The following is a 55,125-nucleotide window of genomic DNA, read 5'->3' as shown; positions in this document are numbered from 1 at the left end:
GACCCGGACGCGGCCGGCCGGCTGGCGGAGCGGCTCGGCGGCCACCCCGCGGAGCCGGACCGGTCGGTGCTGCTGGGCGGGGTGCCCCTGGACGACCTGCCCCTCGACAGCGCCCGCACCGCCGTCCTCGTCCAGGACAAGGACCCGGTGCTGCTGTCCGGCACGCTGCGCGAGCTGCTGGACGTGCCGTCCTCCGGTGCGGTGCCGGCCGCGGACGCGCTCGCCGCTGCGCAGTGCGGGGACGTGCTGGACGCCCTGGTGCAGGGTTCGCTGGACGCCGCCGATCCGTTGGACGCCCGGATCACCGAGCGCGGCCGGTCCCTGTCCGGGGGCCAGCGCCAGCGGCTGGCCCTCGCCAGGTCACTGATCACCGACCCGGAGGTGCTGGTGCTGGACGAGCCGACCTCCGCGGTCGACTCGCACACCGAGGCACGGATCGCGGACGGGCTGCGCCGCCTGCGGTCGATGCGGACGACCGTCGTGTTCACCTCCTCGCCGCTGCTGCTGGACCGCGCCGACCAGGTCGCCCTGGTGCACGACGGCCGGGTCGCGGCCGTCGGTCCGCACCGCGAGCTGATCGACGACGAGCCCCGGTACCGGGCCGTGGTGACCCGGGAGACCGACGAGGAACTGGGCGCCGTCGACGACGGCATGCTGCTGGACACGCTCCAGGAGCTGGAAGAGATCGAGGAGAGCGCATGATCGGCGTCGCACCGCCGGAGTACGACCCGGCGGCCCCGACGACCGCCACCACCCTGCCCGTCGGCGCCGCCGCGACCGTGCGCGCCTACGTCACCGAGCTGTTCCGCCGGCACCGCCGGGCCTTCCTGCTGCTCATCGCCGTCAACACGGTGGCCGTGATCGCCTCCATGGCGGGTCCGTACCTGCTCGGCGGCCTGGTCGAGCGGGTCTCGGACGGGGCCCGGGAACTCCACCTGGGGCTGACCGCCGGGCTGTTCGTGCTCGCGCTCGCCGTGCAGGCGGCGTTCGTCCGGGAAGTGCGGCTGCGGGGCGCGATGCTCGGCGAGCGGATGCTGGCCGACCTGCGCGAGGACTTCCTCGTACGGTCCGTGGGGCTGCCGCCGGGCGTGCTGGAACGGGCGGGCACCGGAGATCTGCTCTCCCGTATCACCACCGACATCGACCGGCTGGCCAACGCCATGCGCGAGGCCGTGCCACAGCTGGCCATCGGCGTCGTGTGGGCCCTGCTGCTGCTCGGCGGGCTGGTCGTGACGGCCCCGCCGCTCGCCGCCGCCGTGCTGCTCGCCGTTCCGGTCCTGGTGATCGGCTGTCGCTGGTACTTCAAGCGGGCGCCGTCCGGCTACCGCTCGGAAGCCGCCGGGTACGCCGCCGTCGCCGCCGCGCTCGCCGAGACCGTCGACGCGGGCCGCACCATCGAGGCGCACCGCCTCGGCGCCCGCCGCATCGCCCTGTCCGAGCAGCGGATCTCCCAGTGGACCGCGTGGGAGAGGTACACCCTCTGGCTGCGCTCGGTGCTGTTCCCTGTCATCAACACCGTCCACCTCCTCGTGCTCGGCTCGGTGCTGATGGTCGGCGGGGTGTTCGTGCTGCGGGGCTGGATAGGAGTGGGCCAGCTGACCACCGGCGCGCTCATCGCGCAGATGCTGGTCGACCCGGTGAACCTGATCCTGCGCTGGTACGACGAGGTGCAGGTGGCCCAGGTGTCGCTGGCCCGCCTGGTCGGCGTCCGGGACATCGAGCCGGCGGCCGGGGACGCGGCAGTGGCTCCCGAGGGACGGGCCGTGGACGCCGACCGGGTGCGCTTCGGTTACCGCGAGGGTGTCGACGTGCTGCGCGAGGTCTCCCTGCGGGTCGCCCCGGGCACCCGTCTCGCGCTGGTCGGCCCGTCCGGTGCGGGCAAATCCACCCTGGGCCGGCTGCTCGCCGGGATCTACGCGCCCCGGGACGGCCGGGTCACCCTGGGCGGCGCGGAGCTGTCCCGGATGCCCGCCGAGCGCGTCCGCGCGCATGTCGCCCTGGTCAATCAGGAGCACCACGTCTTCGTGGGCTCCCTGCGCGACAATCTCCTGCTGGCCCGCACCGCCGCCATGGACGCCGAGCTGTGGGCGGCCCTCGGCGCGGTCGACGCCGACGGCTGGGCGCGGGCCCTGGACGACGGCCTGGACACCGAGGTCGGCTCCGGCGGTCTCGCGCTGACCCCTGCGCAGGCACAGCAGATCGCGCTGGCCCGGCTGGTGCTCGCCGATCCGCACACCCTGGTCCTGGACGAGGCGACCTCGCTGCTCGACCCCCGCGCGGCCCGCCATCTGGAACGCTCCCTGGCACGGGTCCTGGACGGCCGCACCGTGGTGGCCATCGCCCACCGGCTGCACACCGCCCACGACGCCGACGTCATCGCCGTCGTCGAGAACGGCCGGATCAGCGAGCTGGGCAGCCACGAGGAACTGGTCGCGGCGGACGGGGCCTACGCGGCACTGTGGCGGTCCTGGCACGGGTGACGACGGAACGACGGGGGACGGCGCCCCGAGGGAGGTGGTGGAGGCCGTGTCCCCCGGGGAAGTGACGAAGGCCGGCTCAGCGGTGGCGGCGTGGGCGCCGGCGTCGGTGGCCGGTGCCGGCCGGCTGGATGTGACGGCGGATGGCTCTGTCATGGGCACGGAGGGTTTTCCTCCTGCGCCCAGCGCCACGGATGCGGACCGGTCCCCCGCCGTCGTGCTCCGCATCCTGGGTGCCCACGGTTCCTCTGCGGTGGCGCACCGGTGGGCCGGGCCGTGAAACCGTTCGTCTGCCGCGCTCCGATGCCCGGCCGGAGCCGCGCCGCGCGGCGCTCGGCCTGCCTCGCTCCGCTGCCCGGCCGGGTCCGTCCGGCTCCGCGGGGCGGATACGCGCTCGCCCCCGGGCCCGTGCCGTTGCGCGGTGCCGATCCAGGGTGGAAGGCTGGAAAGCGGCAGCGGCTCGGGGCGCGCCCGGGAACCAGCCGGTTCGCGGTGCGCGACGTCCGTGCCGCGTGTGCCGACGGCCGGCCGCCCGCTGGGGCGGCATCCGGCCGTCCTCACCACCTGGAGGTAGTCGTGGACAGCGCCGACGGATGGGGGGACGACGTCTACCAGCCCGATCCCTCGGAGATCCCGGAGGACTCGGGGGTGCTCGACGTCGAGGACACACTGGACTTCGACGGCGTCCCCGAGCCCCTCGACCGCGGCTGGTCCCCTCCCGAGCGGCCGTGGGCGGTCGAACACATCGGTGTGACAGCGGCCGAACGCCGGGCGGGCGAGACCCTCGACCAACGGCTCGCCGAAGAACTGCCCGATCTCTCCGCGCCCGACGGCGACGGCATCGGGGACTGCGCGGGCACCGACGGGGAACCCCTCGACAACGAGGTCGGCACCTTCCGGTCCGGCCGGCTGGTGGCTCCCGACGAGGGCGCCCACGAGGACGACGAGCCCGCGCTCGTCGCCACCGACGTCGGCATCGACGGGGCCGCCGCGTCCGCCGAGGAGGCCGCGATGCACATCGTCGACGAGGACGCCCTTCCCGGCTGAGCCGGACGGTCCGGACGCCTCCGCCTCGACCTCCCGTCCCGAGGAGCCGCCATGCAGCAGGACACGCACCCCGACTACCACCCCGTGGTCTTCCGTGACCGCGCCGCCGGATACGCCTTCCTGACCAGGTCCACCGCGCACAGCGAGCAGACCATCGAGTGGGACGACGGCCAGAGCTACCCGGTGATCGACGTGGAGATCTCCTCGGAGAGCCACCCCTTCTACACGGGCAAGGCCCGTACGGTCGACACCGAGGGCCGCGTCGCCCGCTTCCAGCGCCGGTACGGCACGGCGGACACGACCGGGCCGACCTGACCCGGGAGCCTCCGCGAGACCGCGCGCCGGTGCCGTCGGCCCGGTCAGATCACGTTGAGGGCCGCGGCGCAGCCGACCCCGCCGAGCAGCATGAACGCCGGCATGAGCACCTTCAGCTCGATCCAGCTGCCCGCCCGGAACCGCATCGCCTTCGGCGGTCCCACCGGGTACCAGCGCTTGCGGCCCACCGGGATCGGCCACAGGATCGGGCAGCCGGAGACGGTCAGCGCGTCCCCGATGTCGTGCACCAGCGCACCGAACACGATCGGCAGCCCGAGCCACAGGTACTCCTGCCCCGGCGCGGTGAACAGCCAGTCGGAACCCTTGCCCGGCTTGTCCAGCACTCCCGCGAGGATCCACGCGCTGGTCGCCGCCAGCAGCCAGACCAGGACGTCGCTGCTGGAGCCGCGCGCCGCCCGCCACAGCAGACCTTCGATCGCCAGCACCATGTGCACGAAGAGGATCGCCAGCACCCCCCAGCGACCCCCGGTGATCGCCACGGCCGAGGAGCCCGCGCCGATCAGGACCGCCCACACCCAGGTGTGCGTCAGCGTGCGGTGGCCGCCGGAGCGGCGCGGGTCGCCCTGCTTCCTGGTGGCCTTGTAGACGGTGTACGAGAGCTTGTCCACGATCTCGCAGATCGCGCGGGAGACCGGCCCGAAGGCGCGCGAGATGGTGGCCGCCTTGTGGTCGAGGTCCGGGGCGAGCGCGGCGCCGGCGCAGAGCAGGGCGCCGGAGAGGAGGACCGGCCAGGGCATCGGGTGTCCGGCCGCCGCCGTGGCGGCTCCCACGCCCAGCCAGGCCGCGGCCCCCGACAGTGAGTGTGCTGGTCCCATCATGGCCGCTTCCCGCCCTGTTTCTCATGTCGCGCTGCCCAGTTGACCTGGTGCGCTGACGCCTCGCCGGCCACACAGCGTAGCTTCCATGATCTTCGTACCCGCAGCCGATTCCCCGCTCGGGCCGTGGGCCAGGCAAGATGGGGGCGTGACCCTCATCGATCAGCTGCCGCCGACCGCCGACCCCGACGCCCTGTACGAAGCCTTCGAGTCCTGGGCTCAGGAGCGCGGTCTCACCCTCTATCCCCACCAGGAGGAGGCGCTGATCGAGGTGGTGTCCGGGGCGAACGTGATCGTGTCGACGCCCACCGGATCGGGCAAGAGCATGATCGCCGCGGGTGCGCACTTCGCCGCGCTGGCCCGGGACGAGGTCACTTTCTACACGGCACCGATCAAGGCCCTGGTGTCGGAGAAGTTCTTCGAGCTGTGCAAGCTGTTCGGGACCGAGAACGTCGGCATGCTCACCGGCGACGCCTCCGTGAACGCCGACGCGCCCGTCATCTGCTGCACCGCCGAGGTGCTGGCGTCGATCGCGCTGCGGGACGGCAAGGACGCGGACGTCGGTCAGGTGGTCATGGACGAGTTCCACTTCTACGCCGAGGGCGACCGCGGCTGGGCCTGGCAGATCCCGCTGCTGGAGCTCCCCCAGGCGCAGTTCATCCTGATGTCGGCCACTTTGGGCGATGTTTCCTTCTTCGAGAAGGATCTCACCCGTCGCACCGGCCGCCCCACCTCGGTGGTCCGCTCCGCGACCCGCCCGGTTCCCCTGTCCTACGAATACAAGCTGACCCCGCTCACCGAGACGCTCACCGAGCTGCTGGAGAGCAAGCAGGCCCCCGTGTACATCGTGCACTTCACGCAGGCGCAGGCCGTGGAGCGGGCGCAGGCGCTGATGAGCATCAACATGTGCTCGCGCGAGGAGAAGGACCAGATCGCCGAGCTGATCGGCAACTTCCGCTTCACCACCAAGTTCGGCCGCAACCTCTCCCGTTACGTGCGGCACGGCATCGGTGTGCACCACGCCGGCATGCTGCCCAAGTACCGGCGCCTGGTGGAGAAACTCGCCCAGGCCGGACTGCTGAAGGTCATCTGCGGCACGGACACGCTCGGCGTGGGCGTCAACGTGCCCATCCGCACGGTGCTGTTCACGGCACTGACCAAGTACGACGGCAGCCGCGTGCGCACCCTGCGGGCCCGTGAGTTCCACCAGATCGCGGGCCGGGCCGGCCGGGCCGGTTTCGACACCGCGGGGCTCGTGGTCGCACAGGCTCCGGAGCACGTCATCGAGAACGAGAAGGCGCTGGCGAAGGCGGGCGACGACCCGAAGAAGCGCCGCAAGGTGGTACGCAAGAAGGCGCCGGAAGGCTTTGTCGGCTGGACGGAGAACACCTTCCAGAAGCTGATCGAATCGGAACCGGAGCCGCTGACCTCGCGCTTCCGGGTGACGCACACCATGCTGCTGTCCGTGATCGCCCGACCGGGCAACGCTTTCGAGGCGATGCGCCACCTCCTGGAGGACAACCACGAGCCGCGCAAGCAGCAGCTGCGGCACATCCGCCGGGCCATCGCGATCTACCGCTCGCTGCTCGACGGCGGAATCGTCGAGAAACTCGACAAGCCCGACGCCGAGGGCCGTATCGTCCGGCTCACGGTCGACCTCCAGCAGGACTTCGCGCTGAACCAGCCGCTGTCCACGTTCGCCCTGGCCGCGTTCGAACTCCTCGACCCCGAGTCGCCGTCCTACGCCCTCGACATGGTCTCCGTGGTCGAGTCCACCCTGGACGATCCGCGGCAGATCCTCGTCGCCCAGCAGAACAAGGCGCGCGGCGAGGCCGTGGCCGCGATGAAGGCGGACGGGATCGAGTACGAGGAGCGCATGGAGCGCCTCCAGGACATCACGTACCCGAAGCCGCTGGAAGAACTGCTCTTCCACGCCTACGACACCTACCGCAAGAGCCACCCGTGGGTCGGCGACCATCCGCTGTCGCCCAAGTCGGTGGTCCGGGACATGTACGAGCGGGCGTTGTCCTTCACGGAGCTGGTGTCCTTCTACGAGCTGGCCCGCACCGAGGGCATCGTGCTGCGTTACCTCGCCAGCGCCTACAAGACCCTGGACCACACCATCCCGGACGACCTGAAGTCCGAGGACCTGCAAGACCTGATCGAGTGGCTGGGCGAGATGGTGCGCCAGGTGGACTCCAGCCTGCTGGACGAGTGGGAGCAGCTGGCGAACCCGGAGGAGATGACCGCCGAGGAGGCCCAGGAGAAGGCCGACGAGGTCAAGCCGGTCACGACCAACGCCCGCGCCTTCCGCGTCCTCGTCCGCAACGCCATGTTCCGCCGCGTGGAGCTGGCCGCCCTGGACCAGGTCGGGGAACTGGGCGAGCTGGACGCCGAGTCCGGCTGGGACGCCGACGCGTGGGGCGAGGCGATGGACAAGTACTGGGACGAGTACGACGACCTCGGCACCGGCCCGGACGCCCGCGGACCCAAGCTCCTCGTCATCAAGGAGGAGCCGGAGCACGGCCTCTGGCGCGTCCGCCAGATCTTCGACGACCCGAACGGTGACCACGACTGGGGCATCAGCGCGGAGATCGATCTCGCGGCGTCCGACGCCGAGGGCCGTGCCGTCGTCCGCGTCACCGACGTCGGCCAGCTGTGAGCCGTTCCCGGTCAGGGGCAAGCCAAGGAGAAACCCATCGATGACGAATCCGGCCGAGAGACTGGTCGACCTGCTCGACCTGGAGCAGATAGAGGTCAACATCTTCCGTGGCCGCAGCCCGCAGGAGTCCCTCCAGCGGGTCTTCGGCGGCCAGGTGGCCGGCCAGGCGCTGGTCGCCGCCGGCCGCACCACGGACGGCGACCGCCCGGTGCACTCACTGCACGCGTACTTCTTGCGCCCCGGCCGGCCGGGCGTGCCGATCGTGTACCAGGTGGAGCGGGTCCGCGACGGGCGTTCCTTCACGACGCGCCGGGTCACGGCCGTGCAGCAGGGCCGCACGATCTTCAATCTGACCGCCTCCTTTCACATGCCTGAGGAAGGACCGTTCGAACACCAGCTGCCGCCGGCCCGTGAGGTGCCGCACCCGGAGTCGCTGCCGACGGTCTCCGAGGAGATCCGCAAGCATCTGGGCACGCTGCCGGAGCAGTTGGAGCGGATGGCGCGCCGCCAGCCCTTCGACATCCGCTACGTCGACCGGCTGCGCTGGAACGCCGAGGAGATCGAGGGGGCCGAGCCGCGCAGTGCCGTGTGGATGCGCGCGGTGGGACCGCTGGGTGACGACCCCCTGGTGCACACCTGCGCGCTGACCTATGCCAGTGACATGACCCTCCTGGACGCGGTGCGCATCCCGGTGGAGCCGCTGTGGGGTCCGCGCAACTTCGACTTGGCCTCGCTGGACCACGCCATGTGGTTCCACCGGCCCTTCCGCGCGGACGAGTGGTTCCTCTACGACCAGGAGTCCCCGATCGCCATCGGCGGGCGCGGCCTGGCCCGCGGGCGCATCTACGACCTGGAGGGGCGGCTGCTCGTCTCGGTCGTCCAGGAAGGTCTGTTCCGGGCCCTGTAGATCCCGCGGCCGCGGCTCCCCGAGAGGGAGTTCAAGCCCGCGCGGGCTCTGCGCGTCGTGGACTTCTCCTCCGCAGCCAGGCCCGCAGACCGCGGGGTGTCCGCTGCGGGCCGGGCCGGCCCGGCCCGTGGCCCCGAGGTGCGGTCCGCGCCGCCGGCCGCGCCACCGAGCCGGTGGGGGGCATCGGCTCCGGGGGCGGCACCACTGACTCATGGAGCCGCGCCGTCGGCCACGTGGACCGTGCCGACGCCGCGGAGGTTCGCGCGGCCGGCTCCGTGAGACGTTGCGTCGACTCCGACGTGGGGAGGTCCGGTCCCGGGGGCGGTGCAGTCGGCTTCGGGAGCCTAGTCGTCTCCTCCGTCGCACCGGTCACCGTACGGGCCATCGGCGGGATGGGCCGTGGCACCGTACGGATCAGCGGGGGGACGCGGCGGGCGGCCGGGCGCGGGGCGGGCGAGGTGCTACGGGCCTCCTCGACCACGCGCGCCAGCTCACTGCGCAGCCAGTCGATCTCGTCCGCGTCCTGCGCCGTCATGATCTGCTCGGCGGCGTGCGCGGAGGGTGATCCGGGAACGCCCTGGCCGGATGGCGTCGGCCGGAACCGGTTCACGCGCGCCCGCTCGTACGGGTCCCTGACGATGTCGGCGACGTCCACAGGCGTGAGGAAGGCGGCCACCGCCCCGGCACGGGCCCAAGCATCCTCGGTCTGCCGGAGCAGATACCCCAGATGCCGTCCGCGCCAGTTGCGTGCCCGCAGGTCCACTCCCGCCGCCAACTGGCCGCGCAGTGTCTCGGGCGTACGCCCCTTGAGCAGGCGCGCGTTCTCCGTGCCGGTCGCGAACCGGCATAGCTCCTCCGCCCGGTAGAGCCAGACGACGGCTCGGTAGCGGTTGAGGTAGAACGCGTCGGGCACGAGCAGGCCCAGACGGGCGAGCCGGGTGAACCTGGCGGCCGGGATATCCATGAGGGCGGCCCCCTCCGCCGTCCCCACGACCCGCACCCGCTCGAGGAGGGACTCCGGGAAACCGTCCTGTGCGCGCAGGCGCTCGATCTCCGCGCGCTCCACCCGACGGCCCCCTCCCCCGCCGTCGTCGGGCACGGTCCGGATGCAGCCGAGCTGCACGGCGCGATCGAACTCGCCTCGCCTGAGCCCCAGTTCGCGGGCGGCATGGCTCGGTGCGCAGGTGTTGCGGCGGGTGGGATCGAAAAGGTCGGCCGACATGGTCGCAGTCCCCCGTGGAGTCCTTGGCTCACGCCTTGTGCGCGTGCCGTGCACCCACCGTAGCCGGTTCGTCGCATGTCGTGGCGAGCCTGTGGATAACTCCACGGGGGCAGGAAAACCCGCAGGTCAGGCGCCCGCTTTCCGCGGCCGCTCGGGTTGCCTGGCATCGATGCCGAGGTGTTCGCCGACCCGGTTGACGAGCAGGGTCATCTCGTAGGCGATCTGGCCGATGTCGGCCTCCGCCCCGCTGAGCACGCACAGACAACTGCCGGTGCCCGCCGCGGTCACGAACAGCACGGCATCGTCGTACTCGATCATCGTCTGGCGCACCGTGCCCGCGCCGAAGTGACGTCCCGAGCCCTTGGCCAGGCTGTGCAGTCCGGACGCCACGGCGGCCAGATGCTCGGCGTCCTCACGGCGTAGGCCCGTGCTCGCCGCGGTGACCAGCCCGTCGTTCGACAGGACCAGCGCGTGGCGGACGTGGTCCACCCGCTCGGTCAGATCGTCCAGGAGCCAGCCGAGGCCCTGGTTCTGCGCCATGTCCCTCTCCCCGTGTGATGTCTCCCCCTGGCTGGAGGAACTCTCCGCCAGCCTTCCCCACGACCGGCGCGCGGGCAAGCAGGATGGGCGCATGGCAGAGAAGATGACCGATGAGGAGTGGCGGGCGTTCGTCTCGGACGGCACCCGCACCGGCAAACTGTCCACCGTTCGGGCTGATGGGAGCCCCCATGTGGCACCGGTCTGGTTCCTCCTCGAAGGGGACGAGCTGGTGCTCACCACCGGCAAGGACACCGTCAAGGGGCGCAATCTCGCCCGTGACGGCCGGGTCGCCCTGTGCGTGGACGACGACCGTCCGCCGTTCCACTTCGTGGTGCTGAACGGCCACGCGGAGGTGTCGGAGGATCTGGCCGAACTCCGTCAGTGGGCCACCCGGATCGCGGCCCGGTACGTGGGCGAGGACGGCGCCGAGGAGTACGGCGCCCGCAACGGCGTACCGGGGGAACTCCTCGTGCGTGTCACCGTCGACAATGTGGTGGCGGTACGGGATCTCGCGGCCTGAGCGGCGCGGCGTCCGGGTCGCGGTCGCCGCCGTGACCGGCGGCGCCGACGAAGGCCGGGTGCCGGTGCGGAATCATGCGGAGCATGAGCCATGACCACACGCATGTCCAGGAATTCTTCACCGCCCGGGCCGCCGGCTGGGACAGCAAGTTCCCGGATGACGGACCCGCGTACGCGGCGGCCGTCGCCGACCTCGGTCTGCGCGAGGGGGACCGCGTTCTGGACGCGGGCTGCGGCACGGGGCGGGCGCTGCCGGCTCTGCGGGCCGCCGTCGGCCCTTCCGGCGTGGTGCTCGGGGCCGATGTGACCCCGGCGATGCTCCAGGCCGCCGTGCGGGCCGGCCGGCACCACGCGGGACGGCTGCTGCTCGCGGACGTCGCCGCGCTGCCGCTGCGTTCGGGCTGCCTGGACGCCGTGTTCGCGGCCGGTCTGCTCGCCCACCTGCCGGAGCCGGTGGAGAACCTGCGGGAACTGGCTCGCGGGGTGCGGCGGGGCGGCCTGCTCGCCCTCTTCCATCCGATCGGCCGTGCCGCCCTGGCGGCACGGCAGGGCCGTCGCATCACGCCCGACGACCTGCGCGCCGAGGCGAATCTCCGGCCGCTGCTGGCACGTTCGGGCTGGCGCATGACGTCGTACGTGGACGAGGACGCCCGTTTCCTCGCGCTGGCGGTACGCGAGGACTGACCCTCGCGCCGGGTCAGGCCGTTCCGGCGACGGCTGCCGCGAAGGCGCCGGGGTTACCGAACATGACGTTGCGCCCGGCTCCGGTCACCGTCACCACGCGGACCCCGGCGGCTTCCAGGCTCTCCCTGTCCACGAGTCCACTCTTCCACGAGCCACGCCGAACCGGCCTGGTCGCGCGACGGCCTGGCGTCACTCGACGGGATCGGCCGCTGCGGTGTCCCGGTGCCGCACCGGGCAGCCGCGCAATCCGGGCACCGGGCGGGTGCCCAGGTCGGCCACGCGGTAGCCGTCGGGATAACCCTTGATCTCCCAATTCTGACGCGCGAAGTGGGGGCTGCGGCGCGGCGGCAGGAGCCGGACCAGCCGGCCGCGCGTCCATACGGCCCGGCGCACCAGCGCGGTGGCCGCCGCACCGGGTTTCGGGTAGCGGAAAGCGCGCAGCAGCGGCTCGTCGAGCAGGGCGAGTGTCACCGTGCGCAACAGCGGGGCCAGGGGGCGCGGGTACCAGGAGGCCATCAGGTCGAGCGTGGCGTCGGAGACGCGCCGGGCCCCCTCGTCCCAGCCGAAGTGGGCCTCTTCGTAGGAGTCGAGAAGGGCCTCGAACTCCTCGTAGGTCCGGGGGATGTCCGGGATGCCCATGTGCCGTCCGAGGGTGCGGTAGTACTCGGTGGTGGCGACGATCTCGTGCCGGGACAGCCGCCGCCAGCCGTAGGTGTCGATCCAGCGCCTGGGCACGACCACGAAGGTGCTCAGCACGTACCGCATGTCGTCGTCGCTGATGTCGTAGCTGCGGTGCATCTGATTGATGCGGCGGACCGCCGTACGTCCCTGTTCCGCGGCGAAACCGTGCTCCAGAATGGCGTCGAGCAGGAGCGACGTGTCGTCGTACCGCTTCTGCGTGCGCTCGGTCAGTTCCGCCGTCCGCGCGAGCAGCCGGCCGATGCTCGGTACCGCGTAGGTGCGGTACAGGGCCAGTTCCAAGGCGCGCGTGTAGTCCCAGGGGAACTCCAGGGACACGCTGATCCGGTAGATCTCCTGCGCGTCCGTCACCGGGTCCAGCCGACGGATCCGCTCCAGCTGTTCGAACCGCTTCACCGCGTCGCCCCCTTCTGCCGCCGGAACTCCAACTCTACTTTGTGAAGCATCAGCTGGACGATCAGCGCTGACTGATTCGGGGAGAAGGGGGTCCACGTGTTCGAGGCGATCCGAAGGTGCGCCGGCAGGTATCGCGTCCCGGCGCAGGCGGGGCCGGCCGGTCGGCGGGAGAAACGCGGCCACAACTTGTTCGAGGCGGCGGCCGTGTACGTGACCGCTCGGGTGGAGGACGACGAGGACCGGCTCGATGAGGCGGCGGCCTGGGTCTCGCCGGAGGCGCTGTCCTTCGGGGTGAGCGAGCTGGCCTGCCGGGCGGTGGTCGCGCTGGCCCGGGAGCGCGACGAGTCGCCCGGCGCCGTGGCCCGCGATCTCCTCGGCCTGCCCACGAACTGAGCGGAACCCCCTCCGCCTGTGGTCGTTTCGCCCCTGTCCAGGGGAAAGCCGCAGCTCCGTGTGGCGCGGGAAGCCGTGACAACCGGCTTCCGCTCGCACTAGGGTGCGCGCCGACGGACGAACCACTGGGGAGGCAGGGATGGCCGGGACCGACGATGTGGCCGTCACCGCCGCGGACGACGCGCTGTATGTGCTGACCGCGGTACTGCTGACGCCTGCGCAGTTCCCGAGCGTGCTGGGTGACGACTACCCGGCGGCGTGCGCGGCGCTGGACCTGCCGCCGCTCGCCGACGGGTACGGCCTGGTGCTGGGCCAGGACGGGAACGGCGCTCGCTGGACGGTCGTCATCGACGACGTCTCGCTGGTCGCCGTGGCGATCGCGTCCTGGGACTGCGGCATGGAGTACGAGCTGTCCCCGGACGAACGCGCGGTCGTGACCGCCCTGCCCGGGTGGCCTCTGGCCGTCGCCGTCGCCGCGCCCGGCGTACCGGCGCCGCACGATCCCCCGGCGGAGACGGCGGACCGGCCGACGCTGAGCCCGCCCGACACCGGCTCCTGGGGACCGGCCCAGCGCCGTCTGGGCGCCGACGAGATCGCGCTGCGATGGGCCGCCTGGCGGGAGCAGATCGACGACGCCCATTTCCGTGCGCCCGGAGGACGGGCGGAGGGCCCCCAGGCCGCTGAGAGGGGCAAGGACGGTCCTTCGTTCGGCGGCCACGCGGGTGTCCGCCGGGCGCTCGCGGAGGCGCGCGCCTACGCCGACTCCCCGCCACCGCCCGGCCGGGTGCGCTCGTCGTTCGCCCCGGGCGACGCCCGGATGCTTCGGGCCGACGGTCCCGGCTGGTCGCTCGTGGCCCGCACCGACGACATCGCGTTCGTCCTGCTCGACGACGAGCCCGGCGAGGTCCTGCCGGTGGGCAGGGGCCCCGAACTGCCCGGCCTGCTGGAAGCTCTCGACAAGATGGCCGTACGTCCGTCGTGAGGCCCGGCCCGGCCGTACGACGCCGCCCGGCCTCCGGAGTCCCGCCTGTGGCGGCAGCGCGGCGTCTGTGAGCCGGGCGGGAACGGACACCGCGTCCGCCGGCCGCCTGCCCTCGTCTCAGCGGCCGAGTTCCTTGCGGGCGACCCGGCGGAGCCTGCGCCGCTGCGAGGAGTCCAGAGCGAGGTACGCGATCGCCGGCACTCCGACCACGATCAGGAACGACACCCACCAGGGCAGCCATATGAGCAGGATCAGTCCGACCCCCACGCCGCCTACGGCGATCTTCGCGTTCTTGGACATGAGCGTCGCCTCCTTCGCGGCCACTGCCGCTCTCTGCTCTGGGAAACGACCTACCGCTCCAGGCGGTTCCGCTGCCCGACCCTGACATATCCCTGATATCCGTCCGGACGTCCGAGCGGCGACGAACGGCATCCGCCGGGCCGTTCCGGCCGTCGGCAGCGGACGGGGTGTTCCGACGAGCGGCGGACGTCGGCCGTTCACCTCGCTGTCGCGCGGTGTTCCATCGGGAGCCCGATCGTGACGCTGCCCATGATCTTGTTCCCAGGAGGCCCGATGTCCCCGACTGCCGCAGCGCGGCGCCGCGTCCGCCGTTCCGCCGCCGCGGGCCTGCCCCTGGCCTTGTCCGCCGTCCTCGTGGCCGCGGGAACGGCCGCTGCCGTGCCGTCCGGGCAGGCCCGTGTCGTCCGCACGGCGACGCTCGGTGAGATCCCGCTCGGCGCGTTCAGCAACGCGCTGCTGCTCGATAGCGTGTCCGACGACCACGGGGTGCGGCTCGGCGGCATCGGCAGCGACATCTATCCGGCGGGTCGCAAGGGCGAGTACTGGACGGTGACCGACCGTGGGCCCAACGGGCAGATCAAGGTGGACGGCAAGAAGCGCCGTACCTTCCCGGTGCCGGGCTTCGATCCGGCGATCGTGAGGATCCGGGTCTCCGGGGACACCGTCGAGGTCGTCGACGCGATACCGGTCACCACCTCGTCGGGCAAGGCCGTCACCGGGCTGCCCGACCAGCGGGGACGGGACGAGGCGCCGTACACCTACGACGCGAGGACGCCGCTCTCCTACAACCCCGACGGCCTGGACACCGAGGGCATCGTACGGGCCGGGGACGGCAGTTTCTGGCTCGTGGACGAGTACGGGCCCTCCCTCGTCCACGTCTCCGCGCGCGGGAGAGTGCTCGCCCGCTACGTGCCCCGAGGGCTGGCCCTGACCGGTACGGACTACCCGGTGGTGGAAGCGCTGCCGTCGGTCCTGCTGCACCGCAAGACCAACCGGGGGTTCGAGGGGCTGGCGCAGCTTCCCGGCGGTGACCTCGTGATGGCCCTGCAGAGCCCGCTCTCCCTGCCGGACGCGGATGCTGGCGATGCCTCGCGCACCACTCGTCTGCTGCGTTTCTCACCACGCGCGAAGGCGGTCACGGCCGAGTACGCCTACCGCTTCGACCCGGTCGGCGTGGTCGATCCCGGCGAGGACGACACCTCGGAGCTGAAGATCTCGTCGGTGGTGGCGGTCGGACGCGACCGGCTGCTCGTCGAGGAGCGCACGGACAAGGCGGCCCGGCTGCACCTGGTCGAACTGGGCCGGGGGGCCGGGATCCTGGGCGGCCCGTGGGACGACGACACCACGTCCCCTTCGCTGGAGCAGCTGGACGATCCGGCGTCCGCTGGCGTGCCGGTGCTGTCCAAGCGGCTCGTGGTGGACCTGGGTACGGTCGCCGGGGTTCCGGGGAAGATCGAGGGCGTCGCGCGCGTGGACCACGACACGCTCGCGCTCGTCAACGACAACGACTTCGGGATGACCGACGGGGAGGGCGCCTTCGACGCCCGGGGCCGCCTGGTGGACAGCGGTGTCGAGACGACGGTCGTGTACGTGCGTCTGCCCGGGAAGCTGTGAGGGACGCGTGCCGTCCGTGCCGGCGCGGACGGCACGCCCCCTCCCGGTGCCCGCCCCTGTGGCCGGGGCGGGCACCGGTACCGCGCGCGTGGGCGTCAGCCCCGCGCGCCCAGCAGGTGGTCCATCGCCAGCTGGTCGAGCCGTTCGAAGGCCATGCCGCGCGCGGCGACCGCGTCCACGTCGAACTCCTCGAAGGCGGTGCGGTCGGCCAGCAGTTCCTGGACGCCTTCGGCCGCGGTCGGCTGGGCCAGCTCGTCCAGCCGCGACGCGCGCAGCGCCTCCTGCACCTCCGGGTCGGCGCGGAAGGCGGCCGCGCGCTCCTTCAGGATGAGGTAGTTGCGCATGCAGCCCGCGGCCGACGCCCACACGCCGTCGATGTCCTCGGTCCGCGGCGGCTTGAAGTCGAAGTGACGCGGGCCTTCGTAACCGGCGCTCTCCAGGAGGTCGACCAGCCAGAAGGCGGCCCGCAGATCGCCGGCCCCGAACCGCAGGTCCTGGTCGTACTTGATGCCGGACTGGCCGTTGAGGTCGATGTGGAAGAGCTTGCCCGCCCACAGGGCCTGCGCGATGCCGTGCGGGAAGTTCAGGCCGGCCATCTGCTCGTGGCCGACCTCCGGGTTCACGCCGTACAGCTCCGGCCGCTCCAGGCGCTCGATGAAGGCCAGCGCGTGGCCGACGGTCGGCAGCAGGATGTCGCCGCGGGGCTCGTTCGGCTTGGGCTCGATCGCGAAGCGGAGGTCGTAGCCCTGCGCGGTGACGTACTCGCCGAGCAGGTCGAAGGCCTCCTTCATGCGGTCCAGGGCTACGCGCACGTCCTTGGCGGCCCCGGACTCGGCGCCCTCGCGACCGCCCCAGGCGACGTACGTCTTCGCGCCCAGCTCGACCGCCAGGTCGATGTTGCGGATGGTCTTGCGGAGGGCGTAGCGACGCACGTCACGGTCGTTGGCGGTGAACGCGCCGTCCTTGAAGACCGGGTGCGTGAAGAGGTTCGTGGTGGCCATCGGGACGGTCATGCCGGTGGCGTCCAGGGCCTGCCGGAACCGCTTGATGTGTGACTCCCGCTCGGTGTCCGAAGATCCGAAGGGGATCAGGTCGTCGTCGTGGAAGGTCACTCCGTGGGCGCCGAGTTCCGCCAGGCGCTGCACTGTCTCGACCGGGTCGAGGGCGGGGCGGGTGGCGTCGCCGAACGGGTCCCTTCCCTGCCAGCCGACGGTCCACAGGCCGAAGGTGAACCTGTCCTCGGGGGTGGGCTGGTAGCTCATGGCGCGGCTCCTTGCTGCGTACGAGTATTTCGTCATGGCCGTTTACAAATTAGTATGCGCACACACCGCTGGGAAGAGACAACATGTCTTTCGCCAGCCAGATGTCTTCGTCAGCCACCGCAGATGCCGCGGAGCCGCGGAAGAGGGAGAGCTCGATGTCAGCAGCCGAGGGTCCGCTCGTCGTCGGAGTGGACACGTCCACCCAGTCCACGAAGGCGCTGGTCGTCGACGCGGCGACCGGGCGGATCGTGGCCAGTGGCCAGGCGCCGCACACCGTGACCGACGGGGCCGGCCGGGAGAGTGACCCGCGCCAGTGGTGGGACGCGCTGTGCGCGGCGCTGCGCCAGTGCGGTGAGGCGGCCCACGAGGCGGCGGCGGTGTCGATCGGCGGCCAGCAGCACGGCCTGGTCACCCTGGACGAACACGGCGAGCCGGTGCGTCCGGCACTGCTGTGGAACGACGTCCGCTCCGCTCCCCAGGCGCGCCGTCTCGTCGAGGAACTGGGCGGCCCCAAGGCCTGGGCCGAGCGCACGGGCAGCGTGCCCGGCGCGTCCTTCACGGCCACCAAGTGGGCGTGGCTCGCCGAGCACGAGCCGGAGGCGGTCCGCGCGACCAAGGCGGTCCGGCTGCCCCACGACTACCTCACCGAGCGCCTGACCGGGCAGGGCACGACCGACCGCGGTGACGCCTCCGGCACCGGCTGGTGGGCGTCCGGCACCGAGGCGTACGACGAGGAGACCCTGGCACACATCGGCCTGGACCCGGCGCTGCTGCCCCGGGTGGCACGCCCCGGCGAGGTGGTCGGCACCGTGCGTGACAGCCACGACCTGCCCTTCTCCAAGGGCACGCTGGTGGCCCCGGGCACCGGCGACAACGCCGCGGCTGCCCTCGGTCTCGGCCTGCGGCCCGGCACGCCGGTGCTGAGCCTCGGCACCTCCGGCACGGTCTACACCGTCTCCGAGCGCCGCCCCGCCGACCCGACCGGCACGGTGGCGGGTTTCGCCGACGCGCGTGGCGACTGGCTGCCCCTCGCCTGCACCCTGAACTGCACCCTCGCGGTGGACCGCGTCGCGGCCCTGCTGGGGCTGGACCGCGAGGCGGTCGAACCCGGTGGCTCGGTGACCCTGCTGCCGTACCTGGACGGTGAGCGCACCCCCAACCTGCCGCACGCCTCCGGCCTGCTGCACGGGCTGCGCCACGACACCACCGCCGGCCAGTTCCTGCAGGCCGCCTACGACGGCGCGGTGCACGCCCTGCTGGGTGCCCTGGACCTGGTTCTCGACGCGGACGCCGACCGTGACACCCCGTTGCTCCTGATCGGCGGCGGGGCCCGGGGCACGGCCTGGCAGCAGACCGTACGCCGGCTCTCCGGGCGGCCCGTCCAGGTCCCTGAAGCCAGGGAACTGGTGGCGCTGGGCGCGGCGGCGCAGGCGGCCGGGCTGCTGACCGGCGAGGATCCCGCGGCGGTGGCCCGCCGCTGGAACACGGCCGCGGGACCGGTGCTGGAGGCCGTGGAGCGGGACCGCTCGACGGTGGAGCGGATCACCGGGGTACTCTCCGACGCGGCCCCGCTGCTGGAACGGCGGCCCGAGACCGACTGACCAGGCCGCCCGCCCCCAGCCGGGCGGCAGACACCGAGGATTGACGCAGGCATGACCGCACCGCTGCACGAGGCACGCCCGCCGGGCACCGGGCGCGCCCTGCCGGACACCCAGCAGGGCATGCGCCGGCGCAATCTCGCCCGGGTGATGCACGCCGTCAGCGCGGAAGGGTCGCTGTCGCGGGCGGCGGTCGCCTCGCGGATCGGTCTGACGCGGGCGGCGGTGTCGACGCTGGTGGACGAGCTGATCCGGTGGGGGTTGCTGGAGGAACTGGGGCCGGAACGGCCCGGCCGGGTGGGCCGGCCCGGGTCGGCGCTCGCGGTGAGCGGCCGGGGGCCGGCCGGGATCGGGGCCGAGATCGGCGTCGATCACCTCGCGGTGTGCGCGGTCGACCTGCGCGGCGAGGTACGCGCGCGGGCGGTCCGGCGCGGTGGCAACCGGGGCCGGGCGCCCGAGCCGGTGATCGAGGAGCTGACGGCGCTGATCCACCGGGTGGTCGCGGAGGCCGAGCAGGAGGAACTGTGGCCCGCCGGGCTCGCGGTCGCCGTGCCCGGACTGGTGGCCAGGGACGGACGGACCGTCGTACGGGCCCCGAACCTCGACTGGCAGGACACCGACCTCGGCGCCCTGCTGCCCGGCGGCTGGCCGCTGTCCGTGGACAACGAAGCCAACTTCGGCGCACTGGCCGAGCTGTGGCTCGGTGCCGGGACGCCCGGGGACTTCCTGCATGTGTCGGCCGAGATCGGTATCGGTGCCGCGGTCGTCGTGGACGGCCGGCTGCTGCGCGGGAAGCGGGGGTTCGCGGGCGAGCTGGGCCATGTGCCCGTGCGGCCGGACGGACCCGCCTGCCCGTGCGGCGGCCGGGGGTGCCTGGAGCAGTACGCGGGTGAGGAGGCGGTGCGGCGCGCGGCCGGGCTGGCACCCCGGGAGGACCTGGTGGGCCTGCTCGCACAGCGTGCCGGGGCGGGCGACGAGGGGGTGCGGGCCGCCCTGCGGGACGCCGGTACCGCCCTGGGCATCGCCCTGACCGGGGCGGTGAACCTGCTCGATCCCGAGACGGTGGTCCTGGGCGGCGCCCTGGCGGGTCTTTCGCCCTGGCTGCTGCCGGCGCTGGAGACGGAACTCACGGGCCGTACGGCGGGTCCGGCGTGCCCGGTGACGGTGTCCCCGCTGGGTTCGCAGGGCCCGTTGCTCGGTGCCGCGCACTCGGTCGTCCGCGCGGTGCTGGACGATCCGGCGGTGGTGGCGGAACGATCCTGACGCCGCTCGCGCTCCGGGGCCGCATCACCTGCCGCAGGCTGGACCACGCCTGCCGGGACCGGACCGGGCGCCGGGCGAGGTGTGGGCATGCCGGCAGGAGCATGGTCCGCCCCGCGCCCGCTCATGCGTGTGCCGCGGGCGTCACGGAGCCTGCCGTCGCGCGGCCTGTGCCCGTGGGCGGGCCCGGCAGGCCGCGGTCCGCTTCGCCGTGAGAGGCGGGAGGGCGCGCCGCTGTGAGAGTCAGGGGCTCGGCCCTCTGTGAGGTCCCTGGACTCACCCGATCGAGTGGCCGAGTTATCCACAGGGGGCGGGTTGTCCACCGAACGGTCGCGCACCCTTCTGCCCAACCACCCCGCGCCGTACCGTGATTCACGCGAGGCCGGCCGACGGCTCGTCACATCCGTGCGGCGGCCGACGCGAACGAAGACACGCTTCGGCCGAGGAACGGCAACCGACTCACGTATCGGGGGACACATGTACGCGGAAACGGGCGGGGCACTGCGGCGTGACGCCATCGGATCGCGCGACGTGCCGCTCCAGAGCGTCACGGCGGCCGCGGCGCTCGCCGAGGAGACGCGCGACCCGCGACGGCAACTCCACGATCGCCAACGCCGGCCCGGGCGGGACCCGGATGCGGGCCGGGGCGAAGGTCACGCGGATGGGGACGTTCACGCAGGCCCGCCCGGCGTGCTCGCGGCGCTCCCTCCCCGGCACCGCTCCCCCGTGGCGCGCATCGCCGTCCAGACCGTCGTGGCGCTCGGCGCGGTGCTGGGCCTCGCTCACGACCCGGTGACAGCCCGTCTGCTGCTCACCGCCGTGATCGTCACGGTCGTCGTCGATGTCTACGTCGTCGTGGTCCTCTCCTGTGGCGGCTCTTTCCTGCGGTCCGGGACGGGACCGGGGCCCGCTGACCACCGTCACACCGCTGACCGGCCCTTGGGGTGGTCCGGCGCGCTGATCAGCCTCAGAAGGGAGCCCTGTCACGATGACCGATCCCCGTATTCTCACCGTGCGCCCGGAACCGGACCAGTACGCCTGGACCTTCGGCGGGGTGCCGCCCGTGGCCCGGATCGCACCCGGCACGGTTCTCGACCTGTACACCGAGGACTGCTTCGCCGGCCGGGTCCGCTCCGAGAAGGATCTCGTGTCCGAGGTGTGCGAGTTCCCCCACCTCAATCCCCAGACCGGCCCCTTCCACATCGAGGGCGCCGAACCCGGCGACACCGTGGCCGTGCACTTCGTCTCAATCGAACCGGCCCGTGACTGGGCGGCGTCCACGACAGTCCCGCTGTTCGGCGCGCTCACCTCCACGCACGCCACGGCCACGCTCCAGCCACCGCTGCCGGAACGGGTCTGGATCTGGCAGTTGGACCGGACTCGCGGTACCGCCCTGTTCCAGGCGCGCGACAGCGACATCCGGGTGGAACTGCCCCTGAAACCGATGCACGGCACCGTGGGCGTGGCACCCGCCAACCTGGAGGTGCGCTCGGCCCTGGTGCCCGACGCCCACGGCGGCAACATGGACACACCCGAGATGCGGACCGGCGTCACCTGCTACCTGGGGGTCAATGTCGAGGGCGCCCTGCTCAGCCTGGGTGACGGGCATGCCCGGCAGGGCGAGGGCGAGACCTGCGGGGTGGCCGTGGAGTGCGCGATGAACACGATGGTGGTCGTCGAGCTGCTCAAGGGTCTCACCACGCCGTGGCCCCGCCTGGAGTCGGACACGCACATCGTCTCGACCGGTTCGGCCCGCCCGCTGGAGGACGCGTTCCGGATATCGCAGCTCGACCTGGTGCGGTGGCTGGTGCGCGACTACGGGTTCAGCGAGCTGGACGCGTACCAGTTCGCGGCCCAGACGGTCGAGTCTCCGGTGGCCAACGTGTGCGACACGAACTACACCTGCGCGGCCAACCTCCGCAAGGAGTGGCTGCCCGCGCGGGAGACGTACCGCGGTGTGCACGCGCGGCTGCGAGAGACCGCGCGGGCCCTGCGCCGCTGATCTCCACGGCACGGCACCGGCACGGACCGCCGACCGCCCACCTCCCCGGACAACGGGCTCCTCCCGAAGGCATACCGAAAGGCCTCTCCGAAAGGCATACCGCCCATGGACAAGGACCGAACCGAACCCCGGCTCAGCCGACGACGGCTGCTGACAGGCGCGGCACTCGCCGCCGTCCCCTGCGCGTTGCTGCCCGGCCCGCGTGCCGGTGCGCAGATCCAGACCGCCGACTACCCGCCCGCCGAGTGGCAGCCGGCGAGCACCGCCAACTACACCGTGTCCGGCCGCCCCGGCGCGTACGCCATCGACCGTGTGATCCTCCACGTCACGCAGGAGACGTACACCGACGCACTCGCGATCTTCGCCGATCCGCAGAGGAAGGTGTCCGCGCACTATGTGGTCCGCTCGGCGGACGGGCACGTCGCCCAGTGCGTCCGTGAAGCCGACATCGCCTGGCACGCGGGCAACTGGAGTTACAACACACGCTCCGTCGGTATCGAGCACGAGGGCTGGGTGGACCGGCCCGAGTACTTCACCGACGCGCTCTACCAGCAGTCGGCGAGGCTGACGGCGGCGATCTGCGCCAAGTACGGCATCCCCCGGGACCGGGAGCACATCATCGGCCACTATCAGGTACCCGGCACCGACCACACCGATCCGGGGCCGGCCTGGGACTGGGTGCGCTACATCAGAATGGTCAACTTCTCCTGACCGTCGGGGAGGCCGAGTTGACCCACCCATGGGTTGCCCCGGAGCCGGGGGCCGACCCCGCCGAGCGGGTCAGGGTGCTGCGCCGGGCGCACGAGACATTACCTCGGTGGGTACGGTGCCGCGCCCGGTGCGGTCGGTCGTGGCGGAGCCTGGTGGCACAGAGCGCGGGCCGGTGCGGGGCCGGATGGCACCGCCCGCGTGAAGCTGAGCCGGTGGTGAGCTCGGCGCTTGTCGGGCGGACATCCGCTGGCCCGGGCGGGGCCCCTGTCACGGGACTCTGATAGATGGGCACTTCGCGGCCGATGGCGAGCGAGCACCTGCCGGCGGTGTGCGACGCGCAGGGCAGGCTGCTGTGGATGGAGGTGCATGCGGCGGCCCGGCGCCGCGCGGACCGGATGCACTTCGTGCCCGGGGCCGCTGGTCGGAGGGTGCGGTAGGCACCGATACGCCGGGGGGCCGCTGTCGCCGTCGCCCGGATCATGCAGGTGTCCGCCGCGGAGCACTTCAGATGGCGGATGCGGCGTGGACCTGTGCCGCGGCCCTGTGCGCGATTCGCGGACCGGGCGGTTCCCGGGGGCGGTGGACATCACCGGCGGGAACGGGCTCGCCCGTCCCCGCAGCCCCGGCTTCGTGCGGGTGGTGGCACAGGCCGCCAGTTCGCCCTGCTCGGTGACCGGACCGGCCGCTGGGCACGCCGTCGAACTCGGGGCAGCGCGGAGGAGGCCATGATCGACCTTGCGCCGGCCGATCGCGGCGGACCGGTGGAACTGCTGGTCGGCCCGGCGTCCGCGGTGCGGCTGGGGCAGCGCCCGGCCGATCAAGGCTGGACGGTGCCTCAGAATCCGCCGGTGGCCGCCGGGGCGTCCGGACGGGCGGCCACCGGCGACCGCGACGGCCACTCACGGGGGCTGACGCACATGGCGCGGTGGGGTGGGACCCGCGCGCACACAGGTAGGGCATCGCACCGACGCGCCTGCCAGGTACGACGGCACCGGAGACGGACCGGCACCGGCCACCCCGCGCCGCTCGCCGGTGAGTCGTCACGGCCGGACCGCCGCCCCGCGATCCGGCCGCGCCCCGGATATCATCGGGCTCCCCGGCAGGACAGCAGGGCAAGCCGTCCTGCCGGGGACGAAGGCTCGGAGGCTACTTCAGCGCGGCGAGGGAGGGGACGACGATGCCGTACCGGTCGGTGATCGTCGCGAGGGCACCGTCGTGGACCTGCTGGGCGGTCAGCGACGTGCCGCCCTGGTGCATGGTCTCCAGGGACCGCGTCGCACAGGCGTTGGCGACGACGGTGGGCTGGTTGCCCCGCAGGGACGCGCCCTGCGCCGTGAACAGGACACACATGTTGGTCATGAACCCGGCGATGATGACATCGGAGTTCCCGGCGGCGTCGACGTGCTCGCCCAGGTCCGTGCCGTGGAAGCCGTTCGGGACGCTCTTGACGACGACGGTCTCACCCTCGACGGGCGCGACGCTCGCGTGGATCTGGCCGGCCTCGGACTCGATGTCGTAGCCCGCCTCCTGGACGTGGATGACGGTCGCACCGGCCTGGCGGGCCGCGGCCAGCAGCTCGGCGGCGGCCTCCAGAGCGGGCTTCCAGCCGTCGAGCTCCATCACACCGCCGGTGTAGACGTTCTGGTAGTCGACCAGGATGAGGGTCGCGTTGCCGAGCGAAGCGGGCGTCTCGTCGGCGCCGGTGAGTGCTCGCAGAGTCGTCGTAGCCATGAACTAACCACCTAAAGATCGAGAAAGCTTGCGCCGCTCGCAGTGCTGCGGAGGCGTTGGACGTGACGGCAACCACGGGCCGGCGTACAGGGGAACCGAACGAGACGGTGTGACTCCTGGGACGGACCGGGGTGGTCGCGGCCCGAAAGCCCCCGTCGGGACGCCACGGTGGGTACTGCCGGCCTCACGGCTTGGAAGCAATCGGGACCCGCGGGCGGACTGCGACCGACCCTCGGGCTGTGAGCAACGCTAACACAATCTGTGAGCAGCATGGAAGCCAGGCGCAAGACGTCCCTCTCTTGCGCGGCAAAAAGGCAGCTCCAAGGCGTTAGCAACGCTTTCGCCTCCTGTTACCATCAAGGTATGTCGACGGCACGAGAGCGCATTCTGGCCGCCACCGAGGAACTGCTCGCGTCCAAGGACGCGCTGGCCATCTCGACCCGGGCCATCTGTGACCGGGCGAAGGTCGGCATGCCCGAGATCTATCGCCAGTTCGGCGACAAGCAGGGGCTGCTCACGGCGGTCGCGTGCATCGGCTTCGAGCGTTTCCTCGCGAACAAGCGCCGCAACCCGATGACCGACGACCCGGTGGCCGACCTGCGCACCGCCTGGGACAGCCATGTCGCGTTCGCGCTGGACAACCCTCACCTGTACCGGTTGATGTTCACACCGGCCCCGGATTCCCAGCCGCCGGCGGTGGAGGAGGCCAGGACCCTGCTCCTTTCGGCCCTGGAGCGCTGCCGTGCCGCCGGACGGCTCCGTACACCCCTGGAACTGGCAGGTCAGTCGATCCTCACGGCCAATGTCGGCGTGTGCCTGATGGCCCTTTCCTTTCCCCAGCTCTACGGCGACCCCGAGATCTCGCGCTCCGTGCGTGACGCCGTGATCGGAGCGCTCACGGGCGACGAGCGCGAGGACACGAGGATCACCGACGGGATCGTGCTCGCCCAGACACTGGTCGGCACCCTCACCGGGACCGCGCCCGCCGGCCGCGACACGATCGCACGCCTCTCCCAAGCGCTTCAGCGGCCCGCTCCCCACGCGGGCGAGTGACGGGCTTCGGCCGGTTTCCCCCTCGGCCCGCCGGAAACGGCAGTGCGGCGCCGCCGAAGCCGTCGCGCCGCACTGCCGTCACACCGCGCTCCGCAGGAGCGACCGATCCGCTCCCTCGCCTTCACGCACTGTCCGTCGTCACAGAAACCCGGGCCCGCGCGGACACCACCCCGCCCCGTCACACCGCCGGCCGTCAGCCACCGGCCCGGGGGTGAAACGGCGGCCACCTCGCGCCGGGCCGTCTCGGTGATGTCGATGACGCGCTCGGCATGCGGGAGCAGCAGCAGACCTGCCTCGGTGAGGCCTGTTTGCCGTCCACTCCGGTCGGACAGTGCCGTAACCACGGCCTCTTCGAGGCTCTGCATCTGCGCGGTGACGCTGGACCGGGCGTAGGTCAGGTTCTTCGCCGCCGGGCGAGGCTCGGTTCCCTCGCCACCTCACGGCTGCGTCGTACGGCCCGTTCCTGCACCGCTCCCAACGGCTCGTCAACGACGCGCGGAACCACCCCCGCGGCACGGAAAAGTCCGGCCCGGCGGAGGGCGCCGGGCATACCCCGCGCCACCCCTCCGGGCCGGATCCTTCCACCCTCAGGACAGGTCCTTCTTCTTCCCTGCCGGCTCCAGGTCGACGAGCTTGTCGGCGACGCCCTGGTCCTGGAATGCCTTGACGAGGGACTTGATGTCCTCGGAGTAGATGTCCCAGCTGTCGGTGTGGAGCGGGACCACCTTGCGGGGGTTGAGGTCCTTGGCCACGAGAGCGGCGTTCTTCGACGTGAGGGTCAGCGGAGCGTTGTCGAGGATCGCGGGAGTGCGGGCGGCGCCGGCGAAGAGGATCGCCGTGTCGACGGCGCCGATGTCCTTCTTGATGCGGTCACCGACCTGTTTGGCGACCTTCACCGAGGCGTTGTCACCGGAGATGTAGGTGGTCGGAACCCCCTTGCCGCTGAGCACGAACCCGGTCACTTCGCCGTCCGCCCCACGGGAGACCCCGTCGGGACCGTGCAGGGCGGGTACCGCGGTGACCTTGATGGTGCCGGCGGAGGACTTCAGTTCCCGCTCCTCCCAGTTCTTCATGGGAGTGATGTGATCACCGAGACGCTTGTGGGCGCCGGGCGTCGAGAACACGACCGGAATGTCCTTGAGGAGCTCACGGCCCTTGCCGTCGAGGTTGTCGTCGTGCTGGTCGTGGGAGAGCAGCACGGCGTCGATCTTGCCGAGTTTCTCGGGGCCGAAGGCGGGGCCCTTCGTCTTGGACATGCCGGACTTGTACTTCTTGGGCGCGTCGAAGGTGGGGTCGATGAGGATGCGCTGACCGGCGATCTCCAGAACGGCCGTCGGTCCGCCCACGTGGGTGATGGTGAACGCGCCGGCACCGGAGGCCGCCGAGCCGCCGGCCGCCGAGCCGGTGGGTGACGGCTTGTTCTCCTTCTTGTCCTCACCGTCGGCGCTGGCGTTCCCACCGCAGGCGGCGAGGAGCGACACGCTTGCTACGGCTACGGCGGCACGGAGGAGCGTCGGACGATTCATCGGCTATGGCCATCTCTCTCGTCTTGCGGACAGTCGGGCACCTGACGACGACAGGCCCTCAGGAAGTGTTTTCAACGCTAACACAGTTCGTTAGCGACGACCACGACTTCCGACGGCCTGAAAGCCCCTCATCGTCCGTAACTCCAGCTCACACGCGTTAGCGTTGCTATCTCCCCAGGCGGGCGCCCGATCTCGCCGCCTGCCCATAGGAGTGGCGGTCAACGGCGACCAGGGTCCTTCGGCTCACAGGCAGGGCATGCTCATGTAGAGCGCCTGCTCGCCCTCCGAGGGCGTGCCGTCGTAGAGGGTGACGTCGAGCCCGCAGAAGACGAAGCCCATCCGCCGGTACGCGTGGATGGCCGGCGCGTTGACGTTGCTGACCTCCAGCCAGACATGTCCCGCGCCCCGCTCACGCCCGAACTCCGCCGCGAGCCCCATCAGCGCGCGACCGACCCCCTTGCCCCGGTGCTCCGGAGCGACCTCGATGTCCTCGACGATCAGCCGGCGGTTCCAGCAGGAGTACGAGACGGTGACGGACCCGGCCAGTTCCCCGGAGCCGCTCTCGGCCACGAAGGTACGGGAATCCCCGTCCCCCTCGGCGTCCCCCTCGCCACCGTCCGCCCCGCCCTCGGGAAACACCTTGGTCAACGGCGGCCCCACGGCCACCTCCCGCAACCCGAAGCCCGCCTCGGTGAGGGTCACTTGGAAGACGGTGCGAGTGGTGAAGGAACTGTCCAGAGCTGCGATGGCCGGGGCGTCCCCGGGAGCAGCGGCGCGATACCGGTACGCCGTGTCGTCAACAATGGTCATGCCGGGACGCTACGCCGACTGCCCGACAACGCAGTGAGCTACGGCGACATGGTGGTGCGGTGCAGGCCCGCCAGAGCATGGGGCGTCGGGTCCCCGGGTCGGGGGACGGTGCGCCGTCGGCAGCACCGGCTCAGGGCGCTGCCGACGGGCGATGATGCGGCTGGCCCCGGCCGGCGGGAACCGGGTGCCGTTGATCACCCGGCTGGTACAGGCGGATGAGGACACGTGCGAGATGTGATCCACCGGTTCAACGCGATCGGCCTGGCGTGCCCAGACCCTCAATGGACGGGGGCCGACCCGACCTGCTCAGCGATGACGACGAGGACTTCGTAATCCAGAAGGCCGCGACCCGCGTTCGGGCCGCTGGGGATCCGGCCCATCGCGGGCTCCTGCCGGGCAAAACAGGGCAAGCCCGACCGCAACCCGGCGACGTACCCGTCACACCCACGGCGCCACCTACTTCCACGGCTGCTACTCGGTCGGCGTCGACATGTGGACATCCGCCGTTGGGCGCAGAAGAACAAGGTCGAGCTGTGCTTCACCCCGGCCTACGCCTCCTGGGCCAACCCCATCGAGGCGCACTGCGGCCCACTGCGGCGGTTCACCCTCGCCAACTCGAACGGACCGCGAGGAGTTCCGCATGGATGATCAGGACGTCGACATCGCCCAGCGGGGCCGCTCGATTGGAGCTGCTGGCAAACAGCAGCCCACATCGGCCACATCGGCCACGACCTGCTGGCCTATTCAGGGCAGCTGGCAGCACAGCCCCCCGGCGCCTAGCTTCCCATCGACCTGAACGTTCGCCCCACCGCCTGACCGGCCGAAGTACTCCAGGCCGTCACAGCGCCGCTGAGCGCAGTCGTGCTCAACCGGCTCTTTCCCGCCGCCCCGCCCGGAGACCCCACCCAGGTACTCGTGTGGTGCACCGGCCGCGGGGACCTCGACGGCCTCCCTCGCCGAACCTCATAGAGCCTCATGGAGGTGGGAAGCAGCCCGACCGGACTGATCGAGCTGATCTCGGCCTCGCCGGACGCCGCTCGTGCTCAGGGGGCCCGGTGCGGTTCCTCGAACAGGGTGCCGCAGTCGTCCGGGAGGGCGCGTTGCAGGTCCTCCGCCAGGTCCGCGTCCTCGTCCGCGATCCGGCAGACCACCGTTTGCGCCAGGAACAGCGCCTGGTCAGGGGTGGCGCCGGCGGGTCGGGCCACGTCCGCCAGCAGAGCGTCGAGCGACGCCGCGGAGTCGTCCGCGTGCTCGGCCCCGTACCGCAGCGCGGGGCGTTCGTGGGCCGGTACGGCCTTGCGCAGGTGCTCGCGGCGCGGCGGGTCCAGGCGGCTGCTCAGTGCCGCGAGGACGAGGTGTACGGCCGCGTCGGCGGCCTCCATGTCGTCGAGGTGGGTCCGCGAGGCCACCTCTTCCACCAGGTGCTGATGGCTGATCATGCTGCCTCCCACCGGTGAGCGCTCTGGTCGGTCTGCCGGGTGCCCTCACGGCCGGCACGCATGCCGTGCCGGAGCGGTGTGACGCGGATTTTCCGGCGCCGGGAATGAAACCCGGGGGCGGCCCGTTGTACGGGGCGGTCGTAGTTTTTGTGTCTGTGTTTCACCGCACGCTCGCGAAGAACGATGTCGCGGGCGCCGCCTTCCTTCAGGGAACTGGAGAAGTCGCGTCCAGGCCGGCCCGGGTGTCCGCACGGTGCGGCTCCCGCACCCAGCCCCTGCAAGGAGCAGCAAGATGACTCAGGGAACCGTGAAGTGGTTCAACGCCGAGAAGGGCTTCGGCTTCATCGCCCAGGCCGATGGCCCGGACCTCTTCGTCCACTACTCGGAGATCGAGGGCAACGGCTTCCGTAGCCTGGAGGAGAACCAGCACGTGGAGTTCGACGTCGTGCAGGGCCCCAAGGGCCCGCAGGCCGCCCGCGTCCGCGCCCTCTGATCCGAGGGACCGCCGAGCAGCAGGTCAGCGCAGGGCCGGTGCCGTCAGGGCACCGGCCCTGCGCCTTGCTCGTCTGTCTGCCGGTCCTCACGGGGAGCTCCGGGTCGGGCGGGCCGGCTACTCCTCGTAGTCGTCGGGTGTGATGCCCGCTTCCTCCATCGCCTCGCGCATCGAGCGGCCGGACGCGCCGGGCTGCTGTTCTTCCTTGCCGGTGCCGGCCGGCTCGATCACGTCGTCCGTCGTGGTCGTCTTCGGACGGTTCTCCTCGGGCACGGTCACCGTGACCGCCTCCTCGCTGCGTCGGGTCCTTCGCGAGCCGACGGGTACCCATGCCGACCTGCGGAATGCCTGACCTCGTCCGACGCCCGTCCGATGCCTGTCCGGCGTGTGTCCGATGTGTGTCCGACGTCCTGTCGCGCGGGACGGTCTCCGGACCTCGACGGTCGTGCGCACCGCCGCCGGCGGGGCGGCCGTGTCCGTGGGCTCGGTACGTCATCACTGCGGCCGCGGCCTCGTCACGCCCCGGTCGTGGCGCGCTCGTACAGGCGGTGGGTCTGGGTGTGGACCCCGCCGAGGGCCTCGCCGTGGCGGCGGGAGGCGTGGTTGTCCTCCAGGACCCAGGAGTAGGAGATCTCGGTGTAGCCGAGGCGGAAGGCGGCGCGCTGGGCCTGGGTGACCAGGGCCGCGGCCAGGCCGCGGGAGCGGTGTTCCCGGGCCACGCCCATGGCGGCGAAGCGCACGCGCTCGATACGGCGCACGGCCCGCGCGGCCCGGATGAGCCCGACGGGCAGGCCCAGGGTGGTGAGCCGGCCGCGGGCCGCGTGCAGTGCCTGGTGGGCGTCGGGCAGGCAGAGCAGGAAGGCGATGGGCTCGCCGTGCAGCTCCGCGATCTGGAGGAGGCCGGGACGCAGGAGGGGCTTCAGCTTTTTCGTCATGTAGCCGAACTGCGCTTCGTCGACGGGAACCGAACCGTAGCTTTGCGTGAACGTTTCGTTGTAGAGGTTCCGCACGGTCTCCATATCGGCTTCCGTACGCTGCGGATCCAGCGGCCGCACCGTGAGACCCGGGGTCGCGAGCACGCGGTCCGCGGCTTCCCGGTATTCCGCCGGGGGCTCCCCGTCGGCGGGAATCGGAATGGCGTACGAGACCAGGTCCTTGGCCTTCTCGAATCCACATGCGGAGAACAGTCGCGGATAATACGGCCGGTTCCGGGGAATCATGACGATGTGCGGCTGGTCGAAGCCGGATATCTGGACGCCGCACTCGTCATTGGTGGTGAATCCGAGGGGGCCCAGAGTGCGTGTCATTCCCTGCGCGGCGAGCCAGGCGTCCGCCGTGTCGAAGAGAGCCGCCGCGGCCTCGGGGTCATCGGCGCACTCGAAGAGGCCGATCAGTCCGTGGTCCGGTCCGTGCCGCTCGTTGTAACGCGGGTCGACGATGGCCGCGATCCTGCCGACGACGGTGCCGCGCCGCCGCGCGAGGAACAGCCGCACCCTGGCCACCCGGTGGTACGGGTTCCGGGCCGGGTCCAGGAAGGAGCGCCGCTCCCGCTCCAGCGGAGCCACCCACAGCGGGTCGTCGCGGTAGAGGTGGTACGGGAGCCGGATGAAGGCGGTCAGATCGGTGTCCGCGCGGACCGGGGTGACCGTGACGCTCATGACACCCAGTCCAGAAGCGCTTCCCTCAGCGTCGGCTGCACCGGGACGGGCGGGGGTGCGGCGGGGATGAGCCCGAGACGGCGGCCGGCGTGGGCGAACGCGCCGAGGATGCGCTCGATGTCCTCGTCGGTGTGCGTGGCCTGGAGGGACAGCCGGACCAGCGAGCGTTCCTCGGGGACGGCGGGCGCGGAGACGGCGCTGGTGAAGACGCCCTCCGTGAGGACCTCCCGCCACAGGGCCGTGGCCAGTTCCTTCCGCCCGGTGATGACGGGCACGATCGGGGTGACCGACTCGCCCGTGTCGAAGCCGAGGCCGCGCAACCCGTCCCGTACCTGCCGGGCCACCTCGAAGGCCCGCGCCCGGCGCTCGGGCTCCGTCTCGATGATGGTCAGTGCCGCCAGCGCGGCGGCGGCCGAGGCGGGGGGGATCGAGGTGGTGAAGATGACGGACCGCGAGGTGTGCCGGAGGTAGTGGATCACCTCGGCCGGCCCGGCCAGGAAGCCGCCGATGGAGCCGAACCCCTTGGACAGGGTGCCCGTGTGGAGGTCGACGGCGTCGGGCAGCCCGAAGTGGTCGGTCACCCCTCGTCCGCCCGGCCCGAGCAGTCCGATGTCATGGGCGCCGTCGACCACCAGGCGGGCGCCGTAGCGCCGGGCGAGCGAGACCAGCTCCGGCAGCCGGCACAGGTCGCCCTCCATGGAGAACAGACCGTCCGTGAGGATCGCCTTGGCGGCGTCCGGGTCGGACACCGCGAGCTTGCGCTCGAGATCCGCCATGTCCGAGTGCCGGTACCAGCGCCTGTCGGCGAAGCCCAGCCGCACCGCCTCGATCAGCGAGGCGTGGTTGGCCTTGTCGCTGAAGACGATGTCACCGCGGCCGAGCAGGGGAGCCAGCGCCAGGTTCGCCTCGAAGCCGGTGGTGGTCACGATCACCGCCTCGACGTCGAGGAAGGCGGCCAGCCTGGCCTCCAGTTCCTCGTGCAGAGTCAGCGTTCCGCCGATCAGTCGGCTCGCCGAGGCGGAGGCACCCCAGCGACGGGCCGCGTCGGCCGCCGCGGCGACGACGCGGGGGTGACCGGAAAGGCCAAGATAATCGTTTCGGGCGGCCATGACCAGGCGTTTTCCACCCAGGAACACCTCCCCTCCGCGTGCCTCGAGTGCGTTGTAGACGGCCCTCGGCCGCATGCGCGTCGCGTGCTGCATGACGGCCGTCAACTGTTTGTCGAAAATATCTGCCACTGCGCTCTCACATTCGACTCGCCACCCTTTTGAGATTTTCATACAAAAATGTGGAGAGGGTGGCCTCGGCATCCTCTCAGCCAGAGGAATGAAATGAAAAGCCAAGGCCTGGTTTCGTTAAGCCATTCGAGTGAAATGTGTCCCGGGGACGGTGCGACCGGAGGTGCGAGTGCGATACGACTCGGGCTTACGGCTCCGCCGACTGCGCCCGACCCCCGCCGCGCCCGGCTGAACGGTCAAGGAGCGCGCCCCGCGCATCACCGAGTCCGGCATCTGGACGCTGCGTGACTTCCTGGCGCCCTGAGGGGCCGGTACGGCTGCTGCGAGCGCGGCCCGGCATCGCGTCGTACGGGCGCCCGGCCCGTGGTGCCCGCCCCGCACCGGCCCACTGTCGGCCAACCCCCGCGCCGGACGACGGCAACCGGTGCGCGCGGGTGCGCCGCCGGGTGATGCTGGGGAGCGGACGGGTCCGCGCACAGACCGGGAGGTTCGGGCAGGTGACCGCCGTCAATCCGATGGACAGCGCCTCGGTGCTGGCCGCCTTCGGCGCGCTGGGCGTGCTGGCGGTGGTCTTCGCCGAGTCGGGTTTGCTGGTCGTCGGCTTCTTCCTGCCCGGTGACACCCTGCTGTTCCCCGCCGGGGTGCTGTGCGCGGGCAGCGCCGGGCAGCCGCCCCGGCTGGCGCTGTGGCAGGTGCTGGTGTGCGCGGCCGTAGGGGCGGTGGCGGGCGGTCAGGCGGGGTATTTGATCGGGCGGCACGGCGGGCGGGCGCTGCTGGCCCGCACGTCCAGCCGACGGGTGACGGACGCGGCGGCGCGGGCCGAGCGGCTGCTGGCCCGTTACGGCCACGGCAAGGCGCTGGTGATCGGCCGGTTCGTGCCGTTGCTGCGGACGGTGCTGCACCCGGTGGCCGGCGTGCTGGGCGTGCCGGCGCGGACCTTCACGCTGTGGCAGGCGGTGGGCGGGGTGCTGTGGTCCCAGACGCTGGTCCTCGCCGGGTACACCCTGGGTGCCTCCGTCCCGCACATCGACGAGTATCTGTTGCCGTTGGTGGCCGTGGTCGTCGCCGTGTCCCTGCTCCCGCTGCTGCCGGAGATCCGCCGCTCCCGACGCGAACGCCGCGCACGCCGGGACGCGGCGGGTTGAACGGAGTCGCCTCCGCGCCACCCCGACAGCGCGACGCCGCGCACGGTGCCGAGACGCCCGGCCCGCGCACGGTGCCGAGACGCCCGGCCCCGCCCCCGCGAACCGAACCAGCGAGCGCCCCGGACCGTGCTCCCCGGGGCTACACCTCCGCCGCCCGGTGCGTGACCCGCCCCGCCACCGTCGTCAGCAGGACCGGGAGTGCGGCCAGTTCGCCGTCCGGTACCCGCAGCGGGTCCTCGGCCAGCACCGTGAGGTCGGCGCGGTGGCCGACGGCGAGCCGGCCGGCGCGGTCCTCCTCCCCCGCCGCCCAGGCGGCGCACACCGTCATGCCCTGCAGGGCCTGGAGCGGGGTCAGGGCCTGCTCGGGGCCGTGCGGGGGCAGGGAGAGGTCGGCGGGCCGCCGGTGCCGGGCGCCGGCCATGACCTGGAGCGGCGGGTACGGCGCGATGGGCCAGTCGGAGCCGAGCACGACCCGGGCCCCGGCCTCCCACAGGTCACGGCAGCGGAACGCGCGCCCGGCCCGTTCCTCGCCGAGCCGGCGGGACCAGTTGTCGGTGTGGTCCGCCCGGGTGAACTCGCAGCAGTGGGTGGGCTGCATCGAGGCGGCGACGCCGAGCGGCGCGAACCGCCGGACGGTGTCGTCGGGGACGGTCTCGATGTGCTCGACCCGGTGCCGTACGACACCCGTACTGCACGTACCGCCGGCACCACCCGTACCGCCCGTCCGCGCCGTCCGCGCCTGGGCCTGCTCGACGGAGTCGAGGACATGGCGGACGGCCGCGTCGCCGATGGCGTGGGTGGCCGTGGGCACGCCGGCCCGGTGCAGGTCGGCGATCACCCGGGTGTAGCGCCGGGGGTCGGGCCAGTAGGCGTGGTCGGACTGGCCGTGGCAGTCGGGGGCCTCCAGCCAGGCGGTGCCGTTGTCGACGGTGCCGTCCATGAACAGCTTCACGCCCGCCACCCGCCACAGCGCGCCGCCGGTGCCCTGGAGCCGGACCAGCTCGGCGAGGTCGGCGTCGTCCGCCTCCGGCCGGCACCAGGGGGCGATCCTCAGCCGCAGGGGCAGGGCGTCCTCGGCCTCCAGGGCGGCGTAGACGGCGAGGCTGTCGCCGTTCGCGTCCATGGCGTGCCCGCCGGTGAGTCCCGACGCGGCCATGGCGGACAGCACCTCGGCGGCGCGGGCGCGGACCTCGGCCTCGGTGGGCCGGGGGGCGACCGCCTCGACGACTTCGCACGCGGCGTCCTCCAGCAGCAGCCCGGTGGGCCGTCCGCCGGCGTCGCAGACGATCTCCGAACCCTGCGCGAAGGCGCGCGGTCCGTCGACGCCGGCCAGTTCCAGCGCCCGTTCGCTGGCCAGGGCCGAGTGCGCGTCGAACAGGTCGATCAGCGCGGGTACCCCGTCCAGGACGGGGCCGAGCGCGGCGGTGGCCACGGGTGCCGTACCGAAGACATTGGGGTCCAGGCCCCAGCCGCGCAGCCAGGCGCCCGGGCGCAGCTCCCGTGCCGCCGTGGCCAGCGCGGCGCGTACGGACTCCAGGTCGCGGCAGCCGGACAGGTCGACGCCCATGGTGCGTTCGGCACCGGAGACCGGGTGCAGGTGCCCGTCGGTGAGCCCGGCGGTGACCACCGTCCCGCGCAGGTCGACGACGGTGGTGCCGGGTCCGGCGAGGGCGCGGGCGTCCCGGTCGTCGCCGAGGAAGCTGATCCGCCCCCGCTCCGCGGCGAGCGCGGTGTGCGGCAGCAGGCGGCCCGTGCCGGGATCGAGCAGCCGGGCGGAGAGCAGGACGAGATCGGCGGGCACGGGAGCTCCTTCGCTCACAGGGGGCGCGTCAAGGGCCCCCTTCACTCGGTCAATTCCCCGTTCACTCACCGGGGCACGGGGGACTCTGAAGGTGGTGGGTCAGCCGGCGGCTTCGCCGAGCGTGCCGGGGCGCAGCCCGAGTTCCCGCTCGGCCGTGGTGAAAGGCATGCGCAGCACCACCGCCGGACGCTCGGGTGTCGCGGTGTTGGCGTGGACGCCCAGGCCGTCCAGGACGACGAGGATCTGGACGGCGACCGCCACGGGTGCGTCGGTGGCGAACTCGCCGGCTGCCACGCCGTCCTGGATCAGGGTCTCCAGCCGGCCGCGCCAGGCGGCTTCCTGCTGCGCGACCCGGTCGCGGAGGACGGGCCGGTAGCGGCTGAGGTGGCGGGCGTTGACCCACAGCCGGCTGATCGCGTCGTACGCCTCTCCCGAGGTGTGGGCGAGGAAGCGGGCCAGTTGTCCGGTGGGTGTGCGCCCGGCGCGGTCGGCCGGGAGGAGGCGGTCGAGTTCACCGGTCGCCGCGCTGCCGAACGCCTCGGCGACCAGTTCTTCGGCCGAGGGGAAGTAGTGACTGATCAGCCCTGGGCGGACGGCGAGTTCCTCGGCGATCCGGCGGAGGGTGACGCACTCCAGGCCCTCGGCCAGGGCGACGGCCGCGGCGGCGCCGACGATCTCCGCCCGCCGGGCGGCGGGGTCCTTGCGAATCCGCTTGCGCTGAACGCTTGACGACATGACGCCGATGCTATTGAGTGTGCGACCAATAATCAACTGGTCACCCGCCCAACAAGCGACCAGGCCCACCCCACCGCTCCCGGAGGCCCCATGGCGTCCACGCTTCCCGACCCGCACCCCGGCGCACGGCCCACGCCCGCCGACGGTGGCGCCGCCTCCCGGGCCGCCGAGCGCGCCGGCGTCGAGGCGCACGGCATCGACCACATCCCGGACTCCGAACGCCGCGGCCGGCCCCGCGAGTTGTTCTCGGTGTGGGCCGCCGCGAACGTCACCTACCTGAGCCTGGTGGTGGGCGGCGCGCTGGTACTGATGGGCCTGAACCTGTGGCAGGCGTTCGCGGTGATCGTCGTGGGCAATCTCTTCTGGCTGCTCACCGGCCTGTTGGCGGTCCCGGGCCCGGCGGCGGGCGCGCCGAGCGAGGTGGTGACCCGGGCGCTGTACGGGGTGCGCGGGAACCGGGTGAACAACGCGGTGACCGGCTGGCTGATCTCCGTGTGCTACTTCGCGCTGAACCTGGCGGCGGCCGCCACCGCGGCCTTCTCCCTGGTGGACCAGGCCGGCCTGCCCGTGAACTCCGGGACGAAGGCGGCCGTCGTGGTGCTGATCGCCGCCGTCACGCTCGCCATCGGCGTCTACGGCCATGCCGCGATCGTCCGGATCTACCTGCCGATCACCCTGGCGCTGTCGGCGGTGTTCGCCGTGGTGGGTGTGGCGGTGCTGCGGCACACCGACTTCGGGTACGCCCCCGGTCAGCCGCTGACCGGCACGGACCTGTGGGCGGCCGGGTCGGCCGGGATCGCCCTCATCGCCTCGGGCCCGCTGTCGTACACCACCAGCGCGGACTTCTCCCGCTACCTTCCCCGCTCCACCCCGGCGAAGGCGGTGGCCGGCTGGACGGCGCTCGGCGGGTTCGTGCCGAGCGTCCTGGTGTGCGGCATCGGGGCCTGCGCCGCGACCGCCGTCGACATGAACGACCCGGAGTCCTCGCTCCAGACGCTGCTGCCCGGCTGGTTCCGCCCGGTGTTCCTGCTCGCGCTGGTCCTCGGCACCGTCGCGCTGAACGCGCTGACGTCCTACAGCGCCGGACTCGCCCTCCAGGCCGTCGGCCTGCGCATCCGGCGCACGCTCAGCGTCCTGGTGGACGGCGCGGTGGCCGTGTCGCTCACCCTGTACGCGCTGCTGGTCTCCGACTTCCTCGACGCCGTCGGCGATGTGCTCCAGCTGACCGTGCTGTTGCTCGGCCCCGCCACGGCCGTCTACGCCACGGACATCCTGCTGCGCCGCAACCGGTACGACGGCCCGGCCCTCGCCGACGAGTCGCCCGGCGGGCCGTTCTGGTACACCGGCGGCGTCAACACGTCCGGGGCGCTGGCCCTCACGGCGGGCGTGGCGGCCTCCGCGCTGTGCGTCGACAGCCTGTACACCGGCCCTGTGGCCGCCGCCCTGGGCGGCGTCGACCTGGCGCTGCCGGCCGGGCTGGTGGTGACCTCGGGGGCGTACGCCCTGCTGACCGCGCGCCGCAGGCGGTCAGCACCGCGTGCCGGACGGCTTCCTGAACAGCCATGAGGCCGGCCGCAGGCGAGGAGGACCCGGACGGGGACGGGCCGGGCACGGCCGGCTGATGTTCCACCGGTCCGGCGGCTGCTGCGACGGCAGCGGCCCATCCGCCGCGCCAACGACGCGTTCCGCACCGGCGGTTCGGATGTGCTGCCGGCGGAACGCGCCGTGAAGGGCGCGTGCGCCGGCCCGTGACGTTCCGGATGGCAGGCGGGCGTGGACCCGCACCCGGCTGATCGTGGACGTCGTCCCCGGGCGCGGCAGCGGCTTCTCGCTGAGGGCACCCGAGGGGGTACGTTTTCTCACCCGTTCTCGCGTCGTCGACGCGTAGTCGTACCGCCGGGCGCCCGAGTCTGCTGCACTGCCCCTGCACGCGGGGACAGTTGACGAGACATCAGGAGGCACGGTGTCCAGACGGAGCGGGCGTTCGACGGCGGGCAGAGCGGTTCTCACGACGGTCACGGCGCTCGGTGTGCTGACCGGCGCGGCCCTGGCGGGCGCGGCACCGGCCGGTGCCGCGCCGGCGGGACGGCGGATCGCACCGGGCGTCACCTACCGGCAGTTCGACGTCGACGCGGCGAAGGGCACGGCCCGCGTCCACCTGCTCACGGTGGACCTGGGCAACCCGCACGTCCGCGTCGGCCTGCTGTACCCGGGGACGGTCGCGGCCCGGGCGACGGTCTCCCGGCTGGCGGACGCGGCCGGGGCGGTCGCCGGGGTGAACGGCGACTTCTTCCACATCACCGAGACCCAGCACCCGGGCGTGGAGGCCACCGGCGCGCCCGTCGGACCGGCCGTGGCGGACGGGCAGGTTCTCAAGGCGGCGGTGCCCAAGGGCCAGCGGTTCGGTCCGGCGCTGCCCCCGGGCACGGACACCCGGGAGGTGCTCGGCGTGGGCACCGACCGGCGGGCCCGCCTGGACCGTCTCTCCCTCACCGGCTCCGTCGGCACACCCGGGGGCAAGCTGCCTCTGAAGGGCCTCAACCAGTACGCGCTCCCGGTGAACTCGGTCGGCGCCTTCACCGCGCGCTGGGGCGGCGCCTCCCGCGAGCGCGCCGTGTGCGGCACCGACAGCCAGCGCTCGGCGCCGTGCAGCGAGGAGACGTACGAGGTGAAGGTGCGCGACGGCCGGGTGGTCTCCGCCGCGGTACCCCCGGGCGGTGGCGCGATCCCCGCGGACACCACGGTGCTGGTGGGCCGTGAGGAGGGCGCGCGGAAGCTGCGCGAGCTGTCGGTCGGCGACCCGGTGCAGATCACCCACAGCCTGACGGCGGCCTCGTCCGGGGTGCCGTACGCGTTCGCCCTCGGCGGCTTCCCGGTGGTCCGCGACGGTGCCCCGCTGCCCGGACTGGACGACGAGACCTCGGCGGTGCGCACGGCCGTGGGCGTCAAGGGCGGCGGCCGGCAGGTGCTGCTGCTGGCGCTGGACGGTGCCGCGGACTACCGCTCCGGGCTGACCGTGCACGAGGAGGCGGACGTCCTGCGGTCGCTCGGCGCCTCCGACGCCTTCAACCTGGACGGCGGCGGCTCGACGGAGATGGTGACCCGTGACACGGGCGACTCCGCCGTGACCGTGCGCAACCACCCGAGCGGCGGCGCCGAACGCCCCGTGCCCAACGGCATCGGCGTCTTCTCGACCGGCTGACCACCGGCCGCGTCAGGGCCGCAGGCTGCTCACCAGGTCGGCCGTCGCGGTCAGCCCGCTGTGGATGGTGGGTGCCATGCTCGTGCAGGCCATGTAGAAGCCGAACAGCATGCAGACCAGGCCGTGCGAGACCTTCAGCGCACCACTGCGCATGAAGATCACGACCAGGACCAGGAGCAGCAGCACCACCGAGATGGAAATCGCCATCGGAACCTCCTCCGCCACGCCCCATGTACGGCGTTCGGGCGCAAGTGTGACGTAGCGGAGGGTTTGTCCGGGCGGCTGACACGTCCGCCGATCGTGTGGTCTTACGCCGGGGTGCGGGCGTCGAGGAAGGCTTCGAGCCCGGCGAGGTCGTCGGTGTTGAGGTGGTCCACCCCGGCGGCCAGCAGCTCGGCCCACAGCGCGTCCCGGGCCGGGCCGGCGGTGTCCGGGGTGGCCCAGAACCGGACCCGCTGCCCGCGGGCGTGCGCGGCGGCGGTGATGCCGCGCAGCGTGCGCCGCTCGGCGTCCGGGAACGCCCCGGTGCCCGTCCAGGTGAAGTGCTGCGTCCAGTTGTCGCTGATGAGCGGGATGAGAGAGGCCGGGACGGAGGTGCCCAGGTCGGCGAGCCGGCCGTCGTAGAAGGCGCGCCGCTCGGTCTGCGCGGCCATCGGGGTACGGGCCGCCCGGTCGCCGGAGACGACGGCGGTGACCGGGCCGGGATGGACGCGGCCGTGCGCGTACCGGGTGAACAGGTGCGGGTAGCGGCGCAGTCGGCGGTCGAGCGCGAGGTAGGTCGAGGCTCCCTCGGTCTTGATGTCGATCAGGAGCTGGAGCGGCTGGCGCGAGCCGGGGTAGACCGAGCCGTGGTGGGCGGCGACGCGGGCGGCGAGCGGTTCCAGGTAGAGGGATTCCAGCGTGCGGGACGGGTCGAGGTCGGACGCCTCGTGGCCGACGAGGAGTTGGTCGCCGACGAGGAAGATGTCGGCCTCGACGCTGCCGAAGCGGTGGCCGAGGGCGTCGAGCAGGGGCCGCGGGTGCGCGTAGTCGTTGTGGGCGTGCGCCCGCCACAGCGGGCGGGGCCGCCGCCGGTGTTCACCGGCCGGTGCCCCGCTCGCGGCGGACGCGTCGCTCACGGGCGGGGCGAGGGTGCCCACGAGGGCGGCACCGAGGGTGGTGAGGGCTCCGCGACGGGTGGTGAGGGCCATGCACTGCCTCCCTGGAGGTGATGGGGACCGGGGAGAGTATGCGTGCCGGTGGGTCTCAAGGGACCGCCGCGGATGACGAGTTGGCGCGCTGTTCACTTCCGCCACACGGGAAGCCCTCCAGCCGCGTCGCGAGCAGGTACTCGGCCGTGCGTTCCCGCTCACTGTCTTCTTGCCGCCGAGAGGCCGACTCGCCGGTCAGGGATGATGACCTCGACGTCGATGTCGGGTGGAGGCTGCGCAGGCACAGGTGGTAGCCGTTGCCGGCCACCACCTGCGTGATCGGCCCCGGGCGGCCGGGCGGCCCGGCAGTGGCCTCCGATGGCCCGCCGATGACCGTCCGACGGCGGTCCGTTGCCGCGCCGGCACGGCGGACTGCCCGGCGGAGGACGGCTACCGGCCCGCGTGGGCGGCCGTGTCGAGGCGCCGCTGCGGGTGCTCCCCGCCCCGGCCGCGCAGAGAGACGTCCGTCTCGGTGAGGACACGGTGGACGAACCCGTACGACCGGCCGTATGCCTCGGCGATGGCCCGTATGGACCTGCCGCCCTCGTACTGCTCCTTCATCTCCCGCGCGAGCTTCTCACGGGCCGCACCCGTGATCTGTACGCCTTTGCGCACGGCTCGTCTCCTTCCGTGATCGGTTCTCCGGTTGTGATGGCCCGTCTACCCCGGAAGGACGCGATGTCCCCGGCCGCCGCGGCACCGGTTCGTGCTCGTGCTCGTGCTCGTGCTCGTGCTCGTGCTCGTGCTCGTGCTGGGAGGGACTTCTCGGTCCCGGCCCGCTGGAGGTCGTACCGTTGCCGCCGGTCGACGCGTTCCTCGACGGCCTTCTGCCCGCCGCCGAACGCGGCCCGCGGCACGTGCGGAGCCGACGGCGGGAGTGCCCTGTCCCGTAGAGGAGGTGTGGTCGGGGATCGTCGCCGTACCGAGGTGGCGCAGCCGGCGCCGGTCATGGTCCTCCTCGGCCCAGGCGGGCACGGCCGCCTGGGCCACCCCGTTCCATGCCGCCCGCAGGATCTCGACCACGAACTCCGGTCCATCCGGGTCTTTCTTCGCGGCCGGCACGTGGGTGGCGTCCCTGCGCGGACCGCGTGCGCGGCCCGTCGGCCGGCCGGCCCCCGGCGAGCCGCGCCACCGACGCCGGTGCGAGCCGGACCGGAGGCACCAGCATCAGGCAGCCCGTGGGGAACACCCCATGTGCCGGCCGAACCGTCCCTCGATACGGCGACGGCCCGCACGACCCCGACCGGGATCGCACAGGCCGTCGTCACGCCCGCAGGGCTTCGGCAGGGTGGGGTGTCAGGGGGCCTGGAGGTCGGCCAGTGCGGCCAGGGCCTCGCGGTGGGCGCCCGCCGTGCCGTAGGCGATCGAGTCCGCCTTGGCCCGCTTCAGGTACAGGTGGACGGGGTGTTCCCAGGTCATGCCGATCCCGCCGTGCAGTTGCAGCGCCTCCTCGGTGGCGCGTACGGCGACGGGGGCGGCGTAGGCCTGGGCGACGGCCACCGTGAGGTCGGTGTCCTGCCCGGTGGACAGGGCGTCGGCGGCGGCGCGGGCGGCGGCCCGCAGGTGGACCACCTCCAGCCACAGCCGGGCCAGCCGGTGCTTGAGCGCCTGGAAGCCGCCGACCGGCCGGTTGAACTGCTTGCGCTCCTTCAGATAGCGGACCGTGCCCGTCAACGCCCAGTCGGCGACCCCGAGTTGCTCGGAGGCCAGCAGTCCGGCGGCGGCGCGCAGGGCCCGGCGTACGGCGGGCTCCGTGTCCCCGACGCGGCGGCCGGCGGCGCCCTCCAGCCGTACGGTGGCCAGCGGCCGGGTCAGGTCGAGGGAGGTCTGCGGCAGGACGGTCACCTCGTCGGCGGTGACGGCGTACAGGCCGCCGTCGTCGGCCGGGACGAGCAGCACGTCGGCGACGGCCGCGTCCGCGATCCCGGTCAGTTCGCCGTGCAGGGTGCCGTTCTCCACCCGGACGGCCTTGACGCCGGCGGCCGGGCCGGTGTGCAGGCCGACCGCCAGGGCGGCGATGGTGCGCCCGGAGGCCAATTGCCCCAGCAGTTCGCCGTCGTCGCAGGCGAGCAGCGCCTCGGTGGCCACGACCGCGCTGGTGAGGTACGGCACGGGGGCGACGGCCCGGCCCAGCTCCTCCAGGACGACGGCCGCCTCGCGGTGGGAGGCGCCCTGGCCGCCCCGCTCCTCGGGCACCAGGAGACCGGCCAGGCCCATGTCCTCGGTGAGCGACCTCCACACGGCCCGGTCGTGGGGCGTGTCCGACTCGGTGCGGGCGAGCACGCCGGCCGGTGCGCAGTGGTCCGTGAGCAGGTCGCGGACGGCGGCGCGCAGCGCCTCTTCCTCCTCGGAGTACAGCAGATCCGTCATCGGGCGAGGTCCTTCCAGGCGACGTCCTTGTCGGTGCGCGGTTCGGCGGGCAGGCCCAGGACGCGCTCGGCCACGATGTTCAGCAGCACCTCGCTGGTTCCGCCCTCGATGCTGTTGCCCTTGGAACGCAGATAGCGGTAACCGGCGTCGCGGCCGGTGAAGTCGACGTGTTCGGGGCGGCGCATGGTCCAGTCGTCGTACAACAGGCCCTCCTCGCCCCGCAGTTCCACCTCCAGGCCGCTGATCTCCTGGTTGAGGCGGGCGAACGCGAGCTTCATGCCGGCGCCCTCGGGGCCGGGCTGGCCGACGGCGAGCTGCTGGCGCAGCCGTTCACCGGTGAACCGGGCCACCTCGGCCTCCACCCACAGCGTCAGCAGCCGCTGGTGCAGTTCGTGGGTGCGCAGTTCCGGGCGTTCGCGCCAGGTCTTCGCGACGGCGCCGATCATGCCGCCCTCGCGGGGCTGGGCCATGCCGCCGATGGCGACGCGTTCGTTGTTGAGCGTGGTCTGGGCGACCCGCCAGCCGTCGCCGACCGCGCCGAGCCGGTGGCTGTCGGGGATGCGGACGCCGGTGAGGAACACCTCGTTGAACTCGGCCTCCCCGGTGATCTGGCGCAGTGGCCGGACCTCCACGCCCGGGTCGGTCATGTTGCAGACGAAGTAGGTGATGCCCTGGTGCTTGGGCACCTCCGGGTCGGTGCGGGCGATCAGGATGGCCCAGCGGGCGAGGTGGGCGCTGGAGGTCCACACCTTCTGCCCGTTGACCACCCAGGTGTCGCCCTCGCGGACCGCCCGGGTGCCGAGCGCGGCCAGGTCGGAGCCGGCGCCGGGCTCGCTGAACAGCTGGCACCAGACCTCCTCCCCGGTCCACAGCGGCCGCAGGAAGCGCCGCTTCTGCTCCTCGGTGCCGTAGGCGAGGATGGTCGGCGCGGCCATGCCGAGGCCGATGCCGATGCGCCGGGGGTCGTTGTCGGGGGCGCCGGCGGCCTCCAGTTCGGCGTCCACGACGCCCTGGAGGGAGCGCGGGGCGCCGAGGCCGCCGAGGCCCTCGGGGTAGTGCACCCAGGCGAGGCCGGCGTCGAAACGGGCCCGCAGGAAGTCCAGGCGGTCGGTGCTCGCCGGCGGATGCCGGTCGAGGAACTCCCGGGTGCGACTGCGCAGTTCTCCGGCGTCGGTCATGCGGCGGCTCCGTTCTCCGGTACGACGGCGATCCGGCCGGTGGTCACTCCGTCGGCGACCCGCTGCACGGCACCGGCCGCGCCGGCGAGCGGCACCCGCTCGCTGACCAGCGGCTTGACGGCGCCCCGCGCTGCCAGCTCGGTGAGCTGTCCGTGGCAGTGCCGGACCAGCTCCGGGTTCTTGGTGTTGTACAGGCCCCAGTGCAGGCCGAGGATCGAGTAGTTCTTCACCAGGGCGTGGTTGAGGGCGGGGGCGGGGATGGTGCCGCCGGCGAAGCCGACGACGACGATCCGCCCCTCGAAGGCGACGACCTTGGTGGACTGGGTGTAGGCCGTGCCGCCCACCGGGTCGTAGATCACATCGGCGCCCCGGCCGCCGGTGGCCTCCTTCACGGCGGCGACGACGTCCTCGGCGTGCCGGTCGACCACCACGTCACAGCCCAGCTCCCGGGCGACGGCGGCCTTCGCGGCGCCGCCCACGACACCGATCACGGTGGCGCCGGCCGCCTTGCCGAGCTGGACGGCGGCGCTGCCCACGCCCCCGGCTGCGGCGTGCACGAGCAGGGTCTCCCCCGCCTCCAGCCGGGCCCGCCGGTGCAGGCCGAACCAGCCGGTCTGGTAGCCGATGTGGAGGGCGGCGGCCTCGGCGTCGTCCAGCGAGGCGGGCGCGGGGAGCAGGGCACGGGCGTCGGCGACGGCGTACTCGGCGAAACCGCCGTACGGCAGCACCGGGTTGGCGATCACCCGGCGGCCGTCCTCGGTTTCGCCGCAGATCTCCACGCCGGGGGTGAAGGGCAGCGGCGGGCGCACCTGGTACTGGCCCCGGCACAGCAGCGCGTCGGGGAAGTTGACGTTGGCGGCGCGCACCCGCAGCAGCACCTGGCCGTCGCCGGGCGCGGGCCGCTCCGTGTCCGCCAGGCGCATCACCTCGCTCGGCTCGCCGTTCTCCTGCACTTGCCATGCCTGCATGCGGGCCTCCACGGGACTGCTTCGTCTGACCGGGTCCGACCGCATACTAAGCGGTCGCTTGCCCATCAGGGAACAGCCGGCCGCGCCCGGTGCACGGACGGAGTCTCACGAACGGGCCGGCCGCGCCCGTACGTGCATCCGCTCCCCCTGCGGCCCGAACAGGCTCAGGAACTCCACCGGCCCGTCCCCCGCCGGCCCGAACCAGTGCGGCACCCGGGTGTCGAACTCGGCCGCCTCGCCCGGCGCGAGCACCACGTCGTGCTGTCCGAGCACCAGGCGCAGCCGGCCGGACAGCACGTACAGCCATTCGTAGCCCTCGTGTGTGCGGGGGTCCGGCTCGCCGCCGCGCTGCGGTTCGACCACCTTGTACGCCTGGAGCCCGCCGGGCTGCCGGGTCAGCGGATACAGGGTGCGTCCGTGGCGGGTGATCGGCCGGGCCCGCACCCGGGGATCGCCGACCGGCGGGGCGCCGACCAGTTCGTCCAGCGGGACCTGGTGGGCCTGGGCGATGGGCAGCAGCAGTTCCAGGCTGGGCCTGCGCAGGCCGGACTCCAGCCGGGACAGGGTGCTGACGGAGATGCCGGTGGCCTCGGACAGCGCCGCCAGGGTCACCTGCCGCTCCTTGCGGATCCGCCGCAGCCGGGGGCCGACCTCGGCGAGAACGTCGTCGGTACTCATGCTCTTATTGCAGATTCGGCAAAGGTGTTTGTCAATGCGGCACGGTTCGGGCGACGGTCGGGGCGGAGGTGGTCACCATGACCGAGAAGTACGAAGTGGTCGTCGTCGGCGGCGGGGCGGCCGGGCTGTCCGCCGCGCTGGTGCTGGGCCGGTCCCGGCGCCGCACCCTGGTCGTCGACGCGGGCGAACCGCGCAACGCGCCGTCCGCGCACATGCAGGGGTACCTCTCCCGGGACGGCATGTCCCCGGCCGGGTTCCTGGCGGCGGGGCGCGCGGAGATCGCCCGGTACGGGGTGGAGCTGGTCCGGGGCCGGGTGGTGGACGCGCACCGGGACACGGATTTCACCGTCGTCCTCGCCGGGGGCCGGACCGTACGGGCCCGGCGGCTGGTGATCGCCACCGGTCTGCGGGACGAACTGCCGCCGATTGCGGGTCTGGCCGAGCGGTTCGGCCGGGACGTGCTGCACTGCCCGTACTGCCACGGCTGGGAGATGCGCGACCTGCCGACCGGGGTCCTCGCCACCTCGCCGCTCAGCGTCCACCAGGCGCTGATGGTCACCCAGTGGTCGAAGGACGTGCGGTTCTTCCTGCACGGGGTGGACGAGGCGGAGCTGACCGACCAGGATCTGCGCCGGCTGGCCGCCGCCGGGGTCACGGTGGTGCCCGGCGAGGTGGCCGCCCTGGTGGTCGCCGACGACCGGCTCACCGGGGTGCGGCTCGTGGACGGCACGGTGCACGACCGGGCGGTGCTGTACACCGCTCCGCGCGCGGTCCCGAACAACGACCTGCTGGTCAGGCTGGGCGCGGACATGCAGGAGACCCCGTTCGGCAGCTACCCGGTGATCGACGGGCAGGGCCTGACGAGCGTGCCCGGGCTGTGGGCGGCGGGCAACGCGAGCGGCTTCGCCGAGCAGGTGGTGAACGCGGCCGGCCGGGGTTACCGGGCGGGCGCGGCGATCAACGCGGAGCTGCTGATGTCGGACCTCGACGCGGTCGTGGGGGTGTAGACCCGGCGCCCCCGGTGCACTCTGGGGACATGCTGCTGACCCGGCTGGCCGAGGTGTCCCGGGAGGTCGCCGCGACGGCGGCGCGGTCCCGCAAGACCGCGCTGCTCGCGCAGTTGTTCCGGGAGGCCGGGGCGGAGGACGTGCCGGTGGTCATCCCCTATCTGGCCGGACGGCTGCCGCAGGGCCGGCTCGGGGTCGGCTGGAAGGTGCTGGGCCGCCCGGTTGCGCCGGCCGCCGAGCCGACGCTCACCGTGCGCGAGGTCGACGCCCGGCTCGGCGAGCTGGGCGCGGTGGCCGGGCCCGGCGCCCAGGCGGAGCGGATCCGGATCGTCGGCGAGCTGATGGGCGCGGCCACCGAGGCCGAGCAGCGCTTCCTGCTCGGCCTGCTCACCGGCGAGGTCCGCCAGGGCGCCCTGGACGCGGTCGCGGTGGAGGGCCTGGCCCAGGCGACGGAAGCGGACCCGGCGGACGTACGGCGGGCCGTGATGCTCGCCGGATCGCTCCAGACGGTGGCCGAGGCACTGCTCGGCGAGGGGCCGGCGGCGCTGGAGCGGTTCCGGCTCACGGTGGGCCGCCCGGTGCTGCCGATGCTGGCGCACAGCGCGTCGTCGGTCGCGGAGGCGGTGGAGAAGCTGGGCGCGTGCGCGGTGGAGGAGAAGCTGGACGGTATCCGGGTCCAGGTGCACCGGGACGGCGAACGGGTGCGGATCCACACCCGCACCCTGGACGACATCACCGGCCGGCTGCCCGAAGTCACGGCCGTCGTACGGGCGTTGCCGGGCGAGCGGTTCATCCTGGACGGGGAGGTGATCTCCTTCGACGCGGCCGGGCGGCCCCGCTCCTTCCAGGAGACGGCGGGCCGGGTGGGCTCCCGGACCGACGTGGCGCGGGCGGCACAGGAGGTCCCGGTCTCACCCGTCTTCTTCGACGCCCTCGCGGTGGACGGCCGCGACCTGCTCGACCTGCCGTTCGCCGAGCGGCACGCGGAACTGGCCCGGCTGGTGCCCGAGCCGATGCGGGTGCGGCGCACGCTGGTCGAGGGGCCCGGGGACGTCCCGGAGGCGGAACGGTTCCTCGCCGACACCCTGGCCCGGGGGCACGAGGGCGTGGTGGTCAAGGGGCTCGACGCGCCGTACAGCGCGGGCCGGCGCGGCGCGTCCTGGCTGAAGGTCAAGCCCGTGCACACCCTGGACCTGGTGGTGCTGGCCGCCGAGTGGGGCCACGGCCGGCGCACCGGCCGGCTGTCCAACCTCCATCTCGGCGCCCGCACCCCGGACGGCGGCTTCGCGATGCTCGGCAAGACCTTCAAGGGCATGACGGACGCGATGCTCGCCTGGCAGACCGGGCGGCTGCGAGAACTGGCGGTCGAGGACGACGGCGGGGTGGTCCGGGTGCGCCCCGAACTCGTCGTGGAGATCGCCTACGACGGTCTCCAGCGCTCCACCCGCTACCCGGCCGGTGTCACCCTGCGCTTCGCCCGCGTGGTCCGCTACCGCGAGGACAAGCGCCCCGAGGAGGCCGATACCGTTCAGGACCTGCTGGCGGCCCATCCGGAGGTGGCGCCGTGACGGTACGGCCGGTGAGGCGCAGCGCGGGACTACTGTTGTTCCGGCACACCGAGCAGGGCCTTCAGGTGTTGCTCGGCCATATGGGCGGCCCGCTGTGGGCGAAGAAGGACGCGGGCGCCTGGACCGTGCCCAAGGGCGAGTACGACCCGGCGGAGCCGGCCTGGGACGCGGCCCGGCGGGAGTTCCGGGAGGAACTGGGGGTGGCGCCGCCGGACGGGCCGGCCGTACCGCTGGGCGAGGTCATCCAGCGCAACGGCAAGATCGTCACGGCCTGGGCGGTGGAGGCGGACCTCGACCCGGAGACGATCGCCCCGGGCACGTTCACCCTGGAGTGGCCGCCGCGCTCCGGCCGGCTCCAGGAGTTCCCGGAGCTGGACCGGGTGGCCTGGTTCGCCCCGGACCGGGCGCGTGCGGTGATCGTCACGGCGCAGGCCGCGTTTCTCGACCGGCTGGCGGAGCACTCGGGCTGACCGGAGGACCTGTCGCGTTGCGGCTTGCCGGGCCGCGCGCGAAGGTCGAGACAAGCCCGCTCCCAGGGAGGTCGGTCATGCCCATCGCGACGGTGAACCCGGCGAACGGCGAGACGCTCAAGACGTACGAGCCCATGGACGAGGACGAGCTGGAACGCCGGCTGGAACTGGCCGAGGCCACGTTCCGCACCTACCGGACGACCTCGTTCGCCGAGCGCGCCCGGCTGCTGCACCGGGCCGCCGATCTGCTCGACGAGGACCAGCCGGAGATCGGCCGGGTCGTCACCACGGAGATGGGCAAGCCCGTCCGGCAGGCCCGCGCGGAGGCGGCGAAGTGCGCGAAGGCGATGCGCTGGTACGCCGAGCACGCCGAACGGCTGCTGGCCGACGAGGAACCCGCCGAGGAGGACGTGCGCGACTCGGGCGCCTCCCGGGTGCGGGTGCGCTACCGCCCGCTCGGCCCGGTGCTCGCCGTGATGCCGTGGAACTTCCCGCTGTGGCAGGTGGTCCGGTTCGCGGCGCCCGCCCTGATGGCGGGCAACGTGGGCCTGCTCAAGCACGCCTCCAACGTGCCGCAGACGGCCCTGTACCTGGAGGACCTGTTCCACCGGGCGGGTTTCCCCGCGGGCTGCTTCCAGACGCTGCTGATCGGCTCCGGCGCGGTGGACGACATCCTGCGCGACGAGCGGGTCAGGGCGGCCACCCTGACCGGCAGCGAACCGGCGGGCCGGGCGGTCGCCTCCACCGCCGGGGAGATGATCAAGAAGACGGTGCTGGAGCTGGGCGGCAGCGACCCGTACGTCGTGATGCCCTCCGCCGACCTCGACCGCGCGGCCGAGGTCGCGGTGACCGCGCGGGTGCAGAACAACGGGCAGTCCTGCATCGCCGCCAAGCGGTTCATCGTGCACAGCGACGTGTACGACGCGTTCGCCGAGAGGTTCGTCGCGGGCATGCGGGCCCTGAAGACCGGCGACCCGCTGGCGGAGGACACCGAGGTCGGGCCGCTCGCCAGCGAGCGGGGCCGGGCCGACCTGGAGGAACTGGTCGACGACGCCCGGCGCGGCGGGGCGACGGTGCTGTGCGGCGGCGAACGGCCGGACGGGCCCGGCTGGTACTACCCGCCGACCGTACTGTCCGGCATCCGGCGGGAGATGCGCATCCACCGCGAGGAGGCGTTCGGACCGGTCGCCACGCTGTACCGGGCGGACGACCTGGACGAGGCCGTGCTCATCGCCAACGACTCGCCGTTCGGCCTGAGTTCGAACGTGTGGACGCGCGACGAGAACGAGGTCGAGCGGTTCGCCCGGGACCTGGAGGCCGGTTCGGTGTACGTGAACGGGATGACCGCCTCCCATCCGGCGTTCCCGTTCGGCGGGGTGAAGCGCTCGGGGTACGGGCGTGAGCTGTCCGGGCACGGAATCCGGGAGTTCTGCAACATCACCACGGTTTGGCAGGGTGCGTGAGGGCCGCGCGGCTACCATCCCGTTCTGTGAACCGCGAAGTGACCCTGCCTCTGATCGTCGACGACCGCGGGGCCTTGCAGGTCTCCGCGGCCGACGTGAGTAAGTTGTTGCGGACCGTGGGCGCGCGGTGGCTGCATCTGGTCGAGGCGGGTGAGCAGGGGCTCGACGAGGACACCGTGGCCGCGCTGACCATCGAGCTGGCCAAGCTGGCGGACCGGATCGACGTCGCGTGCATCGCGCACAGCAGCGGGGCGCAGTAGGCCGGACCGACCAGCCGTCCCCCGCACAGGCCGTACCCGCCGCCCCGCCGGATTCCCCGGGCCGCAGGCGGTCCGGCCGTCCCGCCACGGCCCATCGGGTGCCCGGCCCCGGCGATCCGGCGGTGCCCGCCCTCCCGCACGGCGCACCCGCCCGGCCCCCGGTCACCGGCAGTCCAGCCGCCCCCGCCAGGCCCGCCGCCCCCGCGGCCACCGACGCCCGGACGTAACGCCCGGCCTGCCGTTTTCCCTCGTCCAGCCGCATGAATCGCCCCGCGGGCCGGACCCCCGGGTCCCCGGTTCGGAGTAATCCAACGGGAGATCATCGCCCTCCCGGGTGACGGTGGGTGGAGCGCCCACAGAGGCGAACCCACCTTCTGACCGGCGGGCGAAGGCCCCCGGAACGCGGAAAGCAGGGACGGTTCATGGCGACCTTGTGCAAGCCCTCGGTGTCGGTCCCGGAGTACGTGATCACGATGGAGGAGACGCTGGAGCTGGCGCGCTCCCGCCACGCCGACCACCCACAACTGCCACTGGCCCTCAGGCTGATCGAGAACACCGGCGTGAAGACGCGGCACATCGTCCAGCCCATCGAGGAGACCCTGAAACACCCGGGCTTCGAGGAGCGCAACAAGCTCTACGAGGCGGAGGCGAAGGCCCGGGTCCCCGCGGTGATCCAGCGCGCGCTGGACGACGCGGAACTGCTCACCAGCGACATCGACGTGATCATCTACGTGTCGTGCACGGGCTTCATGATGCCCTCGCTCACGGCGTGGCTGATCAACGAGATGGACTTCGACAGCACCACCCGCCAGCTCCCCATCGCCCAGCTGGGCTGCGCGGCCGGCGGTGCGGCGATCAACCGGGCGCACGACTTCTGCTCGGCCTACCCGCACGCCAACGCCCTCATCGTGGCCTGCGAGTTCTGCTCGCTGTGCTACCAGCCCACCGACCTCGGCGTCGGCTCGCTGCTCTCCAACGGGCTGTTCGGCGACGGCATCGCCGCCGCGGTGGTCCGCGGGCGCGGCGGCCGGGGAGTCAGGCTGGAGCGCAACGGCTCCTATCTGATCCCGAAGACCGAGGACTGGATCGCCTACGACGTGCGCGCGACCGGCTTCCACTTCCTGCTGGACAAGCGGGTGCCGACGACCATGGAGCCGCTCGCCCCGGCCCTTCGGGACCTGGCCGGCACACACGGCTGGGACGCGTCCGACCTGGACTTCTACATCATCCACGCGGGCGGTCCGCGCATACTCGACGACCTCAGCACCTTCCTGGAGGTCGACCCGCACGCGTTCCGGTTCAGCCGGGCGACGCTCACCGAGTACGGCAACATCGCCAGCGCCGTCGTCCTGGACGCGCTGCGCCGGCTGTTCGACGAGGGCGGCGCCGAGGACCGGGCGCGCGGGCTGCTCGCCGGGTTCGGGCCCGGAATCACCGCCGAGATGACGGTCGGCCGCTGGGCCGACGGGAACGGAGCCGGGCGGTGACCGCGACGGCGCTCCCCGAGACCCTGCCCCCGGTGCGGCACTGGCCGGCGCTCGACCTGCCGGGGACCGAGTTCGACCCGGTGCTGGCCGATCTGATGGCGGAGGGCCCGGTCACCCGGGTCCGGCTGCCGCACGGCGAGGGCTGGGCCTGGCTGGTCACCCGGTACGAGGACGTGCGCAGGGTGGCGGGCGACCCCCGCTTCAGCCGTGCGGCGGTCCGGGCCAAGCAGGTCACCCGGCTGGCCCCGCACTTCATCCCGGAACCGGGCGCGGTCGGCTTCCTCGATCCGCCGGAACACACCCGGCTGCGCCGCTCGGTGGCCGCCGCGTTCACCGCCAAGGGCGTGGAGCGGGTCCGGGAGACGGCGCGCGCCCTGCTGGCGGAGCTGGTCGACGAGCTGCTGCGCGGCGGCCCGCCCGCGGACCTGACCAGCGCGGTGCTCGGGCCGTTCCCGATCGCGGTGATCTGCGAGCTGATGGGCGTCCCGGCCGGCGACCGGCACGCCCTGCACACCTGGACCGAGCTGATCCTCTCCTCCTCGCACGGCAAGCGGGTCAGCGAGCGGGCGAAGCGGGAGATGGCGGCGTACTTCGCCGAGCTGATCGGGCGGCACGAGGACGGTACCGGCGAGGACGTCGCCTCCCTGCTGGGCGCCGCAGTGCGCCGCCGGGAGATCACGCTGGACCAGGCCGTCGGCCTCGCCGTGCTCCTGCAGATCGGCGGCGAGGCGGTCACCAGCAACAGCGGGCAACTCTTCTACCTGCTGCTGACCCGCCCGGACCTGCTGGAACGGCTCCGCGCGGAGCCCTGGACCCGGCCCCGGGCGATCGACGAACTCCTGCGCTACATCCCGCACCGCAACGCGGTCGGGCTGTCCCGCGTCGCCCTGGAGGACGTGGACATCGGCGGGGTGCGCATCCGCGCGGGCGACGCGGTCTACGTGTCCTACCTGGCCGCCAACCGCGACCCCGAGGTCTTCCCCGACCCCGGCGCCCTCGACTTCTCCCGCAGCCCCAACCCGCACGCGGCCTTCGGCTTCGGCCCGCACTACTGTCCCGGCGGCATCCTGGCCCGGATGGAGGAGGAGCTGCTGACGGACGCCCTGCTGGACCGGGTACCGGGCCTCAGACTGGCCGTGCCGCCGGAGCAAGTGCCCTTCAGGAAGGGCGCGTTGATCCGTGGGCCCGAGGCCCTTCCGGTGACGTGGTGAGCCGCCCATGACCGAGACCGAGGGACTGTACGTACCACCGGGGCACGGCCGTGTCGTCGAGACCCCGGCGCAGCGGGTGACGTTCAAGGTCACCGGCACCCATTCACGGATGGCCTCCACCTTCGAGGTGGAGGTGCCGCCCGGCTTCGACGTGGGCGCCCATGTGCACACGCGCAGCGAGGAGTTGTTCTACGTCCTCGAAGGCGAGCTGGACGTCCTGGCCTTCGAGCCGCGCATCCGTACCCCCGACAACTGGCAGAAGTGGCAGTCGCGTTCGGGCAACCGGGTGGTGCGCGCCACGCCGGGCACGGTCATCGTCGTACCGCCGGGCTGCCCGCACGCCTTCGCCAACCCGACGGACACCCCGGCGAAGGTGTTCTTCCAGGCCTCTCCCCCGCCGGACCACGAACGCTACTTCGAGGAACTCCTCGAGATCCTGGCCGGCGGGGGCCCGCCGGACCAGGAGGCGATCGAGGCGTTGCGGGCGAAGTACGACATCGAGCAGCTGACGCCGCTGAAGCACCGGTGAGCGGGCGGAGCCGTACACGGTGTGCGGCTCCGCCCGGGGGCTAGCGGATCGGCATCCCCGACAGCGTCCGGGCGATGACCAGCCGCTGGATCTCGCTCGTCCCCTCGAAGATGGTGTAGATCGCGGCGTCCCGGTGCATCCGCTCCACCGGGTACTCCCGGGTGTAGCCGTTGCCGCCCAGGATCTGGACGGCCTGCGCGGTGACCTTCTTCGCGGTCTCGCTCGCGTACAGCTTGGACATGGACCCCTCGGCCGCGGTGAACGGCTTGCCGTTGACGGCCATCCAGGAGGCCCGCCACACCAGCAGCCGCGCCGCGTCGATCCGCGTGCGCATGTCCGCGAGCTGGAAGGCCACGCCCTGGTTGTCGATGATCGGCCGCCCGAACTGCTCACGGGTCTTCGCGTAGTCGAGGGCGACCTCGTAGGCGGCCCGGGCGGTGCCGACGGCCATGGCGCCGACGGCCGGCCGGGACGCCTCGAACGTGGCCATCGCCGCGTTCTTGACGCGCTCGCCGCCCGCCGCCTTCGCCTTCTCCCGGGCCCGTGCCAGCCGCTCGTCCAGCTTCTCCTTGCCGCCGAGCAGGCAGGAGCCGGGCACCCGGACGTCGTCCAGGACGACCTCGGCGGTGTGCGAGGCGCGGATGCCGTGCTTCTTGAACTTCTGTCCCTGGGTGAGGCCGGGGGTGCCGGGCGGGACGATGAAGGAGGCGTGGCCCTTGGAGCCCAGCTCCGGGTCGACGACGGCGACGACCACGTGCACATTGGCGATGCCGCCGTTGGTCGCCCAGGTCTTCGTGCCGTTGATCACCCACTCGTCCTTGGCCTCGTCGTAGACGGCGCGGGTGCGCATGGAGGCCACGTCGGAGCCGGCGTCGGGTTCGGAGGAGCAGAACGCGGCGACCTTGACGTCGTTCTGGTCGCCGTACATCTGCGGGATCCAGGTGCCGATCTGCTCGTCGGTGCCGTTGGCGAGGACGCCGACGGCGGCGAGTCCGGTGCCCACGATGGACAGGGCGATGCCCGCGTCGCCCCAGAACAGCTCCTCCATCGTCATCGGGATGCCGAGGCCGGTGGGGTCGAAGTACTGCTGCGCGTAGAAATCGAGGGAGTAGATGCCGACCTTCGCGGCCTCCTGGATGACGGGCCAGGGCGTCTCCTCGCGCTCGTCCCACTCGGCCGCCGCCGGGCGGATCACGTCCGCGGCGAAGCCATGGAGCCAGTCCCGGACTTCCTTCTGCTCGTCGTTCAGCTCCATGGTGAACTCGGCCATGTCCCCTCCAGCGGCGGTGCGATGTTACTAACGGTAACGAGAGTCTGTTACCGGCCGGTAGGATTGTCAACCGCCGAGGCCGCTCGGCCTCCCGTTCGATGCCAGGGGCGCCGTCAGTGTTAGTTTGCGCAGGCGTCACCGAATCAGGCACGGGTGGGGAGAGCACATGGACACCACACAGCGGACCGACCAGCAGCGGTCCGCCGACCGCCGACGGCG

At 72.6% G+C, this 55,125-nt stretch carries 52 protein-coding genes and 5 pseudogenes (2 of these 57 running past the window's edge); 31 read left to right on the top strand and 26 right to left on the bottom strand.

Annotated features, from left to right (window positions below):
- The 4 genes from AB0E62_RS21050 to AB0E62_RS21035 form a co-directional block, all read left to right on the top strand.
- Positions 1-702: the final stretch of an ABC transporter ATP-binding protein gene (locus tag AB0E62_RS21050; protein WP_362195643.1), read on the top strand. 1,104 nt of this gene lie to the left of the window's left edge; only the last 702 of its 1,806 coding nucleotides appear in the window; its start codon lies beyond the left edge, outside the window; its stop codon occupies positions 700-702.
- The gene (locus tag AB0E62_RS21045) at positions 699-2,480 is read left to right on the top strand and encodes an ABC transporter ATP-binding protein (protein ID WP_362195640.1); all 1,782 of its coding nucleotides are present in this window, start codon (positions 699-701) and stop codon (positions 2,478-2,480) included. The genes AB0E62_RS21050 and AB0E62_RS21045 overlap by 4 nt, the downstream gene beginning before the upstream one ends.
- Positions 2,481-3,053: 573 nt before the next feature.
- Positions 3,054-3,524 (top strand): DUF5709 domain-containing protein, encoded by a 471-nt coding sequence (locus AB0E62_RS21040; RefSeq protein WP_362195637.1) that lies wholly within the window; start codon positions 3,054-3,056, stop codon positions 3,522-3,524.
- A gap of 51 nt (positions 3,525-3,575) precedes the next feature.
- Complete coding sequence (locus AB0E62_RS21035) at positions 3,576-3,839, top strand: type B 50S ribosomal protein L31 (RefSeq protein ID WP_362195634.1); 264 nt, start codon at positions 3,576-3,578, stop codon at positions 3,837-3,839.
- A 44-nt stretch (positions 3,840-3,883) separates the two neighbouring features.
- Here the strand turns inward: AB0E62_RS21035 and AB0E62_RS21030 are convergent, their stop codons facing one another.
- Positions 3,884-4,678, bottom strand: a complete 795-nt coding sequence (locus AB0E62_RS21030) for a metal-dependent hydrolase (protein WP_362195631.1) — start codon at positions 4,676-4,678, stop codon at positions 3,884-3,886.
- Positions 4,679-4,823: 145 nt separating this feature from the next.
- On the opposite strand from AB0E62_RS21030, the gene AB0E62_RS21025 reads away from it, so the two are divergent.
- Both AB0E62_RS21025 and AB0E62_RS21020 read left to right on the top strand, forming a co-directional pair.
- Positions 4,824-7,337 (top strand): DUF3516 domain-containing protein, encoded by a 2,514-nt coding sequence (locus AB0E62_RS21025; protein ID WP_362195628.1) that lies wholly within the window; start codon positions 4,824-4,826, stop codon positions 7,335-7,337.
- 40 nt (positions 7,338-7,377) lie between these two features.
- Positions 7,378-8,244: an acyl-CoA thioesterase II gene (locus tag AB0E62_RS21020; RefSeq protein WP_362195625.1), complete on the top strand. Its 867-nt coding sequence runs from the start codon at positions 7,378-7,380 to the stop codon at positions 8,242-8,244.
- Positions 8,245-8,677: 433 nt separating this feature from the next.
- Here AB0E62_RS21020 and AB0E62_RS21015 read toward each other — a convergent pair.
- Positions 8,678-9,466: pseudogene (locus tag AB0E62_RS21015) on the bottom strand (DUF6397 family protein); the annotation flags it as partial.
- Positions 9,467-9,592: 126 nt separating this feature from the next.
- Complete coding sequence (locus tag AB0E62_RS21010) at positions 9,593-10,006, bottom strand: roadblock/LC7 domain-containing protein (protein WP_362195622.1); 414 nt, start codon at positions 10,004-10,006, stop codon at positions 9,593-9,595.
- 91 nt (positions 10,007-10,097) lie between these two features.
- Between AB0E62_RS21010 and AB0E62_RS21005 the strand changes: the two genes are divergently transcribed.
- The gene (locus tag AB0E62_RS21005) at positions 10,098-10,526 is read left to right on the top strand and encodes a PPOX class F420-dependent oxidoreductase (RefSeq protein ID WP_362195619.1); all 429 of its coding nucleotides are present in this window, start codon (positions 10,098-10,100) and stop codon (positions 10,524-10,526) included.
- An 83-nt stretch (positions 10,527-10,609) separates the two neighbouring features.
- Positions 10,610-11,209 carry a methyltransferase domain-containing protein gene (locus tag AB0E62_RS21000; RefSeq protein ID WP_362195616.1) on the top strand — a complete coding sequence of 200 codons (600 nt, stop codon included), beginning with the start codon at positions 10,610-10,612 and terminating at the stop codon, positions 11,207-11,209.
- Positions 11,210-11,222: 13 nt separating this feature from the next.
- Here the strand turns inward: AB0E62_RS21000 and AB0E62_RS20995 are convergent.
- Positions 11,223-11,336 (bottom strand): annotated as a pseudogene (locus AB0E62_RS20995) (alpha/beta hydrolase); the annotation flags it as partial.
- 62 nt (positions 11,337-11,398) lie between these two features.
- Positions 11,399-12,304: an oxygenase MpaB family protein gene (locus tag AB0E62_RS20990; protein WP_362195613.1), complete on the bottom strand. Its 906-nt coding sequence runs from the start codon at positions 12,302-12,304 to the stop codon at positions 11,399-11,401.
- A gap of 108 nt (positions 12,305-12,412) precedes the next feature.
- On the opposite strand from AB0E62_RS20990, the gene AB0E62_RS20985 reads away from it, so the two are divergent.
- On the top strand, positions 12,413-12,697 hold the full coding sequence (locus tag AB0E62_RS20985) for a hypothetical protein (RefSeq protein ID WP_362195796.1): 285 nt from the start codon (positions 12,413-12,415) through the stop codon (positions 12,695-12,697).
- Between the two features lie 139 nt (positions 12,698-12,836).
- Positions 12,837-13,679: a hypothetical protein gene (locus tag AB0E62_RS20980; protein WP_362195610.1), complete on the top strand. Its 843-nt coding sequence runs from the start codon at positions 12,837-12,839 to the stop codon at positions 13,677-13,679.
- A 117-nt stretch (positions 13,680-13,796) separates the two neighbouring features.
- On the opposite strand, the gene AB0E62_RS20975 is transcribed toward AB0E62_RS20980, so the two are convergent.
- Positions 13,797-13,979 (bottom strand): hypothetical protein, encoded by a 183-nt coding sequence (locus tag AB0E62_RS20975; protein WP_362195607.1) that lies wholly within the window; start codon positions 13,977-13,979, stop codon positions 13,797-13,799.
- A gap of 273 nt (positions 13,980-14,252) precedes the next feature.
- Between AB0E62_RS20975 and AB0E62_RS20970 the strand changes: the two genes are divergently transcribed.
- A complete protein-coding gene (locus tag AB0E62_RS20970) occupies positions 14,253-15,593 on the top strand; it encodes an esterase-like activity of phytase family protein (RefSeq protein ID WP_362195604.1) in 1,341 nt (446 codons plus the stop codon).
- Between the two features lie 95 nt (positions 15,594-15,688).
- Here the strand turns inward: AB0E62_RS20970 and xylA are convergent, their stop codons facing one another.
- Positions 15,689-16,855 carry a xylose isomerase gene (xylA, locus tag AB0E62_RS20965; RefSeq protein ID WP_362195601.1) on the bottom strand — a complete coding sequence of 389 codons (1,167 nt, stop codon included), beginning with the start codon at positions 16,853-16,855 and terminating at the stop codon, positions 15,689-15,691.
- A gap of 155 nt (positions 16,856-17,010) precedes the next feature.
- Between xylA and xylB the strand changes: the two genes are divergently transcribed.
- Positions 17,011-18,456, top strand: a complete 1,446-nt coding sequence (xylB, locus tag AB0E62_RS20960) for a xylulokinase (protein WP_362195598.1) — start codon at positions 17,011-17,013, stop codon at positions 18,454-18,456.
- A 51-nt stretch (positions 18,457-18,507) separates the two neighbouring features.
- Positions 18,508-19,716, top strand: a complete 1,209-nt coding sequence (locus AB0E62_RS20955) for an ROK family transcriptional regulator (protein ID WP_362195595.1) — start codon at positions 18,508-18,510, stop codon at positions 19,714-19,716.
- A 456-nt stretch (positions 19,717-20,172) separates the two neighbouring features.
- Here the strand turns inward: AB0E62_RS20955 and AB0E62_RS20950 are convergent, their stop codons facing one another.
- Positions 20,173-20,499, bottom strand: coding sequence for a hypothetical protein (locus tag AB0E62_RS20950; protein ID WP_362195592.1), 327 nt, complete (start codon positions 20,497-20,499; stop codon positions 20,173-20,175).
- A gap of 202 nt (positions 20,500-20,701) precedes the next feature.
- Here AB0E62_RS20950 and AB0E62_RS20945 point away from each other — a divergent pair, with 202 nt between their 5' ends.
- Positions 20,702-21,715 carry an acetamidase/formamidase family protein gene (locus tag AB0E62_RS20945; RefSeq protein WP_362195589.1) on the top strand — a complete coding sequence of 338 codons (1,014 nt, stop codon included), beginning with the start codon at positions 20,702-20,704 and terminating at the stop codon, positions 21,713-21,715.
- 105 nt (positions 21,716-21,820) lie between these two features.
- Complete coding sequence (locus AB0E62_RS20940; protein WP_362195586.1) at positions 21,821-22,426, top strand: N-acetylmuramoyl-L-alanine amidase; 606 nt, start codon at positions 21,821-21,823, stop codon at positions 22,424-22,426.
- A gap of 1,146 nt (positions 22,427-23,572) precedes the next feature.
- Here the strand turns inward: AB0E62_RS20940 and AB0E62_RS20935 are convergent.
- Positions 23,573-24,157 (bottom strand): isochorismatase family protein, encoded by a 585-nt coding sequence (locus AB0E62_RS20935; RefSeq protein ID WP_362195583.1) that lies wholly within the window; start codon positions 24,155-24,157, stop codon positions 23,573-23,575.
- Between the two features lie 363 nt (positions 24,158-24,520).
- Here AB0E62_RS20935 and AB0E62_RS20930 point away from each other — a divergent pair, with 363 nt between their 5' ends.
- Positions 24,521-25,210, top strand: a complete 690-nt coding sequence (locus AB0E62_RS20930) for a TetR/AcrR family transcriptional regulator (RefSeq protein WP_362195580.1) — start codon at positions 24,521-24,523, stop codon at positions 25,208-25,210.
- Here AB0E62_RS20930 and AB0E62_RS20925 read toward each other — a convergent pair.
- From AB0E62_RS20925 to AB0E62_RS20915, 3 genes are all read right to left on the bottom strand, one after another.
- A complete protein-coding gene (locus AB0E62_RS20925) occupies positions 25,180-25,608 on the bottom strand; it encodes a hypothetical protein (RefSeq protein ID WP_362195793.1) in 429 nt (142 codons plus the stop codon). The two genes, AB0E62_RS20930 and AB0E62_RS20925, sit on opposite strands and share 31 nt — an antisense overlap.
- A gap of 189 nt (positions 25,609-25,797) precedes the next feature.
- Positions 25,798-26,691, bottom strand: a complete 894-nt coding sequence (locus tag AB0E62_RS20920) for an MBL fold metallo-hydrolase (protein ID WP_362195577.1) — start codon at positions 26,689-26,691, stop codon at positions 25,798-25,800.
- A gap of 288 nt (positions 26,692-26,979) precedes the next feature.
- Positions 26,980-27,546 carry a GNAT family N-acetyltransferase gene (locus AB0E62_RS20915; protein ID WP_362195574.1) on the bottom strand — a complete coding sequence of 189 codons (567 nt, stop codon included), beginning with the start codon at positions 27,544-27,546 and terminating at the stop codon, positions 26,980-26,982.
- Positions 27,547-27,594: 48 nt separating this feature from the next.
- Here AB0E62_RS20915 and AB0E62_RS20910 point away from each other — a divergent pair.
- A pseudogene (locus tag AB0E62_RS20910) lies at positions 27,595-28,173 on the top strand (IS630 family transposase); the annotation flags it as partial.
- Positions 28,174-28,589: 416 nt separating this feature from the next.
- On the opposite strand, the gene AB0E62_RS20905 reads toward AB0E62_RS20910, so the two are convergent.
- Complete coding sequence (locus tag AB0E62_RS20905; RefSeq protein WP_362195571.1) at positions 28,590-28,985, bottom strand: DUF2267 domain-containing protein; 396 nt, start codon at positions 28,983-28,985, stop codon at positions 28,590-28,592.
- A 292-nt stretch (positions 28,986-29,277) separates the two neighbouring features.
- Between AB0E62_RS20905 and AB0E62_RS20900 the strand changes: the two genes are divergently transcribed.
- On the top strand, positions 29,278-29,478 hold the full coding sequence (locus AB0E62_RS20900) for a cold-shock protein (protein WP_030775257.1): 201 nt from the start codon (positions 29,278-29,280) through the stop codon (positions 29,476-29,478).
- A gap of 117 nt (positions 29,479-29,595) precedes the next feature.
- On the opposite strand, the gene AB0E62_RS20895 is transcribed toward AB0E62_RS20900, so the two are convergent.
- From AB0E62_RS20895 to AB0E62_RS20885, 3 genes are all read right to left on the bottom strand, one after another.
- Entirely contained in the window at positions 29,596-29,757 is a 162-nt protein-coding gene (locus tag AB0E62_RS20895; protein WP_362195568.1) for a hypothetical protein, read from the bottom strand.
- 236 nt (positions 29,758-29,993) lie between these two features.
- Complete coding sequence (locus AB0E62_RS20890; RefSeq protein WP_362195565.1) at positions 29,994-31,136, bottom strand: GNAT family N-acetyltransferase; 1,143 nt, start codon at positions 31,134-31,136, stop codon at positions 29,994-29,996.
- Positions 31,133-32,245, bottom strand: coding sequence for an aminotransferase class I/II-fold pyridoxal phosphate-dependent enzyme (locus tag AB0E62_RS20885; protein WP_362195562.1), 1,113 nt, complete (start codon positions 32,243-32,245; stop codon positions 31,133-31,135). The genes AB0E62_RS20890 and AB0E62_RS20885 overlap by 4 nt, the downstream gene beginning before the upstream one ends.
- A gap of 626 nt (positions 32,246-32,871) precedes the next feature.
- Between AB0E62_RS20885 and AB0E62_RS20880 the strand changes: the two genes are divergently transcribed.
- Positions 32,872-33,519 carry a DedA family protein gene (locus tag AB0E62_RS20880; RefSeq protein WP_362195559.1) on the top strand — a complete coding sequence of 216 codons (648 nt, stop codon included), beginning with the start codon at positions 32,872-32,874 and terminating at the stop codon, positions 33,517-33,519.
- A 139-nt stretch (positions 33,520-33,658) separates the two neighbouring features.
- On the opposite strand, the gene AB0E62_RS20875 is transcribed toward AB0E62_RS20880, so the two are convergent.
- Positions 33,659-35,320, bottom strand: a complete 1,662-nt coding sequence (locus AB0E62_RS20875; protein ID WP_362195556.1) for an amidohydrolase — start codon at positions 35,318-35,320, stop codon at positions 33,659-33,661.
- Between the two features lie 99 nt (positions 35,321-35,419).
- Positions 35,420-36,055: a TetR family transcriptional regulator C-terminal domain-containing protein gene (locus AB0E62_RS20870; RefSeq protein WP_362195553.1), complete on the bottom strand. Its 636-nt coding sequence runs from the start codon at positions 36,053-36,055 to the stop codon at positions 35,420-35,422.
- A gap of 90 nt (positions 36,056-36,145) precedes the next feature.
- Here AB0E62_RS20870 and AB0E62_RS20865 point away from each other — a divergent pair, with 90 nt between their 5' ends.
- The 3 genes and pseudogenes from AB0E62_RS20865 (at position 36,146) to AB0E62_RS20855 (ending at position 39,257) form a co-directional block, all read left to right on the top strand.
- Positions 36,146-37,621: a cytosine permease gene (locus AB0E62_RS20865; RefSeq protein WP_362195550.1), complete on the top strand. Its 1,476-nt coding sequence runs from the start codon at positions 36,146-36,148 to the stop codon at positions 37,619-37,621.
- Positions 37,622-37,676: 55 nt separating this feature from the next.
- Positions 37,677-37,943: pseudogene (locus AB0E62_RS20860) on the top strand (DUF779 domain-containing protein).
- Positions 37,944-38,018: 75 nt separating this feature from the next.
- Positions 38,019-39,257, top strand: a complete 1,239-nt coding sequence (locus tag AB0E62_RS20855) for a phosphodiester glycosidase family protein (protein WP_362195547.1) — start codon at positions 38,019-38,021, stop codon at positions 39,255-39,257.
- A gap of 12 nt (positions 39,258-39,269) precedes the next feature.
- Here AB0E62_RS20855 and AB0E62_RS20850 read toward each other — a convergent pair whose 3' ends face one another.
- The 7 genes and pseudogenes from AB0E62_RS20850 to AB0E62_RS20820 form a co-directional block, all read right to left on the bottom strand.
- The gene (locus AB0E62_RS20850; protein WP_030603951.1) at positions 39,270-39,464 is read right to left on the bottom strand and encodes a hypothetical protein; all 195 of its coding nucleotides are present in this window, start codon (positions 39,462-39,464) and stop codon (positions 39,270-39,272) included.
- Between the two features lie 101 nt (positions 39,465-39,565).
- Positions 39,566-40,447, bottom strand: a complete 882-nt coding sequence (locus AB0E62_RS20845; protein WP_362195544.1) for a phosphatidylinositol-specific phospholipase C/glycerophosphodiester phosphodiesterase family protein — start codon at positions 40,445-40,447, stop codon at positions 39,566-39,568.
- 390 nt (positions 40,448-40,837) lie between these two features.
- Positions 40,838-41,068: pseudogene (locus tag AB0E62_RS20840) on the bottom strand (helix-turn-helix domain-containing protein); the annotation flags it as partial.
- A 675-nt stretch (positions 41,069-41,743) separates the two neighbouring features.
- Positions 41,744-42,817 (bottom strand): acyl-CoA dehydrogenase family protein, encoded by a 1,074-nt coding sequence (locus AB0E62_RS20835; protein WP_362195541.1) that lies wholly within the window; start codon positions 42,815-42,817, stop codon positions 41,744-41,746.
- The gene (locus AB0E62_RS20830) at positions 42,814-43,995 is read right to left on the bottom strand and encodes an acyl-CoA dehydrogenase family protein (RefSeq protein WP_362195538.1); all 1,182 of its coding nucleotides are present in this window, start codon (positions 43,993-43,995) and stop codon (positions 42,814-42,816) included. The genes AB0E62_RS20835 and AB0E62_RS20830 overlap by 4 nt, the downstream gene beginning before the upstream one ends.
- Positions 43,992-44,963 (bottom strand): NADPH:quinone oxidoreductase family protein, encoded by a 972-nt coding sequence (locus AB0E62_RS20825; protein WP_362195535.1) that lies wholly within the window; start codon positions 44,961-44,963, stop codon positions 43,992-43,994. The genes AB0E62_RS20830 and AB0E62_RS20825 overlap by 4 nt, the downstream gene beginning before the upstream one ends.
- A gap of 105 nt (positions 44,964-45,068) precedes the next feature.
- On the bottom strand, positions 45,069-45,641 hold the full coding sequence (locus tag AB0E62_RS20820; RefSeq protein WP_362195532.1) for an XRE family transcriptional regulator: 573 nt from the start codon (positions 45,639-45,641) through the stop codon (positions 45,069-45,071).
- A gap of 77 nt (positions 45,642-45,718) precedes the next feature.
- Between AB0E62_RS20820 and AB0E62_RS20815 the strand changes: the two genes are divergently transcribed.
- The 8 genes from AB0E62_RS20815 (at position 45,719) to AB0E62_RS20780 (ending at position 53,636) form a co-directional block, all read left to right on the top strand.
- Positions 45,719-46,648 carry an NAD(P)/FAD-dependent oxidoreductase gene (locus AB0E62_RS20815; RefSeq protein ID WP_362195529.1) on the top strand — a complete coding sequence of 310 codons (930 nt, stop codon included), beginning with the start codon at positions 45,719-45,721 and terminating at the stop codon, positions 46,646-46,648.
- 29 nt (positions 46,649-46,677) lie between these two features.
- Positions 46,678-48,216 carry an ATP-dependent DNA ligase gene (locus AB0E62_RS20810; RefSeq protein ID WP_362195526.1) on the top strand — a complete coding sequence of 513 codons (1,539 nt, stop codon included), beginning with the start codon at positions 46,678-46,680 and terminating at the stop codon, positions 48,214-48,216.
- An 11-nt stretch (positions 48,217-48,227) separates the two neighbouring features.
- Complete coding sequence (locus AB0E62_RS20805) at positions 48,228-48,686, top strand: NUDIX domain-containing protein (protein WP_362195523.1); 459 nt, start codon at positions 48,228-48,230, stop codon at positions 48,684-48,686.
- Between the two features lie 77 nt (positions 48,687-48,763).
- Positions 48,764-50,149 carry an NADP-dependent succinic semialdehyde dehydrogenase gene (locus tag AB0E62_RS20800; RefSeq protein ID WP_362195520.1) on the top strand — a complete coding sequence of 462 codons (1,386 nt, stop codon included), beginning with the start codon at positions 48,764-48,766 and terminating at the stop codon, positions 50,147-50,149.
- Between the two features lie 26 nt (positions 50,150-50,175).
- Positions 50,176-50,409: a DUF6213 family protein gene (locus AB0E62_RS20795; RefSeq protein ID WP_362195517.1), complete on the top strand. Its 234-nt coding sequence runs from the start codon at positions 50,176-50,178 to the stop codon at positions 50,407-50,409.
- A 422-nt stretch (positions 50,410-50,831) separates the two neighbouring features.
- Complete coding sequence (locus AB0E62_RS20790; protein ID WP_362195514.1) at positions 50,832-51,896, top strand: type III polyketide synthase; 1,065 nt, start codon at positions 50,832-50,834, stop codon at positions 51,894-51,896.
- The gene (locus AB0E62_RS20785) at positions 51,893-53,107 is read left to right on the top strand and encodes a cytochrome P450 (protein ID WP_362195511.1); all 1,215 of its coding nucleotides are present in this window, start codon (positions 51,893-51,895) and stop codon (positions 53,105-53,107) included. Before AB0E62_RS20790 ends, AB0E62_RS20785 begins: the two co-directional genes overlap by 4 nt.
- 7 nt (positions 53,108-53,114) lie before the next feature.
- Positions 53,115-53,636 (top strand): cupin domain-containing protein, encoded by a 522-nt coding sequence (locus AB0E62_RS20780; protein WP_362195508.1) that lies wholly within the window; start codon positions 53,115-53,117, stop codon positions 53,634-53,636.
- A gap of 40 nt (positions 53,637-53,676) precedes the next feature.
- Here the strand turns inward: AB0E62_RS20780 and AB0E62_RS20775 are convergent, their stop codons facing one another.
- Positions 53,677-54,906, bottom strand: coding sequence for an acyl-CoA dehydrogenase family protein (locus AB0E62_RS20775; RefSeq protein ID WP_362195505.1), 1,230 nt, complete (start codon positions 54,904-54,906; stop codon positions 53,677-53,679).
- 166 nt (positions 54,907-55,072) lie between these two features.
- Here AB0E62_RS20775 and AB0E62_RS20770 point away from each other — a divergent pair, with 166 nt between their 5' ends.
- Positions 55,073-55,125, top strand: partial view of a TetR family transcriptional regulator gene (locus AB0E62_RS20770; RefSeq protein WP_362195502.1) — the beginning only. The gene runs 592 nt beyond the window's last position; 53 of the gene's 645 nt are visible here — the first part of the coding sequence; its start codon is at positions 55,073-55,075; its stop codon lies off the right edge, out of view.

It is taken from the genome of Streptomyces sp. NPDC038707 (assembly GCF_040636485.1).
Classification (GTDB): domain Bacteria; phylum Actinomycetota; class Actinomycetes; order Streptomycetales; family Streptomycetaceae; genus Streptomyces.
The sequence above is the reverse complement of the archived record's forward strand: the minus strand, read 5'-3'. Positions and strand labels throughout refer to the sequence as shown.

Bases quoted from the DNA above. Each gene is read 5' to 3' on its own strand.
- AB0E62_RS21045 (WP_362195640.1), top strand. From the start codon at position 699: ATGATCGGCGTCGCACCGCCGGAGTACGACCCGGCGGCCCCGACGACC.
- AB0E62_RS21035 (WP_362195634.1), top strand. From the start codon at position 3,576: ATGCAGCAGGACACGCACCCCGACTACCACCCCGTGGTCTTCCGTGAC.
- AB0E62_RS21030 (WP_362195631.1), bottom strand. From the start codon at position 4,678: ATGATGGGACCAGCACACTCACTGTCGGGGGCCGCGGCCTGGCTGGGC.
- AB0E62_RS21020 (WP_362195625.1), top strand. From the start codon at position 7,378: ATGACGAATCCGGCCGAGAGACTGGTCGACCTGCTCGACCTGGAGCAG.
- AB0E62_RS21010 (WP_362195622.1), bottom strand. From the start codon at position 10,006: ATGGCGCAGAACCAGGGCCTCGGCTGGCTCCTGGACGATCTGACCGAG.
- AB0E62_RS21005 (WP_362195619.1), top strand. From the start codon at position 10,098: ATGGCAGAGAAGATGACCGATGAGGAGTGGCGGGCGTTCGTCTCGGAC.
- AB0E62_RS21000 (WP_362195616.1), top strand. From the start codon at position 10,610: ATGAGCCATGACCACACGCATGTCCAGGAATTCTTCACCGCCCGGGCC.
- AB0E62_RS20980 (WP_362195610.1), top strand. From the start codon at position 12,837: ATGGCCGGGACCGACGATGTGGCCGTCACCGCCGCGGACGACGCGCTG.
- AB0E62_RS20975 (WP_362195607.1), bottom strand. From the start codon at position 13,979: ATGTCCAAGAACGCGAAGATCGCCGTAGGCGGCGTGGGGGTCGGACTG.
- AB0E62_RS20970 (WP_362195604.1), top strand. From the start codon at position 14,253: ATGTCCCCGACTGCCGCAGCGCGGCGCCGCGTCCGCCGTTCCGCCGCC.
- xylA (WP_362195601.1), bottom strand. From the start codon at position 16,855: ATGAGCTACCAGCCCACCCCCGAGGACAGGTTCACCTTCGGCCTGTGG.
- xylB (WP_362195598.1), top strand. From the start codon at position 17,011: ATGTCAGCAGCCGAGGGTCCGCTCGTCGTCGGAGTGGACACGTCCACC.
- AB0E62_RS20955 (WP_362195595.1), top strand. From the start codon at position 18,508: ATGACCGCACCGCTGCACGAGGCACGCCCGCCGGGCACCGGGCGCGCC.
- AB0E62_RS20945 (WP_362195589.1), top strand. From the start codon at position 20,702: ATGACCGATCCCCGTATTCTCACCGTGCGCCCGGAACCGGACCAGTAC.
- AB0E62_RS20940 (WP_362195586.1), top strand. From the start codon at position 21,821: ATGGACAAGGACCGAACCGAACCCCGGCTCAGCCGACGACGGCTGCTG.
- AB0E62_RS20935 (WP_362195583.1), bottom strand. From the start codon at position 24,157: ATGGCTACGACGACTCTGCGAGCACTCACCGGCGCCGACGAGACGCCC.
- AB0E62_RS20930 (WP_362195580.1), top strand. From the start codon at position 24,521: ATGTCGACGGCACGAGAGCGCATTCTGGCCGCCACCGAGGAACTGCTC.
- AB0E62_RS20915 (WP_362195574.1), bottom strand. From the start codon at position 27,546: ATGACCATTGTTGACGACACGGCGTACCGGTATCGCGCCGCTGCTCCC.
- AB0E62_RS20905 (WP_362195571.1), bottom strand. From the start codon at position 28,985: ATGATCAGCCATCAGCACCTGGTGGAAGAGGTGGCCTCGCGGACCCAC.
- AB0E62_RS20900 (WP_030775257.1), top strand. From the start codon at position 29,278: ATGACTCAGGGAACCGTGAAGTGGTTCAACGCCGAGAAGGGCTTCGGC.
- AB0E62_RS20890 (WP_362195565.1), bottom strand. From the start codon at position 31,136: ATGAGCGTCACGGTCACCCCGGTCCGCGCGGACACCGATCTGACCGCC.
- AB0E62_RS20885 (WP_362195562.1), bottom strand. From the start codon at position 32,245: ATGGCCGCCCGAAACGATTATCTTGGCCTTTCCGGTCACCCCCGCGTC.
- AB0E62_RS20870 (WP_362195553.1), bottom strand. From the start codon at position 36,055: ATGTCGTCAAGCGTTCAGCGCAAGCGGATTCGCAAGGACCCCGCCGCC.
- AB0E62_RS20865 (WP_362195550.1), top strand. From the start codon at position 36,146: ATGGCGTCCACGCTTCCCGACCCGCACCCCGGCGCACGGCCCACGCCC.
- AB0E62_RS20850 (WP_030603951.1), bottom strand. From the start codon at position 39,464: ATGGCGATTTCCATCTCGGTGGTGCTGCTGCTCCTGGTCCTGGTCGTG.
- AB0E62_RS20845 (WP_362195544.1), bottom strand. From the start codon at position 40,447: ATGGCCCTCACCACCCGTCGCGGAGCCCTCACCACCCTCGGTGCCGCC.
- AB0E62_RS20835 (WP_362195541.1), bottom strand. From the start codon at position 42,817: ATGACGGATCTGCTGTACTCCGAGGAGGAAGAGGCGCTGCGCGCCGCC.
- AB0E62_RS20830 (WP_362195538.1), bottom strand. From the start codon at position 43,995: ATGACCGACGCCGGAGAACTGCGCAGTCGCACCCGGGAGTTCCTCGAC.
- AB0E62_RS20825 (WP_362195535.1), bottom strand. From the start codon at position 44,963: ATGCAGGCATGGCAAGTGCAGGAGAACGGCGAGCCGAGCGAGGTGATG.
- AB0E62_RS20820 (WP_362195532.1), bottom strand. From the start codon at position 45,641: ATGAGTACCGACGACGTTCTCGCCGAGGTCGGCCCCCGGCTGCGGCGG.
- AB0E62_RS20815 (WP_362195529.1), top strand. From the start codon at position 45,719: ATGACCGAGAAGTACGAAGTGGTCGTCGTCGGCGGCGGGGCGGCCGGG.
- AB0E62_RS20810 (WP_362195526.1), top strand. From the start codon at position 46,678: ATGCTGCTGACCCGGCTGGCCGAGGTGTCCCGGGAGGTCGCCGCGACG.
- AB0E62_RS20800 (WP_362195520.1), top strand. From the start codon at position 48,764: ATGCCCATCGCGACGGTGAACCCGGCGAACGGCGAGACGCTCAAGACG.
- AB0E62_RS20790 (WP_362195514.1), top strand. From the start codon at position 50,832: ATGGCGACCTTGTGCAAGCCCTCGGTGTCGGTCCCGGAGTACGTGATC.
- AB0E62_RS20780 (WP_362195508.1), top strand. From the start codon at position 53,115: ATGACCGAGACCGAGGGACTGTACGTACCACCGGGGCACGGCCGTGTC.
- AB0E62_RS20775 (WP_362195505.1), bottom strand. From the start codon at position 54,906: ATGGCCGAGTTCACCATGGAGCTGAACGACGAGCAGAAGGAAGTCCGG.